The organism is Pseudomonas sp. PSPC2-3 (assembly GCF_049898265.1).
GTDB classification, from domain to species: Bacteria; Pseudomonadota; Gammaproteobacteria; order Pseudomonadales; family Pseudomonadaceae; genus Aquipseudomonas; species Aquipseudomonas veronii.
Genome location: NZ_JAFCXJ010000003.1, coordinates 337989 through 394717 on the forward strand (window position 1 = coordinate 337989; position 56729 = coordinate 394717).

At 62.3% G+C, this 56729-nt stretch carries 51 protein-coding genes and 1 pseudogene (2 of these 52 cut by a window edge); 17 read left to right on the forward strand and 35 right to left on the reverse strand.

Annotation, left to right across the window (positions count from 1 at the left end; translation table 11 throughout):
* The 3 genes in view from ACP7E3_RS08985 to ACP7E3_RS08995 are tightly spaced (at most 9 nt apart) and all read right to left on the reverse strand, a layout consistent with a single transcriptional unit that may run on beyond the window.
* On the reverse strand, nt 1-467 hold the 5' portion of the coding sequence (locus ACP7E3_RS08985) for a heavy metal response regulator transcription factor (protein ID WP_017845918.1). 211 nt of this gene lie to the left of the window's left edge; 467 of the gene's 678 nt are visible here — the first part of the coding sequence; it begins with the start codon at nt 465-467; its stop codon lies off the left edge, out of view.
* 9 nt (nt 468-476) lie between these two features.
* Nucleotides 477-3572, reverse strand: coding sequence for a multidrug efflux RND transporter permease subunit (locus ACP7E3_RS08990; protein ID WP_057004271.1), 3096 nt, complete (start codon nt 3570-3572; stop codon nt 477-479).
* A complete protein-coding gene (locus ACP7E3_RS08995) occupies nt 3569-4735 on the reverse strand; it encodes an efflux RND transporter periplasmic adaptor subunit (RefSeq protein ID WP_046384646.1) in 1167 nt (388 codons plus the stop codon). Before ACP7E3_RS08995 ends, ACP7E3_RS08990 begins: the two co-directional genes overlap by 4 nt.
* 215 nt (nt 4736-4950) lie before the next feature.
* On the opposite strand from ACP7E3_RS08995, the gene ACP7E3_RS09000 reads away from it, so the two are divergent.
* Nucleotides 4951-5184 (forward strand): hypothetical protein, encoded by a 234-nt coding sequence (locus tag ACP7E3_RS09000; RefSeq protein ID WP_017845915.1) that lies wholly within the window; start codon nt 4951-4953, stop codon nt 5182-5184.
* 168 nt (nt 5185-5352) lie between these two features.
* Entirely contained in the window at nt 5353-6141 is a 789-nt protein-coding gene (locus ACP7E3_RS09005; protein ID WP_046384645.1) for a transporter substrate-binding domain-containing protein, read from the forward strand.
* On the opposite strand, the gene ACP7E3_RS09010 is transcribed toward ACP7E3_RS09005, so the two are convergent.
* From ACP7E3_RS09010 to ACP7E3_RS09030, 5 genes are all read right to left on the reverse strand, one after another.
* Entirely contained in the window at nt 6138-6881 is a 744-nt protein-coding gene (locus ACP7E3_RS09010) for a YkgJ family cysteine cluster protein (RefSeq protein ID WP_046484579.1), read from the reverse strand. The genes ACP7E3_RS09005 and ACP7E3_RS09010 overlap by 4 nt on opposite strands.
* A 108-nt stretch (nt 6882-6989) precedes the next feature.
* Nucleotides 6990-7472 carry a GNAT family N-acetyltransferase gene (locus ACP7E3_RS09015; protein ID WP_046384643.1) on the reverse strand — a complete coding sequence of 161 codons (483 nt, stop codon included), beginning with the start codon at nt 7470-7472 and terminating at the stop codon, nt 6990-6992.
* A 3-nt stretch (nt 7473-7475) separates the two neighbouring features.
* Nucleotides 7476-8378, reverse strand: a complete 903-nt coding sequence (locus ACP7E3_RS09020) for a chemotaxis protein (RefSeq protein WP_017845911.1) — start codon at nt 8376-8378, stop codon at nt 7476-7478.
* Nucleotides 8379-8474: 96 nt separating this feature from the next.
* Nucleotides 8475-9449: a 2-hydroxyacid dehydrogenase gene (locus tag ACP7E3_RS09025; protein WP_108525404.1), complete on the reverse strand. Its 975-nt coding sequence runs from the start codon at nt 9447-9449 to the stop codon at nt 8475-8477.
* 507 nt (nt 9450-9956) lie between these two features.
* Nucleotides 9957-10925 carry a LysR family transcriptional regulator gene (locus ACP7E3_RS09030; RefSeq protein WP_017845908.1) on the reverse strand — a complete coding sequence of 323 codons (969 nt, stop codon included), beginning with the start codon at nt 10923-10925 and terminating at the stop codon, nt 9957-9959.
* 182 nt (nt 10926-11107) lie between these two features.
* Here ACP7E3_RS09030 and ACP7E3_RS09035 point away from each other — a divergent pair, with 182 nt between their 5' ends.
* From ACP7E3_RS09035 to ACP7E3_RS09050, 4 genes are read left to right on the forward strand one after another with little or no spacing between them, the layout of a single operon-like run.
* Entirely contained in the window at nt 11108-12619 is a 1512-nt protein-coding gene (locus ACP7E3_RS09035; protein ID WP_108525406.1) for an efflux transporter outer membrane subunit, read from the forward strand.
* A 10-nt stretch (nt 12620-12629) separates the two neighbouring features.
* Nucleotides 12630-14831: an FUSC family protein gene (locus ACP7E3_RS09040; protein ID WP_426122896.1), complete on the forward strand. Its 2202-nt coding sequence runs from the start codon at nt 12630-12632 to the stop codon at nt 14829-14831.
* On the forward strand, nt 14821-15021 hold the full coding sequence (locus tag ACP7E3_RS09045) for a DUF1656 domain-containing protein (protein ID WP_046384639.1): 201 nt from the start codon (nt 14821-14823) through the stop codon (nt 15019-15021). Before ACP7E3_RS09040 ends, ACP7E3_RS09045 begins: the two co-directional genes overlap by 11 nt.
* Nucleotides 15022-15031: 10 nt before the next feature.
* A complete protein-coding gene (locus ACP7E3_RS09050; RefSeq protein WP_046384638.1) occupies nt 15032-15892 on the forward strand; it encodes an efflux RND transporter periplasmic adaptor subunit in 861 nt (286 codons plus the stop codon).
* A gap of 34 nt (nt 15893-15926) precedes the next feature.
* On the opposite strand, the gene ACP7E3_RS09055 is transcribed toward ACP7E3_RS09050, so the two are convergent.
* The 20 genes and pseudogenes from ACP7E3_RS09055 to yaaA all read right to left on the reverse strand — a co-directional run bounded on the left by ACP7E3_RS09055 (nt 15927) and on the right by yaaA (nt 40799).
* Nucleotides 15927-16829: an HlyD family secretion protein gene (locus tag ACP7E3_RS09055; RefSeq protein WP_426122898.1), complete on the reverse strand. Its 903-nt coding sequence runs from the start codon at nt 16827-16829 to the stop codon at nt 15927-15929.
* Nucleotides 16826-17476, reverse strand: a pseudogene (locus ACP7E3_RS09060) (ABC transporter ATP-binding protein); the annotation flags it as partial. The gene ACP7E3_RS09055 and the pseudogene ACP7E3_RS09060, both read right to left, overlap by 4 nt.
* Before the next feature lie 109 nt (nt 17477-17585).
* On the reverse strand, nt 17586-18716 hold the full coding sequence (locus tag ACP7E3_RS09065; RefSeq protein ID WP_426122900.1) for an ABC transporter permease: 1131 nt from the start codon (nt 18714-18716) through the stop codon (nt 17586-17588).
* Nucleotides 18716-20062 (reverse strand): efflux transporter outer membrane subunit, encoded by a 1347-nt coding sequence (locus tag ACP7E3_RS09070; RefSeq protein WP_261755359.1) that lies wholly within the window; start codon nt 20060-20062, stop codon nt 18716-18718. The genes ACP7E3_RS09065 and ACP7E3_RS09070 overlap by 1 nt, the downstream gene beginning before the upstream one ends.
* A 310-nt stretch (nt 20063-20372) precedes the next feature.
* Nucleotides 20373-20774 (reverse strand): hypothetical protein, encoded by a 402-nt coding sequence (locus ACP7E3_RS09075; protein WP_017845899.1) that lies wholly within the window; start codon nt 20772-20774, stop codon nt 20373-20375.
* A complete protein-coding gene (locus tag ACP7E3_RS09080; RefSeq protein WP_046384633.1) occupies nt 20775-21587 on the reverse strand; it encodes an SDR family oxidoreductase in 813 nt (270 codons plus the stop codon).
* 14 nt (nt 21588-21601) lie between these two features.
* A complete protein-coding gene (locus ACP7E3_RS09085) occupies nt 21602-22066 on the reverse strand; it encodes a hypothetical protein (RefSeq protein ID WP_017845897.1) in 465 nt (154 codons plus the stop codon).
* Nucleotides 22067-22616: 550 nt separating this feature from the next.
* Nucleotides 22617-24068: a mannose-1-phosphate guanylyltransferase/mannose-6-phosphate isomerase gene (locus tag ACP7E3_RS09090; RefSeq protein WP_046384632.1), complete on the reverse strand. Its 1452-nt coding sequence runs from the start codon at nt 24066-24068 to the stop codon at nt 22617-22619.
* A gap of 221 nt (nt 24069-24289) precedes the next feature.
* Nucleotides 24290-24943 carry an alginate O-acetyltransferase AlgF gene (locus ACP7E3_RS09095; RefSeq protein ID WP_046384631.1) on the reverse strand — a complete coding sequence of 218 codons (654 nt, stop codon included), beginning with the start codon at nt 24941-24943 and terminating at the stop codon, nt 24290-24292.
* Nucleotides 24944-24959: 16 nt separating this feature from the next.
* Nucleotides 24960-26144, reverse strand: a complete 1185-nt coding sequence (locus tag ACP7E3_RS09100) for an alginate O-acetyltransferase (protein ID WP_046384630.1) — start codon at nt 26142-26144, stop codon at nt 24960-24962.
* An 11-nt stretch (nt 26145-26155) separates the two neighbouring features.
* Nucleotides 26156-27688, reverse strand: coding sequence for an MBOAT family O-acyltransferase (locus tag ACP7E3_RS09105; RefSeq protein ID WP_046384629.1), 1533 nt, complete (start codon nt 27686-27688; stop codon nt 26156-26158).
* A 195-nt stretch (nt 27689-27883) separates the two neighbouring features.
* Complete coding sequence (locus ACP7E3_RS09110; RefSeq protein ID WP_126587567.1) at nt 27884-28993, reverse strand: mannuronate-specific alginate lyase; 1110 nt, start codon at nt 28991-28993, stop codon at nt 27884-27886.
* Between the two features lie 8 nt (nt 28994-29001).
* Complete coding sequence (locus ACP7E3_RS09115; protein ID WP_046385355.1) at nt 29002-30450, reverse strand: alginate O-acetyltransferase; 1449 nt, start codon at nt 30448-30450, stop codon at nt 29002-29004.
* 11 nt (nt 30451-30461) lie between these two features.
* Complete coding sequence (gene algG, locus ACP7E3_RS09120) at nt 30462-32051, reverse strand: mannuronan 5-epimerase AlgG (protein ID WP_201021910.1); 1590 nt, start codon at nt 32049-32051, stop codon at nt 30462-30464.
* Complete coding sequence (locus tag ACP7E3_RS09125) at nt 32051-33538, reverse strand: alginate export family protein (protein ID WP_177029871.1); 1488 nt, start codon at nt 33536-33538, stop codon at nt 32051-32053. The genes algG and ACP7E3_RS09125 overlap by 1 nt, the downstream gene beginning before the upstream one ends.
* Entirely contained in the window at nt 33535-35037 is a 1503-nt protein-coding gene (gene algK, locus ACP7E3_RS09130; protein ID WP_426122906.1) for an alginate biosynthesis TPR repeat lipoprotein AlgK, read from the reverse strand. Before algK ends, ACP7E3_RS09125 begins: the two co-directional genes overlap by 4 nt.
* A gap of 8 nt (nt 35038-35045) precedes the next feature.
* The gene (locus ACP7E3_RS09135; RefSeq protein ID WP_017848639.1) at nt 35046-36212 is read right to left on the reverse strand and encodes an alginate biosynthesis protein Alg44; all 1167 of its coding nucleotides are present in this window, start codon (nt 36210-36212) and stop codon (nt 35046-35048) included.
* A 38-nt stretch (nt 36213-36250) separates the two neighbouring features.
* Nucleotides 36251-37732: a mannuronan synthase gene (gene alg8 / locus ACP7E3_RS09140; protein ID WP_017848640.1), complete on the reverse strand. Its 1482-nt coding sequence runs from the start codon at nt 37730-37732 to the stop codon at nt 36251-36253.
* An 83-nt stretch (nt 37733-37815) separates the two neighbouring features.
* Nucleotides 37816-39132, reverse strand: a complete 1317-nt coding sequence (locus ACP7E3_RS09145) for a nucleotide sugar dehydrogenase (protein ID WP_046384626.1) — start codon at nt 39130-39132, stop codon at nt 37816-37818.
* 887 nt (nt 39133-40019) lie between these two features.
* The gene (yaaA, locus tag ACP7E3_RS09150; RefSeq protein ID WP_046384625.1) at nt 40020-40799 is read right to left on the reverse strand and encodes a peroxide stress protein YaaA; all 780 of its coding nucleotides are present in this window, start codon (nt 40797-40799) and stop codon (nt 40020-40022) included.
* A gap of 131 nt (nt 40800-40930) precedes the next feature.
* On the opposite strand from yaaA, the gene ACP7E3_RS09155 reads away from it, so the two are divergent.
* The 5 genes from ACP7E3_RS09155 (at nt 40931) to moaE (ending at nt 45110) form a co-directional block, all read left to right on the forward strand.
* Nucleotides 40931-42055, forward strand: coding sequence for a polysaccharide deacetylase family protein (locus ACP7E3_RS09155; RefSeq protein ID WP_057004283.1), 1125 nt, complete (start codon nt 40931-40933; stop codon nt 42053-42055).
* 349 nt (nt 42056-42404) lie between these two features.
* Nucleotides 42405-43799, forward strand: a complete 1395-nt coding sequence (locus ACP7E3_RS09160) for a PhoH family protein (RefSeq protein ID WP_017848644.1) — start codon at nt 42405-42407, stop codon at nt 43797-43799.
* A 146-nt stretch (nt 43800-43945) separates the two neighbouring features.
* Nucleotides 43946-44419, forward strand: coding sequence for a cyclic pyranopterin monophosphate synthase MoaC (gene moaC / locus ACP7E3_RS09165; protein WP_046384623.1), 474 nt, complete (start codon nt 43946-43948; stop codon nt 44417-44419).
* Nucleotides 44416-44658 (forward strand): MoaD/ThiS family protein, encoded by a 243-nt coding sequence (locus tag ACP7E3_RS09170; RefSeq protein WP_426122911.1) that lies wholly within the window; start codon nt 44416-44418, stop codon nt 44656-44658. The genes moaC and ACP7E3_RS09170 overlap by 4 nt, the downstream gene beginning before the upstream one ends.
* Nucleotides 44659-44660: 2 nt before the next feature.
* Nucleotides 44661-45110: a molybdopterin synthase catalytic subunit MoaE gene (gene moaE / locus ACP7E3_RS09175; RefSeq protein ID WP_057004284.1), complete on the forward strand. Its 450-nt coding sequence runs from the start codon at nt 44661-44663 to the stop codon at nt 45108-45110.
* A gap of 147 nt (nt 45111-45257) precedes the next feature.
* Here moaE and rhlB read toward each other — a convergent pair whose 3' ends face one another.
* Together rhlB and ACP7E3_RS09185 are read right to left on the reverse strand one after the other, a co-directional pair.
* The gene (gene rhlB, locus ACP7E3_RS09180; protein WP_032804813.1) at nt 45258-46733 is read right to left on the reverse strand and encodes an ATP-dependent RNA helicase RhlB; all 1476 of its coding nucleotides are present in this window, start codon (nt 46731-46733) and stop codon (nt 45258-45260) included.
* A gap of 96 nt (nt 46734-46829) precedes the next feature.
* Nucleotides 46830-47486: an alpha/beta hydrolase gene (locus ACP7E3_RS09185; RefSeq protein WP_017848649.1), complete on the reverse strand. Its 657-nt coding sequence runs from the start codon at nt 47484-47486 to the stop codon at nt 46830-46832.
* A gap of 345 nt (nt 47487-47831) precedes the next feature.
* Here ACP7E3_RS09185 and ACP7E3_RS09190 point away from each other — a divergent pair, with 345 nt between their 5' ends.
* The 4 genes from ACP7E3_RS09190 to ACP7E3_RS09205 all read left to right on the forward strand — a co-directional run bounded on the left by ACP7E3_RS09190 (nt 47832) and on the right by ACP7E3_RS09205 (nt 52001).
* Entirely contained in the window at nt 47832-48863 is a 1032-nt protein-coding gene (locus ACP7E3_RS09190) for an amino acid ABC transporter substrate-binding protein (protein WP_046384621.1), read from the forward strand.
* Nucleotides 48864-48935: 72 nt separating this feature from the next.
* Nucleotides 48936-50117, forward strand: a complete 1182-nt coding sequence (locus ACP7E3_RS09195; protein WP_079442895.1) for an amino acid ABC transporter permease — start codon at nt 48936-48938, stop codon at nt 50115-50117.
* Nucleotides 50118-50127: 10 nt separating this feature from the next.
* Nucleotides 50128-51225, forward strand: coding sequence for an amino acid ABC transporter permease (locus ACP7E3_RS09200; protein ID WP_017848652.1), 1098 nt, complete (start codon nt 50128-50130; stop codon nt 51223-51225).
* Nucleotides 51226-51236: 11 nt separating this feature from the next.
* Nucleotides 51237-52001 (forward strand): amino acid ABC transporter ATP-binding protein, encoded by a 765-nt coding sequence (locus ACP7E3_RS09205; protein WP_003171943.1) that lies wholly within the window; start codon nt 51237-51239, stop codon nt 51999-52001.
* Between the two features lie 64 nt (nt 52002-52065).
* Here the strand turns inward: ACP7E3_RS09205 and ACP7E3_RS09210 are convergent, their stop codons facing one another.
* Together ACP7E3_RS09210 and ACP7E3_RS09215 are read right to left on the reverse strand one after the other, a co-directional pair.
* Nucleotides 52066-52554 carry a type II toxin-antitoxin system MqsA family antitoxin gene (locus ACP7E3_RS09210; protein ID WP_046384619.1) on the reverse strand — a complete coding sequence of 163 codons (489 nt, stop codon included), beginning with the start codon at nt 52552-52554 and terminating at the stop codon, nt 52066-52068.
* Entirely contained in the window at nt 52551-52862 is a 312-nt protein-coding gene (locus tag ACP7E3_RS09215; RefSeq protein WP_057004286.1) for a type II toxin-antitoxin system MqsR family toxin, read from the reverse strand. Before ACP7E3_RS09215 ends, ACP7E3_RS09210 begins: the two co-directional genes overlap by 4 nt.
* Before the next feature lie 159 nt (nt 52863-53021).
* Between ACP7E3_RS09215 and ACP7E3_RS09220 the strand changes: the two genes are divergently transcribed.
* Both ACP7E3_RS09220 and ACP7E3_RS09225 read left to right on the forward strand, forming a co-directional pair.
* Entirely contained in the window at nt 53022-53681 is a 660-nt protein-coding gene (locus ACP7E3_RS09220; protein WP_017848655.1) for a FadR/GntR family transcriptional regulator, read from the forward strand.
* The gene (locus tag ACP7E3_RS09225; RefSeq protein ID WP_046384617.1) at nt 53671-54936 is read left to right on the forward strand and encodes a CynX/NimT family MFS transporter; all 1266 of its coding nucleotides are present in this window, start codon (nt 53671-53673) and stop codon (nt 54934-54936) included. The genes ACP7E3_RS09220 and ACP7E3_RS09225 overlap by 11 nt, the downstream gene beginning before the upstream one ends.
* Here ACP7E3_RS09225 and ACP7E3_RS09230 read toward each other — a convergent pair.
* The 3 genes in view from ACP7E3_RS09230 to ACP7E3_RS09240 are tightly spaced (at most 17 nt apart) and all read right to left on the reverse strand, a layout consistent with a single transcriptional unit that may run on beyond the window.
* Nucleotides 54933-55574 carry a DUF1120 domain-containing protein gene (locus ACP7E3_RS09230; protein WP_108525922.1) on the reverse strand — a complete coding sequence of 214 codons (642 nt, stop codon included), beginning with the start codon at nt 55572-55574 and terminating at the stop codon, nt 54933-54935. The two genes, ACP7E3_RS09225 and ACP7E3_RS09230, sit on opposite strands and share 4 nt — an antisense overlap.
* Nucleotides 55575-55591: 17 nt before the next feature.
* A complete protein-coding gene (locus ACP7E3_RS09235) occupies nt 55592-56716 on the reverse strand; it encodes a DUF1120 domain-containing protein (protein ID WP_426122915.1) in 1125 nt (374 codons plus the stop codon).
* Nucleotides 56717-56726: 10 nt separating this feature from the next.
* Nucleotides 56727-56729: the 3' portion of a fimbria/pilus outer membrane usher protein gene (locus tag ACP7E3_RS09240; RefSeq protein WP_046384614.1), read on the reverse strand. The gene runs 2436 nt beyond the window's last position; 3 of the gene's 2439 nt are visible here — the last part of the coding sequence; its start codon lies beyond the right edge, outside the window — the gene reads right to left on this strand; the stop codon is at nt 56727-56729.

The following is a 56729-nucleotide window of genomic DNA, read 5'->3' on the forward strand; positions in this document are numbered from 1 at the left end:
AGCGAGAACTCCTTGGCGGTCAGGTCCAGGCGCACGCCGTTGCGGCTGGCCTTGCGGCTGATCAGGTCGATCCACAGGTCGGCGACCGTCACCTGCACCGGTTCGTGCCCGCCACTGCGGCGGGTCAGGGCTTGCAGGCGCGCCACCAGCTCCAGGAACGAAAACGGCTTGCCCAGGTAATCGTCGGCGCCTTCACGCAGGCCGCGAATGCGGTCTTCCACGCGCTCGCGGGCGGTGAGCATGATCACCGGCGTTTGCTTGCGCGCGCGCAGGGCACGCAACACGCCGAAGCCGTCGAGACCGGGCAGCATCACGTCGAGCACGATCACCGCGTAATCGTTTTCCAGCGCCAGGTGCAAACCTTCGACGCCTTCACGCGCCACGTCGACGGTGTAGCCTTGCTCCGTCAGGCCGCGATGCAGGTAGTCCGCGGTTTTTTCTTCATCTTCAACGATCAGTACGCGCATGACCCTGCCTTAATGTGTGGTCGCCAACGCGGGCGTTGGTGTGGGCCGGTGGAAAAACCGCTCAAGGTACAAGTATATGATCGGCGTGGTGAACAGCGTCAGCGCCTGGCTCACCAGCAAGCCGCCGACCACCGCGATCCCCAGCGGTTGGCGCAACTCGGCACCGGGGCCTGCGCCGAGCATCAGCGGTACGGCGCCGAGCAGGGCGGCGAGGGTGGTCATGATGATCGGCCGGAACCGCGTGACGCAGGCTTCGTAGATCGCTTCCTCCGGCGGCAGGCCTCTGACCCGCTGGGCTTCGAGGGCGAAGTCGATCATCAGGATGCCATTCTTCTTCACGATGCCGATCAGCAACACCAGGCCGATCAGGGCCATGATCGAAAAGTCCTGCCCCAGCAGCCACAACATGATCAACGCGCCCAAGCCAGCCGAGGGCAGGGTGGAAATGATCGTCAGCGGGTGGACGAAACTTTCGTACAGCACGCCGAGAATGATGTACACCGCCACCAGCGCCGCGAGGATCAGCCACGGCTGGCTGGCCAATGAACTCTGGAACGCCTGGGCCGCGCCCTGGAAGTTGCCGAGGATGGTGGCCGGCATGCCGATTTCGTTCTTGGCCTGGTTGAGCATGATCACCGCATCCCCCAACGCCACGCCGGGCGCCAGGTTGAACGACAGGTTGGCCGCCGGGAACATGCCGTCATGGCTGATGGACAGCGGGCCCACGCTGGGCGGGTCGACCTTGGCCAGGGCCGACAACGGCACCATCTCGTTGGTCAGCGGCGAGCGCAGATAGAAGTAATTGAGGCTTTCGGCTTTGCCGCGTTGCTGGGTATCGAGTTCCAGCACCACTTGGTATTGGTTGATTTCGGTCTGGAACTCGTTGATCTGGCGCTGGCCGAACGCGTCGTACAACGCCTGGTCGACATCGGTGGCGGTCAGGCCGAAGCGCGCGGCGGCCTGGCGGTCGATGCTGATGTGGGTGATGCTGCCGCCCAGTTGCAGGTCGTTGGACAGGTCGCGAAACGCCGGGTTGGCGCGCAGTTTTTCGGTGAGGCGCTGGGTCCAGGTATTCAATGTCGCGCCGTCGTTGCTCTTGAGCACGTACTGGTACTGGGCGCGGCTGGGGCCGGAGCTGAGGTTGATGTCCTGGCCAGCGCGCAGGTACAGCACGATGCCCGGCACCTTCGCCAGTTTCGAGCGGATGCGGTCGATGAACTGGCTGGCGGACACGTCGCGATCGCCGCGGTCTTTCAAGGCGATCCAGAAACGGCCGTTGGCGATGGTCTGGTTGCTGCCGGTGACGCCCACCGAATGGGAAAACGTTGCCACCGCCGGGTCAGCCTTGATGATTTCGGCCAGGGCCTTGTGCTTGGCGACCATGTCCGGGAACGACACATCGGCCGCCGCTTCGCTGGTGCCGAGCACGAAGCCGGTGTCCTGCACCGGGAAAAAGCCCTTGGGGATGAACACGTAGCCGACCACCGCCAGCGCCAGCGTGACCACGAAGATCGCCAGCATGCTGCGTTGATGGACCAGGGCGCGGCGCAGGTTGCGCGCATAGCCGGCCAGCAGGCGTTCGCTGAAACCGGGCTTGGCGTGGGCCGGATGGGTCGGGGCGCGCATGAACAGCGCCGCCAGGGTCGGCGCCAGGGTCAGCGAAACCACCACCGAAATCAGGATGGTCGAGGTCGCCGTCAGTGCGAATTCCTTGAACAGGCGCCCGACCACGCCGCCCATGAACAGCAGCGGAATGAACGCCGCCACCAGCGAGAAGCTGATGGACACCACGGTAAAGCCAATCTCGCCGGCGCCCTTGATCGCCGCTTCACGCTTGCCCAGCCCGGCTTCGAGATGGCGGTGAATGTTCTCCACCACCACGATCGCATCGTCCACCACAAAGCCCACGGCGATGACGATCGCCACCAGGGTCAGGTTGTTCAGGCTGAAGCCCATCAGGTACATCAGGGCGAAGCTGGCGATCAGCGACACCCCGAGCACGCTCGACACAATCAATGTCGCCGACAGCTGGCGCAGGAACAACGCCATCACCGCCACCACCAGCAGCACGGCGATCAGCAGGGTCACTTCCACTTCATGCAGGGAGGCGCGGATGGTCTTGGTGCGGTCGCTCAACACGCTGACCTGCACCGACGCCGGCAGCATGGCCTGCAGGCGCGGCAGTTGCGCTTGAATGCGGTCGACGGTCTCGACAATGTTCGCGCCGGGCTGGCGTGAGATCACCAGGTTGACCCCCGGGGTGTCGCCGGACCAGGCCTGTACGTAGGCGTTTTCCGAGCCGTTGATGACTTTAGCGATATCGCGCAGTTGAACCGGTGCGCCATTCTTGTAGGACACGATCAGTTGGGCGTAGTCCCCGGGCTGAAACAGCTGGTCGTTGGTCGACAGCGTCGACACGCTGTTCTCCCCGTAGATCGCGCCTTTGGCCAGGTTCAGGCTCGACTGCTGGATCGCCACGCGGATGTCGGCCAGGGTCAGGCCGATGGCCGCGAGCTTGTCGGGCGAAGCCTGCACGCGAATCGCCGGACGTTGCTGGCCGGTGATGTTGATCTGGCCGACGCCGTCGATCTGGCTGATCTGCCGTGCCAGCAGGGTTTCCACGTAATCGCTCAGCTCGGTGCTGGGCATGCTGTCGGAACTGACGCTGAGGATCAGCACCGGGCTGTCTGCCGGGTTGACCTTCTTCCAGGTCGGCAGGGTCGGCATATCCCTGGGTAGCTTGCCGGAAGCGGTGTTGATCGCCGCCTGGACTTCCTGGGCGGCGGTGTCGATGCTCTTGTTCAGGGTGAATTGCAGGGTCAAGAGGCTGGAGCCCAAGGCGCTGCTGGAGGTCATCTGGGTCATGCCGGGGATGGCGCTGAATTGCACCTCCAGCGGCGTGGCCACCGACGAGGCCATGGTGTCCGGGCTGGCGCCGGGCAGTTGCGCGCTGACCTGGATTGTCGGAAATTCCGCTTCCGGCAGCGGGGCGATGGCCAGTTGCGGGAAGGCAATCAGCCCGAGCAACACCAGGGCGAAGGTCAGCAGCAGGGTCGCGACCGGGTGGTCGACGCACCACGCCGACGGCGAGCGGCTGGCGTTCATGGTTGCACCTTGGCGTCGACGGTCTGGATCACTTGCGGCGGTTCTTTGAGCACGTCGACCCGAGCGCCGGCCTTGAGCCGCGACTGGCCATCGCTGACCAGCACATCACCGGCCTGTACGCCTTTGATGAGCGTCACGTCGCTGTTCTGGTAGGTGACCTGCACCGGCACCACCTCCACCTTGTCGCCGTTGACCCGGTACACAAAGTGCGCGTCCAGGCCGCGTTGCACCACGGTCGGCGGCACCACCAGGGCGTTTTTGTCGAGGCCGGTCTGGATCTTGATGGTCACCAGTTGCCCCGGCCACAGGCGCTGCGTGGCGTTATTGAACTCGGCCTTGGCGCGCAGGGTGCCGGTGGTGGAACTGATCTGGTTGTCGATCAGGCTCAGGTGGCCTTCACCGAGCAGGTCGCCGGTCTGGCCGTCGGTGTCGGCGCCCAGGTAGGCGTCGACGCTGGCTGGGGTAGGGGCCGCGATCAGGCTTTGCAGAGTGGGCAGCATCTGTTGCGGCAGGGAAAATTCGACGGCAATCGGGTCGATCTGCGTCACCGAGAACAGCCCCTGGGCATCGCTCGTGCGCAGGAAGTTGCCTTCATCCACCGTGCGAATCCCTACGCGGCCGCTGACCGGCGAGCGAATCTGAGTGTAGGAAAGCTGCACCTTTGCCGCATCAATCGCCGCCTGATTGCCCTGGACGGTGGCATTGAGTTGGTTGACCAACGCCTGTTGCTGGTCATAGGTCTGCTTGGACACGCCGTCGTCGACACTCAATGCCTTGTAGCGCTTGAGGTTGATCAGCGCGACTTGCAACTGCGCCTGGTTTTCCGCCAACAGCGCCTTGGCCTGCTCGAGGCTGGCGCGGATCGAGCGGTCATCGATGGTCGCCAACAGGTCCCCGGCCTTGACCTGCTGGCCTTCCTTGACCAGCAATCGGGTGAGGATGCCGTCGACCTGTGGGCGGATCACCACGCTGTGCAACGACAGCACCGTCCCAATGCCGCTGACGAAACGCGGGATGTCCTGTTGCGCCACGCTCACCACCCGTACCGGGATCGCTGTCGGCGCCGCCAGTTTGGGTTTGGCCGGCCGCGTCAGGGCCCAGGCTGCAATCGCCAGCACCACGAGGACTCCGACGATCAGCGCGGTTTTTCGTTGAATTTGCATGGAAGTGAGGTGCCAGGGCAGAGGAACGGAAGAGTGAGGTGTCTTTATAGCCCGTCAACCCGGTCAGCAAGGTGACTGCTAACTGACAGCGCTGTCAGTAAACGCCGACCATTCGTACAGGCGGTGGTTAAAGATCCTGAGGGCGCAGGTATACTGCGCGCCAGTGTGGCCCGCAAGCTGGCCCCGCATCAATTTTTGCCTGCTCCGGAGCTTCCATGACTTCCCCGACACATCCCCCTGTTGAAGCGGCCGACCTCGTCGATCCGGCCAGCGCTGAAAGCGTTGAAAAAACCGAGATCCCGGCGTTCAAGTTTCCGTTCAAGCCGGGTGAACTGGCCGGGGCCAAGAATGCCGCCCAGCCGTGGTACAAGAACGGCGCCAAGAACGGGCATACCAAGTCCCCGGGCATGGCGCCGCCGGGCACCCGTCGTTCGATGGGTAAACGCTGAGAATAATAAGTCGCACGCTGTGTCGACTATTGCCTACAACGTCTGCTGAAATTTCTGATTGTAGGGCCACGACCGTTTCTTGAAAGCTTGCACAGCCTCCGTGCCGCCCCGGCGTTTTCCGTCGGTGCGGGAGGGTGAGGTTGGACTTTCCGGAAAAGGACGTTTCCTGTGGCTCTGATACACATTTGTGCCGTGCTCGCGTTATTGCTGGCGGCCGATAGCGTTGCCGCCGGTGAGTCGCCACGGCGCGAGATCCGTTTCGCCGTCGCTGCGCAATTCTCGCCTTTCCAGAGCCGCAACCCGCAAGGCCAACTGGTCGGCCTGAACATCGACCTGGGTAACGCCCTGTGCGTGCAGTTGAATGTGCGTTGCACCTGGGTCGACCAGGTGCTGGTGGAAAACTTCCCGGCCCTGGAGGCCCGGCAGTTCGACGCAATCATGGGCATGGCGCCCACGTCGATGCGTCGGCGCTGGGTCAACTTCACCGATGAGCTGTATCCGTTCACCACGCGCCTGGTCGCCCGCAGAACATCCGGCCTGCTGCCGACCGTGCGGTCGCTCAAGGGCAAGCGTGTCGGGGTGTTGCTGGGCAGTAATCGCGAAGCCTTCGCCCGAGCGCGGTGGGCGCCCAAGGGCGTTATCGTCAAGAGCTTCTGGCTCAATGACGAACTGATTCGCAGCCTGGTGGCGGGGGATATCGATGCGACCCTGCAAGGCACCGTGGAAATCCGTGAGGTGCTGCTCGATACCGTCGATGGTCAGGACTTTGACTTCCTCGGCCCCGCCATTTCGGCCGAACTCCTGGGCAGCGGCGTGGCGATCGCGGTGCGCAAGCCCGATACCGCCTTGCGCAATGCCCTCAACTGCGCCCTTGAACAACTGATGCAAAGCGGCGAATACCAACGGATCATTCAGCCCTACCGCCTGGATGCCGTTTCCGTCGCGCCCAACGACTAGGCGGCGCGCAGCGGGATAAACGCATAGTTGGCCGGCACCTCGGTGGCAAGCTGTGCCCCCGCGTCCAGCAACTGTTCGGCGATGTCCATCGCGGACACATGAAACACCCACTCATTCGCCACGCCGGGCTGGCTCGCCGCCCGCTCGATCGCCTGGGTAAAGGCATCCATCTGCGGCAGGTACGCCGTAAAGCCATCGCCCTTGAGCGCCGTGGTGCGAATCCCCAACAGGGCACACACCGCCTCTTTGGTCTGCACATCGTCGCGGTCGGCCTGGCGCGAGCGGCGGATCAGTTCAGCCAGTTCCGCGTCCATCAACTCGCCGCCGGCAATCAATACCGGGCCCTGTTCCCACGACTCCGGCGGGCATTCCTTGGCGGCAGGGTTCAACGGGATGTGCGGGTTGATCTCCATCGGATAGATGCGGCAGACCAACGGTCGGCGTTCATAGATGCGGCACAGGTTGTCTTCGTCAAGATTCCGGCAGCGTCCGGGGTTGTAGGCGGCAAAGGTGATGGCCACGAATGCCTGGGTCGTGCCGCTGGGCACCATCGCCGAACGGCGTTCGGCATGTTCGCGTTGTTGCAGTGGCAGGCCCAGGCCGTTGCCGAGAAAACCTTCCACCAGAACGATCACGCTGCCGCCGTCAGCCGCCCACTGGCGGGCTTCTGCGAGGGTCAGGGGGACATGGTGGTCGGTGCAGCATTTGCCACAACCGACGCAGGAAAAATGAGTGTTCATGGCAGATCTGTCACCAGGCTAGGTCGGAGGGCTCGCGCGAACGGTGACGGGTTTTCACCTCTTTTCAACGTTCGGGAGCACTGAAAGCAAGTTGTGCGCCAGTGCCCGTCAGTCTTCGCTGACCACATCGCGCAGCACGAACACCATGCCCGCGCTTTCATAGAGTTGCCGGGCGCGTCGGTTGCTTTCCAGGACCTTGAGGTCCACGTAGGGTTCGCCGCGCTGCTTGAACACCTGGAAGGTGTGCAGCAACAAGGCGCGGCCCAGCCCCTGGCCCTGGGCGCAGGGGTGTACAGACAGGTTCTTGATGAAGGCGCTGGTCCAGCACTGGGCCACGCCGAGGATGCCCTCGGCATTGCTCGCCACCAGGCACAGCGTGGGGTCGAACTCGGCATCGGTCACGAACTGCCGCTGCCAGGTTTGCAGGTCGGCGACGTGGCCGCCGCCTTGCGCCTGGGTCATGCGCAACACCGCGTGAATCGCCGGGGCCCATGCGTCGCGGTAGTGATCCAACTGCGTACCGGCCGGCCACTGCGGCGCGGGCAGGTCGCGGGTGAGGTCGCGGCGTAGCAGTTGGAAATACTCGGCCACCGCTTACAGGCCCTTTTGCGCCACGGTCTGGGCGGCCACCACCAGGCATTTGGTCAGTTCGGGCGAGGAGAATTTGGTCAGCACCGCGTCGGCCCCGGCCACGCGCGCTTTTTCGCTGTTCATCGCGCTGTCCAGGGAGGTGTGCAACAGCACGTAAAGGTCCTGGAAGTCCGGGGTTTCGCGCAGGGTGCGGGTGAGGGCGTAACCGTCCATTTCGGACATTTCGATGTCCGACACCACCACATTGATCTGCTCGACGGTGCCCTGCAGTTCCAGCAGCACGTCGATCGCTTCCTTGGCGCTGCGTGCGGTGTGGCAGGTCAGGCCGAGGTTGCGCAGGGTGTGTACTGATTGTTGCAGGGCGACCTGGCTGTCATCCACCACCAGGATTCGCGCGTTGCCCAGCACTTCGGCCTCTTCCATGGTCAAGTCGGTCGGCGCCATTTCAATCGGTGCCGGGGCGATGCCGTGGATGACTTTTTCGATGTCCAGCACCTGCACCAGCCCGCCTTCCACCTGGGTGACCCCGGTGATAAACGAGCGATTGCCGCCGGCACCGAAGGGCGGCGGGCGGATATCGGTGGTCAGGCAATGCACGATCTTGCTCACCGCCTGCACATGCAGGCCCTGCTTGGAGCGGCTGACATCGGTGACGATCAGGCAGCCGCCGTCCGGGTCTTCCAACGGCATTTCGCCGAGGGCGCGGCTCAGGTCGATCACCGACAGCGAGGTGCCGCGCAGCATGGCGATACCTTTGACGTGCGGATGGGACTCCGGCAGCTTGGTCAGCGGCGGGCACGGGATGATTTCGCTGACTTTCAGCAGGTTAATGGCCATCAACTTGCCGCTGCGCAAGGTAAAGAGCAGAAGCGAGAGTGAGTCTGCGCGGGCTTTAGACGTGGACATAAAAACCTTCTGTGGATCAGGGTTGATCATCTATGGAGGGTTATCGACTTCATCGGCCCAGGCTTTAGGGGAATGGGCCGATGAAGTTGACTTATCTCAGCCCTTCCATACCTGCGGGTTGACCAGATCCTGCGGGCGGTGGCCGAGCAGGGCGCTGCGCAGGTTGTCGAGGGCGCGGTTGGCCATGGCTGTGCGGGTTTCATGGGTCGCCGAGCCGATGTGCGGCAGGGTCACCGCATTGCTCAATTGGAACAGTGGCGACTCGGCCAGCGGTTCCTTTTCATACACGTCCAGCCCCGCCCCGCGAATACGCTGGGTTTGCAGGGCTTCGATCAGCGCCGGTTCGTCGACCACCGGGCCGCGGGAAATATTGATCAGGATCGCGCTGGATTTCATCAGCCCCAGCTCGCGATGACTGATCAGGTGCCGGGTCTTTTCGCTCAACGGCACCACCAGGCAGACGAAGTCCGCTTCGGCGAGTAACTGATCCAGGCTGCAGAACTGTGCGCCCAGTTCCTGCTCCAGTGCGGGCTTGCGGCTGTTGCCGCTGTACACAATCGGCATATTGAAGCCCAGGCGCCCGCGCCGGGCCACGGCGGCGCCGATATTGCCCATGCCGACGATGCCCAGTGTCTTGCCATGCACGTCGCAGCCGAACAACGACGCGCCCACGCTGGCTTTCCACTCGCCGGCCTTGGTCCAAGCGTCCAGCTCGGCCACCCGGCGTGCGCTGCTCATCAGCAGGGCGAAGGCGAGGTCGGCGGTGCTTTCGGTGAGGACGTCGGGGGTGTTGGTGAGCATGACCCCGCGTTCGCTGAGGTAGGCCACGTCATAGTTGTCATAGCCTACCGAGATGCTGGACACCACTTCCAGCCGGCTCGCGCCTTCGAGTTGCGCGCGGCCCAGCTTGCGCCCCACGCCGATCAGGCCGTGGGCATGGGGCAGGGCTTCATTGAACTGTGCATTGATGTCGCCCAGCTTGGGGTTGGGGGCGATCACCTCGAAATCCTGTTGCAGGCGTTCGATCATTTCCGGGGTGATACGGCTGAAGGCGAGGACAGTCTTTTTCATTGCAGGCGGGCTCATCGACTACGGAAGAATGCCAAGCAAGCTAACATTCCTGCCGGCAATTGTCAGGACACCGTTGAACCTCTGTGGGAAGGGGCTTGCCCCCGATAGCAGTGTGTCAGCCAATACCTGCATGACTTCACTACCGCTATCGGGGGCAAGCCCCCTCCTACATTTTTGACCGAGTCCAGTTTCCAGGCTCAGGTTGGTTATAAGGCCGCTCCTAAGAGCAAGAGCCAAATGAGTTCTATCTGATCCATGGAGATCCAAATGTGGGAGGGGGCTTGCCCCCTCCTACATTTTTGACCGAGTCCAGTTTCCAGGCTCAGGTTGGTTATAAGGCCGCTCCTAAGAGCAAGAGCCAAATGGGTTCTATCTGATCCATGGAGATCCAAATGTGGGAGGGGGCTTGCCCCCGATAGCAGTGTGTCAGCCAATACATGCATGACTTCATTACCGCTATCGGGAGCAAGCCCCCTCCCACATTGGATCGCTATCGTCTGGCAGAAATCAGTTCGCCATCCGCACGCCGCCCAGGCTGCCGCTCAACTCATACGCGACCAATTCCGCCTGGTGCGCCGCGAGAATTTCCGGCAGCGAACCGCGCAGGTATTCCACCCAGGTCTTGATCTTCGCATCCAGGTACTGGCGCGATGGGTAAATGGCGTACAGGTTCAGTTCCTGGGAGCGATAGTTGGGCATCACCCGCACCAGCGTGCCGTTGCGCAGGCCTTCGATGGCGGCGTACACCGGCAACAGGCCGACGCCCATGCCGCTGGTGATGGCGGTTTTCATCGCATCGGCCGAGTTCACCAGGAACGGCGATGTGTTGATCGCGACACTTTCCTGGCCGTCAGGGCCGTTGAAGCTCCATTTATCCAGCAGGACCACCGGGCTGACCAGGCGCAGGCAGGCGTGGTTGAGCAGATCGTGGGGCCGTTGCGCGCAGCCTTTGGCCTTGACGTAGTCCGGCGAGGCGCAGGCGATGCTGTAGGTGATGCCCAGACGCTGGGACACGAAGCCCGAGTCCGGCAGTTCGCTGGCCAGCACGATGGACACGTCGTAGCCTTCATCGAGCAAGTCCGGCACGCGGTTGGCCAGGGTCAGGTCGAAGGTCACGTCCGGGTGAGTGCGACGGTAGCGGGCAATGGCATCGATGACGAAATGCTGGCCGATACCGGTCATGGTATGCACTTTCAGCTGGCCGGCGGGGCGCGCGTGGGCGTCGCTGGCTTCGGCCTCGGCTTCTTCGACGTAGGCCAGGATTTGCTCGCAGCGTAATAAATAGCGTTTACCCGCCTCCGTGAGTGCAATGCGGCGGGTAGTGCGGTTGAGCAAGCGGGTTTGCAGATGGGCCTCCAGGTTGGAGACCGCGCGCGAAATGTTGGCGGTGGTGGTGTCCAGTTGTGCGGCGGCGGCGGTGAAGCTGCCGGCTTCGGCCACAGAACTGAAGGCGCGCATGTTTTGCAAAGTGTCCATGGGGTGTTCTCAAGGGAGATAGCAAATTGTGACAGAAAGTTACGTAGACCAGTGATCCCTACGAAGGGATTATCGCCTGAACGGTAATAAAGATTCACAGGAATACCAGCTTATCGTCATTCCCCTCGCGTCCTAGAATTACACCACCTACCCTGCATCACCCACCTCAGGAATTCGCAGCAGTGCCGCGTCGCATCAGCAGAGAGCTGAAGACTCTCAGTGTTTGGGCCTTATCGTTAGCAATCAGCGGCTGCATCGGAACCGGAGGAATCGCCCCCCAAGACCAGGCCCTCAACGCCAATACCCTGGCCACCGACGAGGCGATCCAGAGCGCCGCCCGGGACGCCCGCTGGCCCACCGCGCAATGGTGGCAGGCCTACGGCGATCCCCAGCTCAACCGCTGGGTCGAACTCGCGACCCACGACAGCCCGAGCCTGGCCATGGCTGCCGCGCGTGTGCGTGAAGCGCGGGCCATGGCCGGGATTGTCGAGTCGGCCGAGTCGTTGCAGATCAACAGCGACACCACCCTCAAGCGCCACAACTGGCCGAACGACCAGTTCTACGGCCCGGGTGCATTGAGCGGTTCCAACACCTGGGACAACAATACGTCCCTGGGCTTCAGCTACGCCCTCGACCTGTGGGGCCGCGAAAGCAACGCCACCGAGCGTGCTGTCGACCTGGCGCACATGAGCGTGGCCGAAGCACGCCAGGCCCAGCTCGAACTGCAGAACAACGTAGTGCGCGCCTATATCCAGCTGTCGTTGCATTACGCCAACCGCGACATCGTCGCGGCCACGCTGGCCCAGCAACAGCAGATTCTCGACCTGGCGAATAAACGCCTGAACGCGGGCATTGGCACGCATTTCGATGTGAGCCAGGCCGAAACCCCGTTGCCCGAGACCCATCGCCAACTCGATGCCCTGGACGAAGAGATCGCCCTGAGCCGCAACCAGTTGGCGGCGTTGGCGGGTAAAGGCCCGGGCGAGGGCGCGCGACTGCAACGTCCGACCTTGTCCCTCGGCGCGCCGCTGAAATTGCCGTCCAGCCTGCCCGCGCAATTGCTCGGCCAGCGCCCGGACGTGGTCGCCAGCCGTTGGCAGGTGGCAGCGCAGGCGCGTGGCATCGATGTCGCGCACGCCGGCTTCTATCCCAACGTCGATCTGGTCGGCAGCCTCGGCTACATGGCCACCGGCGGTGGCATGCTGGGCTTTCTGACCGGCAAGAAATTCAACTACAACGTCGGCCCGGCCATCACCCTGCCGATCTTCGACGGCGGCCGCCTGCGTTCGCAGCTGGGTGAAGCCAGCGCCGGCTATGACATCGCCGTGGCGCATTACAACCAGACCCTGGTCAACGCGCTCAAGGGCATCAGCGACCAGTTGATCCGCCGCGAATCCATGGACAAGCAAAAGGGCTTCGCCGCAGAGTCGGTGGCCTCGGCGCAGAAAACCTACGACATCGCGATGATCGCCTACCAGCGCGGCCTTACCGATTACCTCAATGTGCTGAACGCCCAGACCCTGTTGTTCCGCCAGCAGCAAGTCGAGCAGCAGGTGCAGGCCGCGCGTCTGACGGCCCACGCCGACCTGGTGACCGCCCTGGGCGGCGGGCTGGGCGCCGGCAACGATGTTCCGCAAGACACCAAGACTGTCCCGAGCAAGACCCCGGCGGCGCTCGCCGTGTTCGATCACTGAGTAGGATTTGATGACTCCCTTGCCTGCACCGCTGCGCTGGCTGTATTCCCTTGAGTGGCGCCGTGGCTTTTTCGACTGGGCACGCAGTGACGGCGTGACCTGGGTGTACATCTTCAAGGTGCTGATCGCTGCGTTCGCCACGCTGTGGCTGGCCATGCGCCTGGAACTGCCGCAACCGCGCACCGCGATGATCACCGTGTTTATCGTGATGCAACCCCAGAGCGGCCAGGTGTTCGCCAAGAGCTTCTATCGCTTCCTCGGCACCTTGGCCGGGTCGGCGGTGATGGTGTTCCTGATCGCCTTGTTTGCGCAGAACACCGAGCTGTTCCTCGGCTCGCTGGCGATCTGGGTGGGGATCTGCACCGCTGGCGCCACGCGCAACCGCAACTTTCGCGCCTATGGCTTCGTGCTCGCCGGTTACACCGCTGCGATGGTCGGCCTGCCGTCCCTGGCCCACCCGGACGGGGCGTTCATGGCGGCCGTGTGGCGGGTGCTGGAAATTTCCCTGGGGATTCTGGTCTCCACGCTGGTCAGCGCGGCGATCCTGCCGCAGACCTCCAGTGCGGCGATGCGCAACGCGCTGTACCAGCGGTTTGGCGTATTCGCGCTGTTCGTCACCGACGGCCTGCGTGGGCGCAGCCAGCGCGAGAGCTTCGAAAGCACCAACGTGCGCTTTATCGCCGAAGCCGTGGGCCTGGAAGGCCTGCGCAGCCTCACCGTGTTCGAAGACCCGCACATGCGTCGGCGCAATGGCCGGCTCAGTCGCCTCAACAGCGAATTCATGAGTATCACCACGCGCTTCAACGCCTTGCACCAGTTGCTCGAACGCCTGCGTGCCGATGCCGCGGACCACGTTGTCGCCGAAATCAAACCGGGCTTGCAGGACTTGGCCGAGGTGCTCGACGGGTTCTCCGGCCGCGCCCTCACCAGCCCCGACGCGGCGCGGCTGGTCAACCAGTTGAGCGTCTACAAGGACGGCTTGCCCGCCAAGGTCCGCAGCCTGCGAGCGATCTTCCAGCAAGGCAACCCGAGCGAAGACGAGCAGTTGGACTTTCATACCGCCTACGAGCTGCTCTACCGCTTCGTCGACGACCTGCACAACTACGCACAGACCCACGCCTCCCTGGCCGATCACAGCCATGCGCGGGAACAGTGGGACGAAACCTTCATCCCCAAAACCAACTGGCTGGCCTGCGTGGCCTCGGGGGTGCGGGCGTCGTTCATCCTGATCGTGCTCGGCAGCTACTGGGTGGCGACCGCTTGGCCGAGCGGCGCGACCATGACCATGATCGCCGCCGCCACCGTCGGCCTGTCCGCCGCCACGCCGAACCCCAAACGCATGGCGTTCCAGATGGCGTGCGGCACCCTGATCGGGGCGCTGGTGGGCTTCGTCGAAATGTTTTTCGTGTTTCCCTGGATCGACGGCTTCCCGCTGCTGTGCGTGATGCTCGCGCCGGTGATCATCCTCGGCGCCTTCCTCGCTTCACGCCCGCAATACGCCGGGGTCGGCGTGGGCCTGCTGATCTTTTTCAGCACCGGTTCGGTGCCGGACAACCTCACGGTCTACAACCCCTACAACTTTATCAACGACTACATCGCGATGATCATCGGCATGCTGGTGTGCGCGGCGGCGGGGGCGATCATCCTGCCGCCCAACAGCCGCTGGCTGTGGCGCCGCCTGGAACAGGACCTGCGCGAGCAAGTGGTGTACGCGATCAGCGGCAAGCTCAAGGGCCTGGCGTCGAGTTTCGAAAGCCGCACCCGCGACCTGCTGCACCAGGCCTACGGCCTCGCTGTCGGCCAGCCGCAAGTGCAACGCAACTTGTTGCGCTGGATGTTCGTGGTGCTTGAAGTCGGCCATGCGATCATCGAGTTGCGCAAGGAACAGGCGATCCTGCCGGTCCACCCGGCCTACGCCGAATCCCAGCCCTGGCGCCAGGCGATCCGCGTGATGGGCCGCTCACTGGTGCGCCTGTTCCTGCAACCCAGCGCCAGCAACCTGGAGCGCGGGCTGATTGCCGTCGACCATGCGATCAGCCGCGTGCAGGCGACCGACGAACCCTTCGCGCCGCACTTCGATACCTCGGCCCTGCGTCGGGTGAAAAGCTACCTGCACTTCATCCGCACTTCGCTGCTGGACCCGCAATCGCCGCTGGCGGCCTACAAGCCCCAAGGCGCGCTTATGTTGAAAGGAGCTGGGCATGCCTCGTGAAATCGCGTTCCACGGCATTTACATGCCGACCGTGACCCTGATGTTTTTGATCGCGGCGGGGTTGGCCTGGGCGCTGGACCGCTTCCTGGCGGGGTTCGATCTGTACCGTTTTTTCTGGCACCCGGCGTTGCTGCGCCTGAGCCTGTTCGTTTGCCTGTTCGGCGCCCTGGCGCTGACCGTCTACCGTTGAGAATGCCCCGATGAAAAAGTTTTTCAGCCTGCTCGCGACCTTGCTGGTTCTGGCTCTGGCGATCTGGATTGGCCGCACGCTGTGGGTGCATTACATGGAAACCCCCTGGACCCGCGATGGCCGCGTGCGTGCCGACATCATCAACGTCGCCGCCGACGTCACCGGCGAAGTGGTCGACGTGCCGGTGCGTGACAACCAGTTGGTGAAAAAGGGCGACCTGCTGATGCAGATCGACCCCGAGCACTACCGCCTCGCCGTCAAACAGGCACAAGCCCTTGTCGCATCGCGCAAAGCCACCTGGGAAATGCGCAAAGACAACGCCCACCGCCGCGCCGACCTCGACGCGCTGGTGATCTCCAGGGAAAACCGCGACGACGCCAGCAACGTCGCCGACTCGGCCCTCGCCGACTACCAGCACGCCCAGGCACAACTGGAAGCCGCCGAACTGAACTTGAAGCGCACGCAAGTGGTGGCGGCCGTCGACGGCTACGTCACCAACCTCAACGTGCATCGCGGTGACTACGCGCGCATCGGCGAAGCCAAGATGGCCGTGGTCGATATGAACTCGTTCTGGGTCTATGGCTTCTTCGAAGAAACCAAACTGCCCCACGTCAAGGTCGGCGATAAGGCCGATATGCAGTTGATGAGCGGCGAAACCCTCAAGGGCCATGTGGAAAGCATCTCTCGCGGCATCTACGACCGCGACAACCCCGAGAGCCGCGAACTGATCGCCGACGTGAACCCGACCTTCAACTGGGTGCGCTTGGCCCAGCGCGTGCCGGTGCGGATTCATATCGATGAAGTGCCCGAAGGCGTGTTGTTGGCGGCGGGGATTACCTGCACGGTGATTGTCGACTCTATCCAGCACTGAACCTCTGTCGGGCTGGGCGGGTCGTGACGATTACCTACGGCCCAAACCGCACCAGCAGGCGCTGCCCCACGCGCAGAGACGGCGGCGCCGGCTGATCGAACGCCAATATGCATTCAACGGTACGCGTATTGGCCCTGACCAAGGCGTCGTCTTCCAGGGTGCTGTTGCCCAGTACCGCGCTGATCCGCACCACATGGGCGGTCAGCGCCACTGAACCATCGGCGCTGTCATCGGTGACTTCGGCCTTCATCCCGGGGCGCACCGCGCCGGTGAATGACTCGTTGAGCTCAGCCCTTACGATACGCGCCTGGTTCGGCAACAAAACGAAAGCCGGCCCGGACTGTGCAGACACTGCGGCACCGGGTTGAATCAGGCGCCGAACCACCTCGGCGTCGACCGGCGCACGCAGGCTGCGTTGCGCCAGTTCGTAGCGTGCCGCCGTCAGCTTTCTCGCGGCGACTTCGGCGTCTGTCTGAGTTTTTTCAATCTCGTCGCGCAAGCGCTCGGCGGCCTCGTGGGCCCCATCGGCACTCTGGCTGTCGCCGGCGCCTGCCTTGGCGGCGGCGGTCAGGCGGCTGGCCTGCTGCTCGGCGAACTTGAGCTGCCTTGCCAACTGTTTGGCTTGGATCTGCACTTGGCGTTGCTCGGTCAGTGCGGCGGCGACTGCCAGTTGCGCCAGTTCACTGTCCAGGGTGGCGAGCAGTTGGCCTTTCTTGACCTGCTCGCCTTCCGTCACCTTGATCTCGGCGACCACGCCGTCGCGACTCGCGCCGAGCTTGAGCAAACCGCCTTCCACATCGATACGGCCGCGCGCGACGGCCAGGTAGGTTGGCGCCGTTGACGTCGGCGTGGAAGGCGCATCTTCACGGGAGCAGGCGCTCAGCAATACAAGTGCGGTACTCAGAAGCAGCCAAGAGCGAAGCGGGCGCACGTTCATACAGAGTGTTCCTGGGTTCCGACCATAGCGGCCGGTTGGAAGGGAAGGGATTGATCGTTCAAAATGCGGCCGTCTTCTATGGTCAGCACGCGGTCGCAATTACTGATCAGGCGCGGATCGTGGCTGACGCACAGCACCGTGGTGCCACGCGTGCGGGCGATGTGGTGCAAAATATCGATCACGATCTGGCCGTTGGCCGCATCGAGGGCGCTGGTCGGTTCGTCGGCGAACAACAACTCGGGGGCCTTTGCCACGGCGCGTGCAATGGCTACGCGCTGCTTTTCGCCGCCGGACAATTCGGCCGGGCGCAGTTGCATGCGCGAGCCCAGCCCGACGTCCTCCAGCGCCTCGATGGCGCGCGCTCGGACTTCCGTGCTCGGCAGCCCCAGGTAGCTCAAGGGCAGCTCGACCTGTTGCTGCGCAGTCAACGCCGGAAACAGGTTGAACCCCTGGAATACGAAGCCGGTGTGGCGCAGGCGAAAATTCTCCAGGGCCCGCGTGTCGAGGCTTGAAAGGTTGTGCCCCAGGGCCGATGCGCTGCCGCGGTCGGGCTGCTGCAGGCCGCTGAGGATCGCCAGTAGCGTGCTTTTGCCACAGCCGGACGGGCCTGAGATCAGGGTCAGTTCGCCGGGCCGTATCGCCAGGGTAATGTCATGCAGCACTGGGGTTACGACCCGCCCCGAGGTGAACGATTTACTGATACTGCTGGCTTGCAGCGTGAAGGGTGTGGCGGATGTCAGGAGACTCATGGCAGTGCTATCTCAGAAGGCTGGCCGGGTCGGCGTGGCGTAAGGTGCGGATGGCCGCCAGGCCCGACACGAGCGCCAGGAGCATGCTCAGGCACAGGCAGGCGAGGGCCGCGACGGGCGAAAGCTGCACCGGCACGTTGTAGTGCGCCGCCAGGGCGAAGAACAGGCCGGCGAGCACCGAACTGCCCAGCAGCCCCAGTGCCCCGACCCAGAAAGCCTGCTCCATGACCACTTTGCGCAGGGCATTCACGCCGACGCCAAGGGCGTTCAAGGTGGCGTACTCGCGGATGGAACCGACGACCGCGGCGACCAGCGTCTGGCTGGTGATGACCGCGCCCACCAGGAACACAATCGCGGCCAGAAACAGCACGCCGGCACCGGCGCCGGTGTCGAACATCCAATACATCTGCGAGCGCTGGGCGAACTGTTGTGCGGTCCATACCGAATAGTTACCGAACGCAGGGCCGTTGCTCAGGCGCGCGGCAACCGCACCGGCCTGAGCGGGATCGCGCACTTTGGCCACCAGGTAGGTGATGCGGTCTGCCGCGGTGGTGGTGTCGAGCTGCCGGGCGGTGGCCAGCGACGCCAGCACATTGACCCCGCCCAGCGCGCGCAGGCCGCTGGTGACGCCTACCACGCGCGCACGTTGCCCGTTGATGGTCGCGGCGTCCCCCAGGTTCACGCCCAGGGTGCTCAGATCGGCGCGGTCGACGATCACCGCACCGGGCTCGGCCAGGCGGGCGCGCAGTGCCGTCGGCAGGGCGCGCGCAAACATCAGGCCGTCCGGCCCGGCGTCGATGCCGCTGACAAACACCGACACGCCACCGGTATCTCGCGCACCGCGCCAATCGGCGTCGACCCAGCGAAACGACTCGACACGCAGGACATCGGCGTCCATGCGCAGGCGCATTTCCACGCCGGCATCGATCGGTCTCCCGAGGTTGACGCTTTGCGTGCCGGGGTAACCGACCCAGAGGTCCGCCGTAGAGCCGGTGATATAGACGCTGGCACTGCCGAAAATACCCAGCACCAGCGCGGCCTGGAGCAACTGCAGCAGCCCCGCGAAGCCTACGGCAATCATCGCGGGCAGGAAGCGCCGCCATTCGTGGATCAGTGTCAGACGGGCAAGCGCCACCATCAGTCAGCATCCTTCACTGTCGGGTTCGGTAACGGTGCGCCGCCCAGGGCTTTATAAAGCGCGATGTAGGCGATGTCCCGTTCGGTGCTGGCGCTGTCGGCCTGTCGCATGGCTTGCAGTGCCTGCACGTGGGCGCTCGTCAGCTCCAGTGGGCTCATGAGCCCCAGGCGCTCGCGTTGTTGCAAGGCCTCCAGGCGCGTCTGCGTCGCCTTATGGGCCTGGCGCGAGGCGTGCTCGCGCAGGCGCGTTTGTTCGAGGTCGCCCAGGGCGATTTCGGCTTCGGCAACGCCTTGCAACACGGCCTGGCGATAAGTCAGAACCGCTGCCTGCAACAGGTGGTCTTTCGCGCGGGCAGTGGCGATACGTTGGCCCCAGTCGAACAACGGGATGCTGATCCCCGGCCCGGCCGAGAAAATGCTGTTGCCGCTGGGCGTGCGCTTGCGGTTGCTGGCAATGTTCAGCGACCACTGCAACGAAGCGCCCAGGCTGAGATGCGGGTAGATATCGGCGCGGCTCATCCCCAACTCCCCGGCGGCCACAAGAACCTCGGCCTCGGCGTTGGCAATTTCCGGGCGTGTGCGCAGCAGGTCCGCCGGCACGTTGTTGAGTTGCCACTGGCCGAGCGTGGGCTGCGGTCCGGGCTGCAGCCAGCGCGGGTCGGGCTCCGGCCGACCCGACAACAGCGCCAACTGCTGTGCATGGCGGTGGATCCGTTGTTGCGGCCCGCTCAGCTGCATCTCGGCTCGCGCCAGTTCCGCCTCGGCGCCCGCCACGTCAGCGTGCGGCGCCAGGGCAAGTTGCTCGCGCACACGCAGCAGCGCCAGTTTTTCCTGCTGAGCGTCACGAATGGCCGTCAGCGCGCGTTCGGCGTGTTGCGCCGAACGCAGCTCAACCCAATGCCGGGTGACTTCGGCGACCAGCGACACCTGGACGCTGCACAAGTCGGCGGCCACCAGCGCCTGGTTGCCCTCGGCGATGCGATCCGCGCTCTGCCTGGCGCCGAACAGTGGCAGTTCCCATTGCGCATCGAAGCCGATCAGGAAGTACGAACTGCTGGTGTCGGGGCTTATCGCGTCGTGGGTCTTGATCCCGAGCGAGGGCAGATAGGGCGCTTGCGAATGTTGGCTCAGCACTCGCGCAGCCCGCAGGCGCTCGACTGCGGCGGCGACGTCGAGGTTGTTGTGCAATGCCTGATCCACCAGGGTATCGAGTTCAGGATCATTGAAGGCGTGCCACCACCGATTGAGGTCGGGCTTGGCCGGCGCCAGAGGGGACGGTGCATTGCGCCATGCCTCTGGCGCGGGCGGTTTCAACGCGGGCAGAGGTGCGACCGAACAGCCTGTCACCGCAGTTAACCCCAGTGACAGTGTGAGCAGCGTCCGACAGGCGCGCGATTTGTTTAAAGGCTTGATAGGGGTCACCCAAGAGGTACCGGAACGACTGTGTCGAATCGACGCGAACAGCGATCAACGACAAGCGAGGTATGAGGTCTGAGCGTGTTGAGTCAGAGGTCAGCGCGTCACTCTAGCGAGAGTGTCCGTTCAGTTCTGTAGCGAAATTGTATTGCCGCCAATGAGCGGGGGACTCAGGGCGTTGGGCTGTGCGCGCAAGCGGGGGGAGGCTTGCGCGCATACTGGCGGGGTGTTGCCTGGCGGTTCAGGCCTGGCAGTACGTCTCGTGCAAATGGCGCCACAGCAGTGCGCCGCTGGCCTGTTTCTCGAAGACCACCGTGGCGCGGCGATCGGTCTGGGTGCCGCTGTCGTCGATCTGATGTTCGCGGTAACTGACGACGGCGCCGCGGGCATGCCGGTCAATGCCGCTCAGTTCGCTCAAGGTGATCTTCAACCCTGGCCGCTGGCCGCCCAGGCGGGTGAACAGGTAATTGACCCCAGCGGCGTTCATGCGTGTGCCGGTGGAGGGCGCAATCATGCTGAACTCCGGCGAGAAGCGCGCGAGCAGCCTTTGCAGCGTGCCTTCAGGCGCCACGCCGGCGAACCACTGTTCGATCTCGACGTGGGTCTGGATCACTTCTTCGAAAAAGTCGCTGTAGTCGATCATTTACAAACTCCTATTCAAACCAAAGCGTCGCTTCAATACGTTTTCCAACAACCCTTTGGGCAGTAACGCCGCCATCAACGGCAGTGCCCGACTGCCATTGCCCGCGCGCAATAAGCGGGGCGGTGTCGGTTGTTGCACGGCATTCAGGACCTGGCTGGCAAATCGGCTGGCCGGTGTCGGGTTGTCCTGGGAGGCCCGGGAGCGCGCGCGGATGCCTTCGCGCAACGGCCACCACGGCGATTGTTCGTTGATCAACAGCTCCGCCTGGGCCCCGGCGTTTTTCGCAAAGCGGGTATCGATTGCGCCCGGTTGCACTTCCATCACCCGCACGCCAAACGGCGCCAGTTCCATGCGCAGGGCATCGCTCAAGGCATGCACGGCGGCTTTGGAGGCGCAGTAGGCGCCAGCGAATGGCGTCACCAGCACCCCGGAAACGCTGCCGATATTCACCACCAGGCCTTTGCCGCGACGCAGCGCGGGGAAGAACGCCTGGGTCACGCCGACGATGGAAAATACGTTGGTTTCGAACTGACACTGCAGCGCCTCGGTGCCGCCGTCGAGCAACGGGCCCATGGCGCCGTAGCCGGCGTTGTTGACCAGCACATCCAGCTCGCCCCACTGCTCGGCCAGGTGCTGCAAGGCGGCGCTGTCGTTGACGTCCAGTTGCACCGCGTTGAAGCCGGCGGCGGACAAGCCGGCGACGTCTTCCGGTTGGCGGGCGCTGGCCCACACGTCGAAGCCGGCGGATTTGAAGGCCTCGGCCAAGGCGCGCCCGATGCCGCTGGAGCAACCGGTGATGAGTACGTTGGGCATGGATCGGTCCTTTGTCAGTCCGAGAAGCTGCCTTGCAAATGCTCGGCGCGAAATTCCAGGGTTTGCGGGCGGTAGCCAGGGCGCAGCGGCGGGGTGGGCAGGCAGTCGTCCCAGGTGGCGCCGGCCTGCAACTCGCCGGGGCCGCGATAGCGTGGGGCAGCGTAGACGTTGTCGGCCAGGTTGACCGTATCGCCCGGCGCATAGGCAGCGACGCGCCAGCGCAGTTCGGTCAGCGGTACGTCGTTGCCGTTGTTCAGGGTCAGCTTCAGTGGGCGGTCGGCCGGGCAGTCCTGCGGGGCGTAGACAATGCGCAGCTCCAGGCGCGCCAGTTGCGACGCTTCGCGATTGTCCAGCCACACCACCCACACGCCCACCAGCCCCAGGCCCACAGCGGCGGCCAGCGATACGGGCAGGGCTTTGGCCGGGTAGCGCAGCAGCAGGACCAACCAGGTGATGATCAGGAGAACGCCGAAGAACATGGAGACCACCTCGAATAGGGAACGAGCATCCTAACTTAAGCGTAGGTGGGATTGGCTACCTTGAGTGCTGCGGTGGCCGGGCGGGCCTCATCGGGGGCAAGCCCCCTCCCACCTTTGATCTTTGAATACATTCAAATGTGGGAGGGGGCTTGCCCCCGATGAGGCCCTCACAACCAGCGCAAATCCCAAACAAAAAGCCCCCTCCCACCTTTGATCTGTGAATACATTCAAATGTGGGAGGGGGCTTGCCCCCGATGAGGCCCTCACAGCCAGCACAAATCCCAAACAAAAAGCCCCCTCCCACCTCTGATCTGTGAATACATTCAAATGTGGGAGGGGGCTTGCCCCCGAGAGGCCCTCACAGCCAGCACAAATCCCAAACAAAAAGCCCCCTCCCACCTTTGATCTGTGAATACATTCAAATGTGGGAGGGGGCTTGCCCCCGATGAGGCCCTCACAACCAGCACAAATCCCAAACAAAAAGCCCCCACCCAAGCCACTGCGGATAGGGGACGCAATGACCTGGGCGAGGGCTTCTTTTACGACTGTTTTACTGCGCGATCGTTTTCACCGACACGCCACGTTCCACCGGCGTCGAGCGACCGTAGATATCCTCAAACCGCTCGATATCGTCTTCGCCCAAATAGCTGCCCGATTGCACTTCGATGATCTCCAGCGGGATCTTGCCCGGGTTGCGCAGGCGGTGTACCGAGGCGATCGGGATGTAGGTGGACTGGTTCTCGCAGAGCAGGAACACGTTCTCGTCACAGGTGACTTCGGCGGTGCCGCTGACCACGATCCAGTGTTCGGCGCGGTGGTGGTGCATCTGCAGCGACAGGCACGCGCCCGGCTTGACCGAGATGTGCTTGACCTGGAAACGCCCGCCCATGTCGACCGAGTCGTAGGAGCCCCACGGACGGTAGACTTCGCAGTGGTTCTGGGTTTCGCTGCGCCCTTGTTCGTTGAGGGTGGCGACCATCTGCTTGACGCCCTGGACCTTGTCCTTGTGGGCAATCATCATCGCGTCCTTGGTTTCCACCACCACGATGTTTTCCAGGCCGATCACCGACACCAGCTTGCCGTTGCCGTGGATCATGCAGTTCTTGCTGTCCTGGATCACCACGTCGCCTTTGGTGACGTTGCCGTTGACGTCTTTATCGTTGACCGCCCACAGCGACGCCCAGCAACCCACGTCGCTCCAGCCCGCGCTCAGCGGCACCACGCAGGCGCGCTGGGTTTTTTCCATCACCGCGTAGTCGATGGAATTGTCCGGGCAGCAGGCGAAGGTGGCTTCGTCGAAGGTCACGGTGTCGGCGGTCTGCTCGCTGCGTTCCAGGGTCAGCACGCAGGTGTCGTAGATGTCCGGGTCGTGCTTTTTCAGCTCTTCGAGGAAGCGGCTGGCGCGGAACAGGAACATGCCGCTGTTCCAGAAGTAACCGCCGCTTTTGACGAACTCGACGGCGCGTTTTTCATCGGGTTTTTCCACGAACTGTTGTACGCGGCTCACGCCTTCGGGCAGCAGCGAATCGTTGGCGGACTTGATGTAGCCATAACCGGTTTCCGGACGGGTCGCCGGCACGCCGAACAGCACCATCTCGCCACGCTCGGCGGCCACGGTGGCCAGGGCCAGGGCGCGTTGCAGGGCTTTCTGGTCGTCGATCACATGGTCGGCCGGCAGCACCAGCATCAGTTCATCGCGGCCTTCGTTGACCAGCATCATCGCGGTCAGCGCCACGGCTGGCGCGGTGTTGCGGCCGAAGGGTTCCATCAGGATGCGCTGGGCTTCCAGCTTGCGCACGCTCAGTTGCTCGTTGACGATGAACCGATGGTCTTTGTTGCAGACCACGATTGGGGTGTCCATGCCATCGAATACCAGGCGCTCCAGGGTTTGCTGGAACAGCGTGTGCTCGCCGGTCAGGGCCAGGAACTGTTTAGGAAACTGTTTGCGCGAAAGCGGCCAAAGACGTGAGCCGCTACCACCGGAAAGGATTACTGGGATCATGCTGTTTCTCCTTGAATCGATTTGGGTCAGAGCTACGAAGGTTTGTCGTTCCACTCTTGTTTTTGTCTCGGTCCGAACTGACGCCTCTGCCCTCTGTAGGCGCGAGCTTGCTCGCGAAGAACTCCCCGACACCGCGTACATCCAGAATGCCCGCGTCATCATTGGCGATTTTCGCGAGCAAGCTCGCTCCTACAGTGGGTTGCTGTCAGTCCGAGAAATGTTTAGCGGGTCGACACGGGGCGTTTCACCCACACTGGCGACAGGCTTGAACCGGAGCCGGTGATGTACAGCACCGCCGCCTCACCACGCTCCAGGGCTACCGGTTTCACGTCGCCGACTTTCTTGTCGCCGTCGTACAGCGCCAGGCTGACCTTCACCGGGTTGATTTCACGCTCGCCACGGCCTTTGGCGGCGACGGCCTTGACCACGTCGGTCTTGCCGTCGGCGGTTTTCAGGGTCAGGGCCTTGTCGCTGAGGTTCTGCACGCGCACCAGGGATTTCTGTTTGTTCTTGAACGGCGGTTCTTCGATCAACTGCGGCTGACCGCTGCTGTTGTTGACCAGGGTGTAGTAGTGGTCGGCGGCGAGCTTGACCGACACGGTCTGGCTGCCCACCTTGGCGCTGTAGTCGCCGCCGGGCATGAAGCTGAAGTCGCTGCTGGCCAACGGGGCGACGTCGCTCAGGTTGGTGGCGCCGACGGTGGCGCTGACTTCCTGATTGGAGGCGTTATAGACACGCACGAAGCTCGAGCCTTTCGGTGCGACAGGGCCGTACAAGGCCGCGTCACCGGCGAAGGCGGACATCGATACAACGCTCATGCCGGCAACCAGGGCCAGGGTCTTGGCGAGACGACGCGGAGTAGTAGTGAAAGTCATGTGAGTTACCTCTCTTTCAGTTTTGCGCCCGTTCGGGCGTCTCGGATTTTGGGTGTTTAGCTGGAGTGTTCAGAGCCATGTTCTGTTGGCGCGCACCGGCTTGTTTGAGTTGCGCGACCCACTGCGGGTCGGCATCGCCGATTTCGTTGTTGACAGGCAGATAGCGTTCGGGGAACTCCCAGATCAGCACCTGGGGCGGGCGGTTCTTGAAGTCATCGCTTTTGAGGTAGCTGAGCATCGGCAGGATCGGGCCATGGCCGTCTTCGGCGTAGCTGATCACGTCGCTGCCCAGGGCTTGCTTGAGCGCCCCGACGAAGTTCCAGTTGGGGTTGGCGCTGTAGCTGGTGCCGACCAGTGCCACCGGGGTTTCGCTGTCGCTGAACAGCGCGTCGTCGCCTTTGGTTTCGGCCAGGTGCGTGACGCGTTTTTCCAGCGGCTCCTTGGGCGGCATCAGGTTTTCGAACAGCGGGTCGAGCGGCAGGAACAGGCGCAGGTCGCCCTTGTGCGGTGCGGTTTTCTCGGCCTCGGTGACAAAGCGCTGCGGTTCGCCGCTCAGTGGGGCCTTGTCGGCGATCGCCTTGGCCAGTTGCTTGGCGGCGATTTCGGCACCGTCCGGGGTCCAGTGGGTGTCGGTGCGCAGGAACACTTGCTGGCCGCCGAGCTTGGCCTGTTGCAGCGGGCCAAGCAGGTCGGGGGCGAGGATCTTGTCGGCGGCGACACGGGCGTGGAAGTCCTGGTACAGGTTGGCGTGGATGCTCGCCGGTTTCACGTCACCCAGGTGTTCCGGGTACAGGCGCACCTTGGCCGGCACGATGGCGAGCACCAGTTGAATGCCTTGGGCCTTGAGCTGCTGGCGCACGCCTTCGACCAGGGCGTAGTTGCCCTCCAGGTTCTGCTCTTCGTTGACGGCGGGGTTGAACTCCTCGTCGCTGTACAGCCAGTGATCGCGGCCCAGCACCACGCCGGGGCGGCCTTCATTGAACAGCTTGTAGTCCAGCGCGGCCCAGAGGTTGGTGCCCAGGCGCTTGATCGGGAACTGTTCGTCGTAGTGGGTCTCGACGGCTTTGGTCCAGCGGCCGTTGAGCACGGTGGCGTCGGCATTGGTGCTGAAGCCGAAGAAACCGCGCAACGACCAGGCGCCCAGGGCGAGCAGCACCACCAGGAACAGGCTGATATAGAGGACGCGCAATGATCGGGTCATGGTCGGCTCCCTCAGAATTGGAAGTAAAGGAACGGCGAGAAACTCTGCGCCGACAGTTTCAGAATCGACGCCACGAACAGCAGCAGCACGGCAGCGCGCATGGCGTAGCGTGGCCAGTCAGCGGTCCAGTAGGCCGGTTGCACGGCGGCGTCTTTGCCTACGGTGAAACCTGGCTGGTGGATGCTGCCCGGGTCGTCGCCCGGCACGGCCTTGATCAGGCTCGGGTCGGCCGCCTTGGTTTTCTCGGCAGGGCGGTTGCTGTAGAAGTCGCGCAGGCCAAAGAACGCCAGCGTTGCGTAGGCCACCACCAGGGTCGCCACTTGCAGGCCGGTGAGGCTGGCGCGGTTGAGTTCCGACAGCGACCATTCGCCAAAGCTGAACATCGCGCCGTACATGCGCCCGGCGACGTGCAGGTTTTCGGAACGGAAGATCACCCAGCCCATCACCACCAGCAGGAAGGTCAGCGCCCAGCGGATCGGGTTGAAGCTGCGCGGCGAGGTGTTCAGGCCGATGGCTTTCTCGATCGCCAGCCACATGCCGTGCCAGGCGCCCCACACGATGTAGGTGATGTTCGCGCCGTGCCACAGGCCACCGAGCAGCATGGTCAGGAACAGGTTGCGGTAGGTGATCAGCGTGCCTTTACGGTTGCCGCCCAGGGTGATGTAGAGGTAGTCGCGCAGCCAGGTCGACAGGCTGATGTGCCAGCGCCGCCAGAACTCGGTGATCGACTGGCTGATGTACGGCTGCTTGAAGTTTTCCATGAAGCGGAAACCCATCATCAAGCCCAGGCCGATGGCCATGTCGCTGTAGCCGGAGAAGTCGAAGTACAACTGCGCGGTGTACGCCAGCGCACCGAGCCAGGCATCACCGGTGGTGGGGTTTTGCAGGGCGAAGCAATGGTCGGCCACCACCGCCAGGGTGTCGGCGATGAAGACCTTCTTGATGAACCCCTGCATGAACCGCGTACAGCCTTCGGAGAACTTGTCGAGGGTGTGGGTGCGGTTGTTGAACTGGTCGGCCAGGTCGCGAAAGCGCAGGACGGGGCCGGCGATCAGGTGCGGGAAGATCGCCACGAACGCGGCAAAGTCGATGAGGTTGCGCGTGGCCGGAGTGTCGCCGCGATACACGTCGATGATGTAGCTGATGGACTCGAAGATGTAGAACGAGATCCCGATCGGCAACAGTACGTGGGTCAGGATGAACGGCTCCAGGCCCGCCGACTTCATCATCACGTTGATGCTGTCGACGCCGAAGTTGGCGTACTTGAAGTAGCCGAGGATGCACAGGTCGACGGCCACGCCCAGCAGCAGCCAGCGTTGCGCCGGCTTGGTACGCACGCCGGCGGCACCGACCTTGAGGCCGATCCAGTAATTCCACAGCGTGACGGCGGCGAACAGCGCCAGGAAGTCCACTCGCCACCAGGCGTAGAACACGTAGCTGGCCAGTAGCAGCAGCAGGTTGCGATAGCGTTGCCCGCTCAAGTAGTACAAGCCGAGAAAGATCGGCAAGAACAGAAACAGGAACACATTGGACGAGAAAACCATCCCGATCTCTCCATGTTTAACCAACAGTCAAGGGCCGCAGCCCCCCCAAACCCCCCCACGAATCCGGGGGGAGGTTGTATTGCTCAAATGTGGGAGGGGGCTTGCCCCCGATGGCGGTGTAACAGTCGCCATCTGTGTTGAATGACACACTGCTATCGGGGGCAAGCCCCCTCCCACATTTCTAACCGCGTTTCGTCAGCTGCCTTTGTTGCCTTTTTCGTGCGTCGGGTCGTAGACCTTGGTCAGGTCGCCCCCGAGGCGGAAGGTCTTGAACGGCTGCATCCCATGTTTGCGCTCGAGCACATCCGGTGCGCAGGTGTAGAGGGTGCAGAAGGGTTCAAGCCAGGCGAATTTCATGTCTTCCTTGAGGTCCTTCATGTCCTGCTCTTTGCCGTTCTTCTGCTCGAAGATCTGCGGGTCCTTGACCCCGGCCAGCACCTTGTCGCCCAGGCGTTTGAGCGCGCCGTTGTTTTCCTGGCGCAGATCCACGCCGTTGACCAGGGCAAAACTGGCGATCATCGACAGCGGCGGCAGGGCGTAGTTGTGGTACGACAGCGCGCGTTGCTGGCGCTTCAGTTCGTTGGGCAGGAAGCCCTGGTCGTCGACCTGGTTGGCGCCGACTTTGTATTCCTTCACCGCCCAGTCAAACAGGTCGCGACGGTTGGTGGCGATGGACGTCGCCATCACCGACCAGGCGGCCCAGTAGGAGTGGTTGTTGGTTTTTTCCAGCGGCAGGTTGTCCCAGTCGCTCACCACCTGATCGGCCAGCCGGTTGAACCAGGCTTCGATCAGTTGCGATTCCTGCTGATGGTTGGCCAGCGGGTGCGAGTCGGAGAACTTCAGGCGCACATAGGCCGAGGCCATGCTGCCCAGCGCCCATTTGCGCATGGATTTGCCGGTGTGGTTGAAGTCCTTGGACATCAACGCATCCGCCTTGGCCCAGCTGGTCAGCCAGTTGAGTGTGCATTCCAACTGTTCCGGGCGACCGTCGCGCATGAACTGCATCACGCGCTTGCTGGTGTCTTTTTCCAGCTTGGTGATGTCGGCGGTGCTGTCGCGAAAGGCCTTTTCCGACTGCACGTTCAGCGTGGAACGGGCCTTGTCCGAGCCTTCGTACTTGCTGCGAAACTGCAGCGAGCCGGTGTACGGCGCCGGCATGGCGTCGCAGCCGTCCTTGAAGTCGCCGGTCTTGAACGCTTCCACCGGGGCGAAATAACCCTGGGGCGGACGCAGTGGCGCGGCGGCATTCACAGAACCGGCGAAGATCGCCAGGCCCAGCAATGTGGGGATCAATAACTTCTGCATAGGTAACCTCATTGCCCGAGTGAGGCAGTCTTCTGACCGCCGCTTGGGAATACGTTGCGTGTGCAAATTTTCGCTTCGACTTTCTGCGCGGCAGCACCCGCTTCGGGGCCCTGCACTTCCACGGCCAGCAAGTTCTGCGAGGCCCAGTCTTCGTCGGTGCGCAGTTCAAAGGCGAAACGCCCGTCTGTATCGGATGTTTCGGGTTTTTCGATCTTGATGTCCTCGTGGCGCCCGTTCATGTACCAGAGGGTGGCTTGCAAGGTTTTCACCGACGGGTCGGCGAAGCGGATGTCGACCTGATGGTTGGCGTTGCGCAGGTCTTTGTTCGAACTGTTGACCAGCAATTCGTTCTTGCCGGGTTTCAGGGTGGCGCTGGCGCTCATCTGCGCGGTCTTGCCTTCGCAGCCGTTGTCCAGCAGCGCCATCATCTGGCGGTAGATGGTTTCCTGGTCGAGGCGGTACAACGGCGAGAATTCCCAGATCAGGATTTTCGGCGGCGTCTTCTGGAACTCGTCGCTGCCCAGGTACTGGATCATCGAGCCTTCCAGGCCGCCGCCGGGGAAGGCGACGTTGAGGATGTCGGCGCCGATTTCCTGTTCGAGGAAGCCGGCGAAGTTGTAGTTCTTGCCGCTGTGGCTGGTGCCGACCAGGGTGATCTGCGGGTTGCCCGAATCGCCGAACAGGTCGCCGTCGCCCGCTTCGCCCTTGGGCTCAGTGGTGAACTGGTCCATGTACTGGATCGCGTAGCTGGTGCCACACAGTTGCCCGGCCATGTTGTGCAGGGTGCCGGTCTTGCCCATGCGCCCGGAGCGCTTGGTTTCGAATTCGCGCTTGGGAATCTCGGCGAACTCGGGCATCGCGCGCACTTTGGCACCGACGATTTTCGCGGTGCGCTGGGCGCCGTAAGGGGTCCAGTGCTGGTCGCCGCGGAAGTAGAAATCGTGGGCCGGTAATTCATCGGGCAACTGCTCGTTGGTCAACGGCGACAGGTCCGGCACCACGTAGCCCATCTTGGCGAAACGGCCGAGCATGCTCTTGTAGTTGCCCAGGGCCTTGTCGAAATCGAACGCGGCTTTCTCTTCGGGGTTGAGCTTGTTGCGGTTCACCAGGCCACGGGTCGGCTGGTAGACCACCACCAGTTCCACGCCCTTGGCCTTGAACGCATCGTGCAGCTGTTGCATGCGTTTGTAGCCGGCGGGGCTGGTGTCGAATTCGGTGCGCAGGTCTTCCTGGGTACGGAACAGCCAGTCGCCCTGGGCTTGCACCAGGGTGGTGAAGTTCTGCTGGTAGCGCGTGGTGTAGTTCTTCGCGTCGTGGGCCGCCGGGCACAGGCTGCAGCACGGTTCGGCGCTGAAGGTCGGCGCCTTGATCTCGTCGGCGCGCACGCCCTGGCTGGCCGCGAGCAGGCCGAGGGTCAGACCCGAGAGGCTCAACAGTTTGATCATGTGTGGGTGCATAAGGGTCATCCTCAGTCCTGCATTTCGGTCTGGCGTTCGACAGGGTCGATCAGCACGGCTTTCTGCTGGCGTACCAGCAGGTCGAGAATTTCTTCCTGACGATCGCCCAGCACGCCGGAGAAGCTGATGCCGCTGGATTTGGTCGGCGCCAGCATCGACACGCGGTACAGCTCGATACTCAACGGCGAGTCGATCGACAGCGGCCCGCTGCCGTTACCGGCCAGTTCGCCGCCGACCACGATCAGCGAGACCTTGGTGTCGAACGGGTCGAGGGCGATGTCGCGGTCGGTGTCGGTCAGGTCCTTGATGTGGCCATAGACGCCGGTCAGCCCGTTGGCCATCGAGGTGTTTTCGTACAGCTTGATGTTGACGCTGTTGCGTATGCGGATGCCGTGGCGACGGTTGGCGATCACCTTGTTGCCCCACAACAGGTTGTCGCCGCTCTCATAGAGCGTGATGCCGTCGGTGTGGTTGCGGTAGATCTCGTTGTCGGCGATCAGGTTGTTCACGCTGTTACGGTCGATCACCAGGCCCGAGAGCTTGTTGTCGTAGCTGCGGTTGTTGAAGATGAAGCTGTCGTTCACTTCCCGGGAAATGATGATGCCGTGCTTCTTCTTGGTGCCGTAGACGGTGTTGTCCGCGATGATCAGGCCGTGGGAACGGTCGTGGGGGTCGATGCCGTAGACGATGTTGTCTTTGTAGGTGTTGCCCTTGATCACGAAGCCTTCGGTCTCGTAGCAGTAGAAGCCGTACCACATGTCCGAGAACTCGGAATCGATGATCCAGCCGGTCGGCTCAGGGCGCTTGAGCACCTTGGCCATGTTCGGCGTGTACTGGGAAATACTCACCCCATACGACTTACTGTTGGCGTAACCGAAACTGGCCATTTTGGTGTTGGCGATGTAGGTCTCGGTGCCGCCCCAGGCCAGCAGGAACGGGCGGAACTCATTGGGCGACTGGTAGGTCGCCGGGCCGTTGGCCTTTTCTTTCCAGCCGGTGATCTTGGTATCGCGCACAAACAGTTGGCCGTCGTTGATCAGGAACGAACCGGCTTCCTGGGACAGGCGCAGTTCTTTGGTGTGCTTGTCGATGTCGAGGATGCCCTTGCGCCCGACCACGATCGGCAACTTGGCGAGGAACACGCCCGGCGAGGTTTCGCTGAGGTACTGCTTGGGCACTTTGCCCAGCAGGTCCTTGAGGTTCATGTAGCCGTCGTCGATAAAGATCGCCTGGGGAATGCCGTGCTGGCGCACCACCCACTCGGCCATCTTGTTGTCGCCGCCGATGAAGTCCTTCAGCGCGTCTTCCTGCATCATGCGGCGGATGCTGATTTTGCCCGGCTTGGTTCTGACGATTTTCTTTTCCATCGCCGCGGCGGTGTAGCCCGACAGGTCCGGCAGGGCCGGCTTGGGCATTTCCAGCGGCGCGGTCGGCGGGCTGGAAATGGTGTAGGTCTTGGCCTGTTGCAGTTCTTTGGCGATGGTCGGCGCCTTGACCGGCTGCGCGGTATCGGCGAAGGCTGTGGCATTGGCCATCAGCATCGCGGTCACCAGCAAGCATCTGCCTGTGAAGGGGTGAGCAATCATTGCGCGGGCTCCCATCAGAACTTCCAGATCACGTCGACAAAGGCGCGATGCATGTACGAGTCGACCTGGCTGCCATAAGCGTCGCCCGGTTTGAACACGCCGGCACGAAAGCGCACCAGGGCCGACGGTTCGTCGATCGACTGGCTGAGCGCGGCCGGCAGCAGGCCTTTCTTGAAGTACTTGGTGACGACCAGGTCCATCTCCTGACCCAGGTCTTTCTTGCCGTCTTCAAGGGGCAGGGAGGTGCTGGACAGGATCGCGCCGGTCACGTCGTCGGTGTTGTTCTGCACGGCGTCGATGCCGTTGCTGCCCACCGGCTTGTTGCCGTCGACGCGCCAGAACTTGTGGTACACCAGGCTGGCGTCGTAGTCCTCGCGCAACTGCCAGGAGCCGAACAGGCTCATGGACTGCATGTTGTTCATCTCGCCGCGGAACGCTTCGCCGAAGCGATGCAGGCGGGACTGGGTGCCGGTGAAGTTCGAACGGTTGCTTTGCAGGCCGTTCTGTTCGTACTCGGCGCTGGCGCGGGCATAGGCTGCACCCACTTGCCACTGCGGGTCGAGGCGCAGGCGGATACCCAGGTCGGTGGCCCAGCCGCTCACGTCTTCGCTGCGCTTGGCGTTGCTCGGGCGGGTGCCGTCGGCGTTCAACGCGTTGACCCTCTCGCGGTCGCCCTGCATGCCGGTGACGCTGGCCCAGTAGTTGACGGTGTTGGTGTTGCGCCAGTTGTAGGCGTCGCTGTTGGCTTCGATGCCGAGCCAGGTCAGGTCGCCGTTCTCGCGCTTGTCCAGCGGGTCGCTGGCCACGCCGGGTTCGGCGTAGTCGAGCTTGCCGTCGTCATGGGTGTGGTGCCCGCGCAGGCCGATCCACTGGCCCGGCGTCCACTGGTAGGCGGCGTCGGCGTAGAAATGCTGGCGGTCCTTGTCCTTGGGCGACAGTTCCTTGAGGTCGGTGCGGTATTCGCTGAAGCGTTCGGCGGCGCCGACGTTGGCCTTGAGCAGGGTGGTGTCGAAGGTCCAGTTCAGCGCTTCGATGTTGGTGTCGCGCCATTGGCCGTCGTCATTGCGCAGACGCTGGCGGCCGAACTTGAGGAGCTCGCCGGGGTAGGGCGTGAAGCCGCTGTAGCCGACCCAGAACTCGCGCAGGGCCAGGTAGTTTTTCTTGGTCTTGCGGTCGTTGTTGCTCGACTGTTCGGTGGTGTCACTCGACGACTGTTGCAGGGTGTCGGTCTCGATGATGTCGCTCGAGGCAACGGCCTGGCCCATGGCGTAGGCGCTCCAGTTGCCGCTTTCGCCGTAGATCCACGGGCGCAGGTCGAGGCCGATGCCGTTGACGTCGCCACCCTTTTGGGTGCCGAGGTCACGGTCGTCTTCGGACTGGCCGGTGACTTTGACTTCCAGGCCGAAGTTATTGGCTTCGGTCAGCGCGGCCAGGGTCGGGCACGACCACAGCAGGGCGAAGGTCAGGCCGATACCGGCCTGCACGAATGGATTGAGCTTCATAGGGATTCCTCGCCGTCTTCTTCTTGCAGGGCGTGCAGTTGCAGCGTGCTCTGGGCCAGGGTGCCGCGCGCGGCCAGTTCCTGTTGCACCAGGCGTTGGCCTTCGGCGCGTTGTTCCGGCGTCAGCGGGGCTTCGAGCTGCGTGGCCAGGTCATTGGCCTCTGGTGTGCCCTGGGCTTTAGCCAATTGGCTGAAGACATAGGCGTTCAATGGGTCGGGCTTGGTGCCCTTGCCTTGGGAAAACAATTGCGCGATGGCGAAGTCGGCGCTGTTCTGGCCGTTGCGCGCAGCGGTCAGCAGGTGGTCCAGGGCTTTTTGCGAGTAGACCTTGCCCAGGTAGCCACGGCGGTAGATCTGGCCGAGGTAGTAGTCGGCGGCCACTTCGCGGCCCAGGGCTTTCTCGAAATGCGCTTCGGCGGCCTTGGCGTCCGCCGGCACCCACTTGCCATCGTAGTAGAGCTTGCCCAGCAACAGCTCGGCGCGCGGCTGGTCGGCGGCGCGGCCGTTGTCCAGGTACTTCATCATCTGGTCGACGTCGCCCAGTTCCGGGAAGTCGTAGAGCAATTGCGCCAGGCTGACCCAGGATGCGGGGTAGCCGGGGGCGATTTTTTCCAGCAGCGCCTGGGCGGTTTTCTCGTCGGTCTTGCCCAGCGTTGCGTCGCCCAATACGCGGGCCACGCTGTCGATGCGCTGTGCGGTGACGGTGCCGCTGCTGTAGCCGGCTTCCATTTGCTTGAGCAGTTCGGCCTGTTTTTCTGGCTCGGCTTTTTTCTGGTAGACCGTGGCCAGTTCGACGTAGCAGATATCGGTGGTGTTCAGCGCGGCCTTGCAGATGCGCTCGACATCATCCAGATGCTGGTCGTAGGTGTCCTGGGTGCGATACAGCAGCACCTGGGCCAGACCGGCTTCCGGGTAACCGGCGGCCTGCCATTTGTTGATCTGCTGCTGGGCGTTCACGTTGGGGAAGCTGTGCGGGTATTGCAGGTACAGCATCGCCAGCGGGATCAGGGTGTTGCCTTCGCCATTGGCAAAGGCTTTTTTCAGCAGGCCTTCGGCTTCATGGTGTTCGGCTTCGGTGGCGCCGGGCTTGGCCACCAGCAGGCGCCCCAGGCGGGCCTGGGCGCGCGGCGAAATATCCGCAGCGGCGCGGTAAGTGGCCTCGGCCTGTTTGATCTGCGCCGGATCGCGTGTGCCGACCTGGATATCGGCCAGGCCCACCTGGGCCTCGCTGTAACCCAGGGTCGCCAGTTGCTGGTAATTCTGCTGCGCGGTGAGCGTGTCGCCCCGCTTGAGGGCTTCGTTGGCCAGGCGCTGGTCGGGCAGACCGGCGCAACCGGCGAGGCTGACCGCAAGGGCCAGCAACGCGACAGGACCCTTGTGGGAGCGGGCTTGCTCGCGATGCAGGCCGTGCGGTCCGTCAGGCAAACCGCACTGATCCCATCGCGAGCAAGCCCGCTCCCACAGGGATTGCGGTGTTTTCAGGAGAGTCGTCACAGGCATGTCCTCGCTTACAGTCCGGCAGCCATGGCTTTATCGATCAGCCAGTTCAGCGATGGGCCACGGTCGCTGGTGACTTCCACCGGGCGGCCGGCGTAGGCGCTGTCCAGCGGTGCGTCCGGCTTGATCTGCACGCGGATGTCGGAGGACAGGTCGGCGCTGTTCAGGCTGGTGCTGCTGACGATGGTGCCGGTGCGGGTCTGTTCTTCGTCGGCGACCTGGAAGTTCACCGGGGTACCTGGGCGAACGTCAGCGAACTGGCGGTAGGAGAAGCGTGCTTCCACGTTGGCCAGGCTGCCGCGAGGCACCAGTTGGAAGATCACGTCGCCTTTGCTTGCGTATTGACCGTCGGCCACCATTTGCTGGGCCACGATGCAGTCGCAAGGCGAGGTCAGGGTGCCGGTCATTTGCTTGCCGAACAGTTCTTCGACCTTGGCCGGTTGCAGTTGGTCTTCGTCCAGATGGCCCTTGAGCACGTCGAGCATGCTGGTGCTGAAGGTCGCGAGCGGCGCGCCTTTGGCTGCCACCGCGTCGCCTTTGAGCAGGCTTTGCACGGTGCCGTCGCGGGGCATGGTCACGTTCATGCCGGGCACGCTGACCAGGCCGGCCTGGGCGTGGCTGACGAAGTACATGCCGTACAGCGATTTGAAGACGAAACCGAATGCCGCCAGGCCCACCAGGAAGATCGCCAGGCTGAACGTCACGGCGCGCAGGCGGCCGAAGACGCTCATGTTGCTGCCGCCGTCCTTGACCTTGCGCGCCTTGGTGAAGTTGTCGCGTTGCAGGGTGGCGAGTACGTCGCCCATGGTCACGATATCGCCCGACAGGTGCGACGTGATCAGGTGACGCAGCGTGGAAATATCCTGCGCGTCGAGGTTCTGGAACTGGCAACCGGTGCGCCCGCTCTGGCGGTCGTAGGAGCGAATCTGCAGCTCTACATCCATCGCCAGGCCGAGGTTGTCGATGACAAATTGCAGGCGACCCTTGTGCACTTCGCCAACGATCAGCGGCTGGGTGGCGGTGAACGCCAGGCCGCCGGCGGACAGGTCGATGACCCGCGCTTCGGTCGGCGTGCGGTCAGTGTTGAAAAAGCGCAACTTGGCCGGGATTTTGACCCGGGCGTGCTGGCGTTGGGCTTCGGATTCGTGGACAACGTTGGCGTTTACTTGGCTGTTCATCAGGGCAATTTCCTAGAGTTAATTCAGGCTTGGCAGGGTCAGACCATCATCAGCAACACGGCGACGAAAATGCTGCCGGCGGAGAAGGTCATGGTCCGAGACGACCAGGTGTTGAACCAACGTTGAAAGCTGGCCAAATCGCGGGTCAGTTTGGTGTCCTGGCGGGTCCAGGACTGTTGATCGAGGCGGAAGAACACGTAGATCTTCACCAGCGCGCCCATGATCTGGTTGTAATAGAGAATCACCGGGTACGCCGGGCCGATCCTGTGCCCGGAGCACGACAGCAGCACGGTCAGGATCAGGCGGGTGATGCCGATCCACAGCAGGTACGCGAGGATGAACGCACCGCCGTACTTGAAGGTGGCGATGATCGCCACGGTCAGGCCGAGCAGCGAGGTCCACATCGACACGCGCTGGTCGAACAACACCACGCTGGTGAACAGGCCGAGGCGACGTACACCCAGGCCCAGGGCGCGGGAGTTCTGGCGCAGGTTGTTGCCGTACCAGCGGAACATCAGCTTGCGGCTGGCTTTGATAAAGCTCTTTTCAGGCGGGTGCTCCACGGTGTTGATTGCGGCATCCGGTACGTAGAAGGTGTCGTAGCCCAGGCGCATCAGGCTGAACCAGCTGGACTTGTCGTCGCCGGTCAAAAACTTGAAGCGGCCCAGGCGCCAGTGTTGCAGCGAGTCGCTTTCCACATCGGCGATAAAGCCCGGGTCGGTGACCACGCTGGCGCGGAACACCGACATGCGCCCGGTCATGGTCAACACGCGCTTGGACAGGGCCATCGAGCACATGTTGATGTGGCGCTGGGCGAAGCGCAGTTTGTGCCATTCGCTCATGATGTAGCCGCCGCGCACTTCGCAGAACTCGTTGGTGGTCAGGCCGCCGACATTGCCGAACAGCTGGAACCACGGCACGGTTTTGCGCACGACGCCTTCGGCGAGCACGGTGTCGCCATCGATCACTGCAACCACGGCGCGGTCATCCGGCAAGTGGCGGGAGATGGCGCGGAAACCGAAGGCCAGGCCGTCGCGCTTGCCGGTGCCGGCGATACGCACGAAGTCGAGCTTCACATGGCCCGGCGGGTTCATGCGTTCCCACAGGCTTTTCACCAGCAGTTCATCGGACATTTCCACCAGCGAGCAGACCACGGTGGTGGGGAAGCCGCATTCGATCGCTTCGCGGATCACCGAGCTGTAGACCTGCGCGGTGGTCAGCGCATCGATCCGGAAACTGGTGACCATCAGGAACACATGGGACGGGTCCGCGGCCTTGCCCAACTTGCGCACTTTGCGCCGCAGGTGGGGGTAGACCACGTACAGGAACAGCATGCCGCGAAAGAAATGCGTCGCACCCATCGAGTAGCGCCAGATACCGACGGCGCCAATCAGGAAAATAAAATTCTTCGACTCGGAGTCGAACGTACTCGCCGGCAACAGCAGGGCGAGTCCCATCAGCAGGCTCAAGAAGAACAGCCAGCCGGCGGATTGGAGCAGTACGTGTTTTAACTTGGACATAGGCGTCATCCGCAGGTGAAGGAGGTTTCGAGCTGCAAGCGCTGGGGATCAGGACGCTGGCAGCCCGAAACTTGCGGTTGCTGTTACCAGCAAATACCTTCGGTACGGCCGCTCACACTGGTGGCCTTGGACATGAAGCCCACCAGGTCGACCACTTGCTTGCCGTGCGGTGCGTTATGGGCCAAGGCCCGGAACTTCTCGTCACGGTTGCCGAGGATGATCACGTCGCAGTTGTTGATCACATCGTCGAAGTCCGAGTTGAGCAGGGACGACACGTGCGGGATCTTGCCTTCGATGTAGTCCTTGTTCGCGCCGTGGACACGGGCGTATTCGACGTTGCTGTCGTAGATGCTCAGGTCGTAACCCTTGCCGATCAGCATTTCCGCCAGCTCCACCAGGGGGCTTTCGCGCAGGTCATCGGTGCCGGCCTTGAAGCTCAGGCCCAGCAGGGCGACTTTGCGTTTGTCGTGGCCGGCGACGATGTCGAAGGCGTTCTGCACCTGGGATTCGTTGCTGCGCATCAGCGAGTTGAGCAGCGGCGCTTCCACGTCCAGCGAGCCGGCGCGGTAGGTCAGGGCGCGCACGTCTTTGGGCAGGCACGAGCCGCCGAACGCGAAGCCCGGGCGCATGTAGTACTGGGACAGGTTGAGGGTCTTGTCCTGGCAGACCACTTCCATCACTTCGCGCCCGTCGACGCCGACGGCCTTGGCGATGTTGCCGATCTCGTTGGCGAAGGTCACCTTGGTGGCGTGCCACACGTTGCAGGTGTACTTGATCATTTCGGCAACGGCGATGTCCTTGCGGATGATCGGCGCGTCGAGTTCTTCGTACAGCGATTGCAGGACATCACCGGAGGCTTTGTCGAATTCGCCGATGACGGTCATCGGTGGCAGGTCGTAGTCGGCGATGGCGGTGGATTCACGCAGGAACTCCGGGTTGACCGCAACGCCGAAGTCGACGCCGGCTTTCTTGCCGGAGCAGTCTTCGAGGATCGGGATCACCACATTGGCCACGGTACCCGGCAATACGGTGCTGCGCACGACGATGGTGTGGCGGGTGGTCTTGTCACGCAGGACAAAGCCGATCTCGCGGCATACCGATTCGATGTAGTTGAGTTCTAGGTCGCCGTTTTTCTTGCTCGGCGTACCGACGCAAATCATCGACAGGTCGGTAGCGCGGATGGCTTCGGCGAAGTCGGTCGTACCGCGCAGTCGTCCGGTCTCGATACCCTGGCTCAGCAGCTCGCCCAGGCCCGGTTCAACGATCGGCGATTTGCCTGCGTTGATCAGGTCGATTTTTTCCTTGGAGATGTCTACGCCGACCACTTCATGGCCGCGGGCAGACAGGCAACCGGCACAGACTGCGCCAACGTAACCCAAACCAAATATGCTGATACGCATCGCATTTACCTCTGTATTAAATCATGCCATTAAATGGCCGGAGTTCATGTTTGCAAGCGTCACTGATGCCGCGAAAGTTAGGCGAATAGACGCCGACTTGCCGCGTGCAGGCATGTTGAATAACGAGTGACTAACTATTGCACTCAAGTTGTGCGCAACTTGGCCTTGTTGTTGGTGCTTGCCCTGAAATGCAGCCGGCCTTCCTGGGAGAAGGGCCTGGCGCCAGTGCAACAGGGCCTTGATAAAAGGCTGTAAGCCTATAATTATCAATGCCTTGGGTTGTAGCACTGACCCATTGGGGTAAGCACGGCCTTGGCCTTATAGTGTGTGGCAATCGATCCTTATCGCCGCTCTTAACTAATCGGTTGGTAATATGAGCCCAGAGTCAAAGTTTAATGTGACAACTTTGCTACTTCCGTTGGTCGCCATGTAAGTCATCTCTTACAGAAGCGGAGAATTCCGTTACCGGTGGTATGAGCGGTGCTTTAGGGCTAAGTTCCTGGCCGCTCATCCTGTTTCCGGAAATTTCTTGAAATATCAGCAAAGATGGCACTGGTACTATATTGATAGCACTTGCTATTTGGGCCAGTAGTTACGGGGAGTTGGCGCGCGGGAATAGTTTTGTGCCACTAGTGATTTAAAAAAGTGGTGCCACTACGAAAAAAAATGACGAATGTCGAGTGAAATAATTGTTAGAGATGCGTCATGATATTTTTTGACGCCAAGCAATTGACGATTCCCGATGTGAAATGCAGACAAAAATGTGGGAGGGGGCTTGCCCCCGATGGCGGTGTGTCAGTCTATCCATGTATGACTGATCCCCCCCCATCGGGGGCAAGCCCCCTCCCACATTTGATCTTTAGCGTCTATGAGGGCGGAGCAGGGCCTTATTCCGGTGCGTGATCGCGCAGGAACACCAGGTTGTCCGGCTTGGACTGCTCGGCATTGAAGCGATAACCCTGCACATCGAACTGCTTGAGCTGGGCCGGGTCGTTGATACGCTCTTCGATCACGAAGCGGCTCATCATGCCCCGCGCCTTTTTCGCGTAGAAGCTGATGATCTTGTACTGGCCGTTCTTCAGGTCCTTGAACTCGGTATTGACGATCCGCGCATTCAGCGCCGTGCGCTTGACCGCCGAGAAGTACTCGTTGGACGCCAGGTTGAGCAGCACGTCATCGCCTTGTTCGGCCAGGGCTTGGTTGAGCCACTCGCTGATCCGGGTGCCCCAGAAGGCGTACAGGTCCTTGCCACGGGCGTTGGCCAGTTTGGTGCCCATCTCCAGGCGATACGGCATCATCAGGTCCAGGGGGCGCAGCAGGCCGTACAGGCCCGAGAGCATGCGCAGGTGGTCCTGGGCGTAGCTGAAGTCGGCGTCGCTGAAGGTGTCGGCGTTGAGGCCGGTGTACACGTCGCCCTTGAACGCCAGCAACGCCTGCTTGGCGTTGGCAGGTGTGAACGCCGGGGTCCAGCTGCCGAAGCGCGCGGCGTTGAGGCCGCCGATCTTGTCGGACACATGCATCAATTCGCTGATCTGCGCCGGGCTCAGGTGGCGCAGTTGCTCGATCAACTCCTGGGAATGGTCCAGGTACTGCGGCTGGGTAAAGCGCTGGGTCGCAGGCCTGGACTCGAAGTCGAGGGTCTTGGCGGGGGAAATCACCATCAGCATGAAGTTGGCTCCTGTAATCGTGCTTGTAACGTGGGCGGGATTCTAGGGGGTTGGGCACTTTGACTCCACCTATGATGGCGATAGGCGCGATCCGTTATGATGGCCGGTGATTCTGGAGAGGGAGACCCTGTGTGCGAATAGCGCTTTTATTGTCGGCGTGCCTGTTTTGCCTGAACGCCCACGCGGCGCCGGTGGACGTGGCCAGCCTGGATCGCGGCGTCTGGCCGGAAAAACTCAGCAGCCCTGCGCTGTTCGACGTGGCCTCACGCGCCGAAATATTGATGTTCGCCCGCAGCCTGATCGGCAGCGAAGCCCTGGATGAAGCGGCGCTCAAACAGCGCCTGGGCCTGAAGATCATCAACCTGGCGGCCATCGACGATCTGCGTCGCCAGCTCTGGCGGCGCCTTCTGGAGAATTACATCGCTGCCCAGGAAAGTTGCGAGGAGGATGCGTCGTTCTGCTACCTGGTAGAAAACATGGACGACCTGCGCGAGCAGGCCGGCAAGTTCGAGGTCAGTGACAACTCCTTCTATATAGGCTGGGCCGGCCCAAGCCACAATTTCCACGAGCGTTACCTGGACGAACTGCTGCGCAAAGCCGCGCTGTTCCCGCAGATCAGCAGCGAAATCGCACGTTTCGGTGACCATGAGCGCAATGGCGACGAATTCAACGACCGCCTGTTCCTGCTGACCTTCGACGGCGGCCCGGCACCGGTCAGCGGCAATACCGACTGGCTCACCGATTACCTGCGCAAGCAGAAGATGAACGCCACGTTCTTCGCCCTCGGCAGCAGCCTGCAAAACCGTGTGGAGCGCAGTTCCGTCGCGGATGTGCAGGCGCTGTATCAGGGGCAGTGCGTGGGCACTCAAGGTTGGCAGTACCGTTCCCACAGCCATTGGGTCGACTGGCAAAGTTCGATCATCCGCAGCGCCGCGCTGGCGCAGAACCTGATGCCGGAAAACTACGTGCCGCTGTTCCGTCCACCCTACGGCCAGCGCCGCGCGGACAGCCAGGGTTTCTTCCAGTCCCAGGGTTTGCAGGTGGCGTTGTGGGATATCGACTCCCAGGACGAACCGGGCAAGCTCAAGGCCGATGAGTCGGCGCAGCGGGTGCTGACATTGATGTTGTTGTGGCGCAAAGGGGTGATTGTGTTTCACGACACCCAGGACAAGGCGCGGGTCGCATTACCGATGGTATTGCAGGCAACGGCGCAAAGCGGGCTGGGTTGGCAGGACTGCCGGGAGGCGTTTCGCTGAAGAGGCTGAAGTGCCCGCTCCCGTTGGGGATGCGGCATTTTCGGGGTGATTTTGTACGATATTTCTATGCGGGCCGACTTCCGACTTTAACGGGGTAGCTGGCACTCGGCTAGTGCTATTCGTCATCCTGAAAAATAAACTTCAAAAAAACGTCAAAGTGCTTTTTCCTGTCATGGGTTTTGCGGTATTACGAAGTCAGATCGCCGAAACCTGCAACACAGGTGGCGTCTTCCAAGACTCCTCATGTGGGCACTGCACTTGACGTCACGCAAGGTGCAGTCGGTGGTCGAATCGAGGCGCAGCACTGTTGTGGTATTGCGTCGACTGGCTCCCACAAAGGTGACCGAGTATGGATGATCATGGACGTAACCCTTCTTCCGACCAGCCAATCCTTTATGTGCTTGATACCAACGTACTGATCCACGATCCGAACGCTCTGCTTAACTTCGAAGAACACCACGTCGCCATCCCGATGATCGTGTTGGAGGAACTCGACAAACTCAAAAGCGGGCATCACAGCGTGGCCGCCGAATGTCGCCAGGCCATCCGCCTGATCGACAAAACCCTGGGTGAAGCGTCACCCGAGGACGTCGAAGTCGGCGTGCCGATCCAGCGCGGCAAAAGCGGGCCCAAGGGTTTGTTGTCGATTTTGATGAGCAAGCGCAGCGAGCCCAACAGCCTGCTGCCGGAAAACCTCAACGACAACAAAATCATCAACCAATTGATCGACCTGCACGCTCGTGACAAGGACATGCGCGTGGTGCTGGTGACCAAAGACATCAATATGCGCCTCAAGGCACGAGCGTGTGGGATCGCTGCCGAGGACTACAGTACCGACCAACTGGTCGACGACGTGTCGATGCTGTCCCGTGGTTATCACACCATGACCGGCTCGTTCTGGGACCGCGTCAGCAAGGTCGAAACCCGTCAGGACCACGGTCGCACCTGGCACCAGGTGCAACTGATCGACAACCTGCCGGCGGTACACGTCAACGAGTTCATCATCGACGAACAGGGCTTCGTGGGCTGGATCAAAGAGATCCAGGTCGACAGGCTGCTGATCCTCGACCTGCATCAGGAACCCCTGTTGCACCAGGAAGCCTGGGGCCTGAAACCGCGTGATATCTACCAGAGCCTGGCGCTGTATGCGCTGCTCGACCCGGACATCCACCTGGTCAACCTGACCGGTGCCGCCGGCTCGGGCAAAACCATCCTGGCTCTGGCGGCCGCCATCGAACAGACCATGGTGACCAAACGCTATCGCCGCATCATCGCCACCCGCAGCGTGCAGGGCCTGGACCAGGAAATCGGTTTCCTGCCCGGCACCGAAGCGGAAAAAATGGAGCCGTGGCTGGGGGCGATCACCGACAACCTCGAAGCTTTGCACATGGATGACGAAAACACCCATGGCAGCGTCGACTACATCCTCAGCAAAGTGCCGTTGCAGTTCAAATCCCTCAATTACATCCGAGGTCGCAGCTTCCAGCAGAGCCTGATTTTGATCGATGAGTGCCAGAACCTCACGCCGCACCAGATGAAAACCATCATCACCCGTGCCGGCGCCGGTTCCAAAGTGGTGTGCCTGGGCAACCTGGCGCAGATCGACACCCCTTACCTGTCCGCGACCAGCTCCGGGCTGACTTACCTGACGGAACGCTTCAAAGACTTCCCGAACGGCGTGCATATCGCGCTGCAGGGAGTTCCACGTTCGATCCTGGCCGAATACGCCGAATCTCACTTGTAAACGCGGTCCATGTAGGAGCGAGCTTGCTCGCGAAGAGTGTCTACGATAACGCGGGTCTCTGGAGCCCCGCGTTGTTCTTTGGTTTTTCGCGAGCAAGCTCGCTCCTACTGGGTTTACAATCGACGCTCCTGATCAGGAGTATCCCTGTGCTGACTCATCTCGATTCCCAAGGTCGCGCCCATATGGTCGACGTCACCGACAAGTCCGTGACGTTCCGAGAGGCGGTGGCTGAAGCGCGGGTGCGTATGCTGCCCGAGACACTGAAAATGATTGTCGATGGTGCCCATCCCAAGGGCGATGTGTTTGCCGTGGCCCGTATCGCCGGGATCCAGGCGGCGAAAAAAACCAGTGATTTGATCCCCTTGTGCCATCCGCTGATGTTGACCGGCGTCAAGGTCGAACTGAGCGCCGAGGGCATAGACTCCGTGCACATCGTGGCGCGCTGCAAACTCTCGGGCCAGACCGGCGTAGAGATGGAAGCGCTGACGGCCGCCAGTGTCGCTGCGTTGACCATCTACGACATGTGCAAGGCCGTGGACCGCGGCATGACCATCGAAAACATCCGCCTGCTGGAAAAGCTCGGCGGTAAAAGCGGGCATTTCAAGGCGGACCAGGCATGAGCATCAACGTACTGTTTTTTGCCCGCTACGGCGAAACGATCGGCCTGGATTCCCTGGAGATGGAAGGCGACTTCGCCACCGTCGAGGCCGTGCGCCAGGCATTGGTTGGCGATCCGGGCTTTGACGTGCTCAACGAGACCAGCTTGATGTGCGCGCGCAATCAGGAAATGTGCAGCGTCGACGAGCCGCTCGAAGCCGGTGATGAAGTCGCCTTCTTCCCACCCGTGACCGGAGGCTGAGCATGGCCATCCGTGTGCAGCCCGCGCCGTTTGACCCCGGCGTCGAAGTCAACGCGATGCACGCCGCCAATGTCGGCGTCGGCGCGGTGGTGAGTTTTGTCGGCTATGTCCGCGACTTCAATGACGGCCACGACGTGGCGGGGATGTTCCTGGAGCATTACCCCGGCATGACCGAAAAGGCCCTGGCCAAGATCGCCGTGGAAGCCGAACAACGCTGGCCGCTGCTCAAGCTGGAAGTGCTGCACCGCATCGGCGCGCTGGAACCGGGCGAGCCCATCGTCTTCGTCGCCGCTGCTAGCGCGCATCGCCAGGCTGCGTTTGATGCCTGCGCGTTTGTGATGGACTACCTGAAGACCCGTGCGCCGTTCTGGAAGAAAGAAAGCACCAGCGAAGGTGCGCGTTGGGTGGACGGGCGCGATAGCGACCACGCCGCAGCGGATCGCTGGAAGTAGCCAGCCGAACACATCCCTCAAAATCAGCTGAAATCAAATGTGGGAGGGGGCTTGCCCCCGATAGCAGTGGGTCAGTTGGCAAGTTCTGCGACTGACACTCCGCTATCGGGGGCAAGCCCCCTCCCACATGTTTGACCGCATTTGAGCTTACGGGCGTTTGCGTTCTACAGCCCGGAGCAAGTGCGTCGGCGGTGTCTCGCAGCTGATCTTGCGGCCCAGCAGCGTCTCGATCGACGGCAACTGATACGAGTCATCCTCCCCGGCAAAGCTGATCGACACGCCCGCTGCCCCGGCACGGCCGGTGCGGCCAATACGGTGTACGTAGTCGTCGGGCATTTCGGGCAGGGTGAAGTTGATCACATGGCTGATGCCGTCGATGTGAATCCCGCGCCCGGCCACGTCGGTGGCCACCAGCACGCGGATCTTGCCTTCGCGAAAGCCTTCCAGGGTCTTGATGCGCTTGTGCTGCGGCACGTCGCCTGACAGTTGCGCGGCGTTGACGCCATCACGCACCAGGCGCTCTTCGATACGGCGCACTTCGTCCTTGCGGTTGGCAAACACCATCACGCGCTCCCAACCGTTGTCGTTGATCAGGTTGTAGAGCAGCTTGTACTTGTCGGCACCGGCCACGGCGTAGATGTGTTGCTCGACGTTTTCGCTGGCGACGTTCAGCGCCTCGATCTCGACGATGGACGGCTCGGTGGTCCACTGCTTGGCGAGGTTCATCACGTCTTCGGTGAAGGTCGCGGAGAACAGCAGGGTCTGGCGCTCGTTTTTCGGCGGGGTCTGGCGAATGATCTGGCGTACTTGCGGGATAAAACCCATGTCGAGCATGCGGTCGGCTTCGTCCAGCACCATCACTTCGACCATGTCCAGGTGTACGTCGCCGCGCTGGTTGAAGTCGAGCAGGCGGCCCGGAGTGGCAACCAGGATGTCGCAGTGGCGCGCTTCGAGGTGCTTGAGTTGCTTGTCGAAGTCCATGCCACCGACAAACGTCATGACGTTGAGGCCGGTGTACTTGGTCAGGTCGGCGGCGTCCTTGGCGATCTGCACCACCAGCTCGCGGGTCGGGGCGATGATCAGCGCGCGCGGCTCACCCATGTAGCGTTCTTTCGGCGGCGGCGTTTGCAGCAGTTGGGTGATGATCGAGATCAGGAACGCGGCGGTCTTGCCGGTGCCGGTCTGGGCGCGGCCGATGGCGTCTTTGCCGGCCAGGGTGAAGCCCAGCACCTGCGCCTGGATCGGTGTGCAGTACGGGAAGCCCAGGTCCTGGATGGCGTGCATCAGTTCCGGTGCGAGCTTGAAATCGTGGAAGCGGGTTTTGCCTTCCTGGGGTTCGACGACGAAATCTTCGAGTTTCCACGGCGTGACGGGCGGCTTGGGCGCGCGTTCACGGCGTGCGGCTTTTGGCGCAGGCGCAGTTGCCGCAGCGGCTTCGGCCGGTTTCGGCGGTTCGGTTGGCGTCACCTCGAGCGGTTTCGGCGCGGTCACAGGCGCGGCCAGGCCAGGCTGTTTACCGTCGTGGCGGCTGCCGGGTGTCGGGACGGGAGCACTGGGAACTGGCGCGAGCGGCTCAGCCTCGCTTTTGCCGAACATCTTCTTGAGTGCTTTGAGCACGGTGATCTCATTAATTGGTTAAGGAATATACGCCGGCCAGTGTAATGCAAGAATCGGGCGCGGCGTAGTGCGTCTGTCATGTGGCTAAATAAACGGCGGCGTTCAGCGCAGTCGTTCGGCCAACCACGTACCGATATCGCTGATCTCTTCGGGTAACACTTCGTGACCCATTGGGTATTCCTGCCATGTCACGGTGACACCACGGGTCTTCAAGTGCTCGTAAGCGCTGCGCCCCATGGCGTTCTGTACCACCTCGTCGTACTGGCCATGCAGGCACAGCACCGGAATGCGCTGTTGACTGGCGGATAATTCCAGCTCGTCGTCGAAGGTCGGCGCATAAGTGGAGAGGGCAATCACGCCACCCAAGGCGCCTTGCCATTTATGGAAAGCGGTGTGGTACACCACGGCGCCACCCTGGGAGAAACCCGCCAGGAAAATCCGCGAGGCGTCTATTCCGCTGCTTTTTTGTTCCTTGATCAAATCCGTGACCATTTTGGCCGACTCTTTCAGCTCTTCCAGGCTGATGGACCGCGCCGGGCTCATCGCCCTGATGTCGTACCAACTGGGCATCTCATAGCCGCCGTTGATGGTCACCGGGCGGGTCGGTGCTTGAGGCAGGACGAAGCGGGTGGTCAGCAGGTTTTCCTGCAGCGCTTGGGCCACCGGTTGGAAGTCGTAGCGATCGGCACCCAGGCCATGCAGCCAGATTACGCAGGCGTCTGCAGGCTTGGTGGGCTGAAGAATCAAGGGGTTGCTCATGTCTGCTCCATTAATGTGCGTGCGCTCCGATTGAGTGCGACGGAACGGTGCGCAATAGTTTGATCTGTTACGAGAATGTCGCAAGGTTGAATCTTTTGCCATTGACCTTGGGCTGAATCGACTCAGCAGCCACTCTGGTACGCGCTTTGCTATGTGTAGGTCGATGTCAGATCTTTCCTGGGACGGTAACACTATCAGTGACTGCCGTTTGTGGGATAGCAACTGGAATTACTGCGACTGCCTCATGCTGCTTGACCCTAATAAAAGCCAACACGGGTCGATATCGCCTCATAAGGGTGCGCTGAGGTTCTAGCTCCGACACAACAAGAGCAACTGGAGGTTTGAATGAAGGTATTGAAATCCACCCTGGCCATCGTTTCCGCGGCCGCTGTATTGGGTGTCAGTGGTTTCGCCCAAGCCGGCGCCACCCTGGACGCCGTGCAGAAGAAAGGTTTTGTGCAATGTGGCGTGAGTGACGGCTTGCCGGGTTTCTCGGTACCGGATGCCAGCGGCAAGATCCTCGGGATCGACGCTGACTTCTGCCGCGCGGTAGCCGCTGCTGTGTTCGGCGACGCGAGCAAGGTCAAATTCAGCCAGTTGAACGCCAAGGAGCGTTTCACCGCGCTTCAATCCGGCGAAGTCGACATTCTGTCCCGTAACACCACCATGACTAGCTCCCGCGATGCGGGCATGGGCCTGAAATTCCCCGGCTTCATCACTTACTACGACGGCATCGGCTTTCTGGTAAACAACAAGCTGGGCGTTAAAAGTGCCAAGGAACTGGACGGTGCAACCATCTGCATCCAGGCCGGTACCACCACCGAGCTGAACGTTTCCGACTACTTCCGTGGCAACGGTCTGAAATACACCCCGATCACCTTCGACACCTCCGACGAAAGCGCCAAGTCGCTGGAATCCGGGCGTTGCGACGTACTGACCTCCGACAAGTCCCAACTGTTCGCCCAGCGCAGCAAGTTGGCCTCGCCGAAAGACTACGTGGTTCTGCCGGAAACCATTTCCAAGGAACCGCTGGGCCCGGTCGTGCGTAATGGCGACGACGAGTGGCTGGCCATCGTGCGCTGGGTTGGCTACGCCATGCTCAACGCGGAAGAAGCCGGTATCACTTCCAAAAACGTCGAAGCTGAAGCCAAGTCCACCAAGAACCCGGACGTTGCGCGTCTGCTCGGTGCCGACGGCGAATACGGCAAAGACCTGAAAGTGAAGAAAGACTGGGTCGTACAGATCGTCAAGCAGGTCGGCAACTACGGTGAAGTGTTCGAGAAAAACCTCGGCAAGAGCACGCCACTGGAAATCGACCGTGGCCTGAACGCGCTGTGGAACAACGGCGGCATTCAATACGCACCCCCTGTGCGCTGATCGCTGATGGTTCTATCACCCGGTGGGCCAACCGCCGGGTGATGTTCTGTTCCATTCTTTCCGGGGCACTTCATGCAAAATAAAATCGGCGCACCAAAGCAGAAGCTCAGCTTCAGCGATCCCAAAGTGCGTGCGTGGCTCTTCCAGATCATCACGATTGTGGCGGTGGTCTCGCTGGGCTGGTACCTCTTCAACAATACCCAGACCAACCTTCAACACCGGGGCATTACCTCGGGCTTCGACTTTCTTGAGCGCAGTGCCGGCTTCGGCATCGCGCAGCACCTGATCGACTACACCGAATCGGACAGCTATGCCCGGGTGTTTGTGATCGGGCTGCTCAATACCTTGCTGGTGACCGTGATCGGCGTGGTCCTGGCGACCCTGCTCGGGTTCATCATCGGCGTGGCCCGCTTGTCGCCCAACTGGATGATCAACAAGCTGGCGACGGTGTACGTGGAAGTGTTCCGCAACATCCCGCCGTTGCTGCAAATCCTGTTCTGGTACTTCGCGGTGTTCCTGACCATGCCGGGGCCACGCAACAGCCATAACTTCGGCGACACGTTCTTCGTCAGCAGCCGTGGCCTGAACATGCCGGCCGCGCTGGCCGCCGACGGGTTCTGGCCGTTCGTGGTCAGCGTGGTCGTGGCCATCGTGGCCGTCGTGCTGATGACCCGCTGGGCCAACAAGCGCTTTGAAGCGACCGGCGTTCCCTTCCACAAGTTCTGGGCGGGTCTGGCGCTGTTCATCGTGATCCCGGCATTGTGCGCCTTGGTCTTCGGCGCGCCGTTGCACTGGGAAATGCCCAAGCTGCAAGGCTTCAACTTCGTCGGCGGCTGGGTGCTGATCCCTGAACTGTTGGCGCTGACCCTGGCGCTGACCGTGTACACCGCGGCGTTTATCGCCGAGATCGTGCGCTCGGGCATCAAGTCCGTCAGCCACGGCCAGACCGAAGCCGCACGCTCCCTGGGCCTGCGCCCCGGGCCGACGCTGCGCAAGGTCATCATCCCGCAAGCCCTGCGGGTGATCATTCCGCCGCTGACCAGCCAATACCTGAACCTGGCGAAAAACTCGTCGTTGGCCGCCGGTATCGGTTACCCGGAAATGGTTTCGCTGTTTGCCGGCACGGTGCTCAACCAGACCGGCCAGGCCATCGAAGTCATTGCCATCACCATGAGCGTGTACCTGGCGATCAGCATCAGCATTTCCCTGCTGATGAACTGGTACAACAAGCGCATTGCGCTGATCGAGCGGTGAGGAAACGAGCATGAGTTCGCATACGTTCAAACCTGATATGCCACCGCCGAGCAAAGTCTTCGGGCCGATGGCATGGATGCGCGCCAACCTGTTTTCCAGCTGGCTCAACACCCTGCTGACCTTGTTGGCGTTTTACCTGATCTACCTAGTCGTGCCGCCGATCCTGCACTGGGCGATCCTCGACGCCAACTGGGTCGGCACCACTCGCGCCGACTGCACCAAAGAAGGCGCCTGCTGGGTGTTTATCCAACAGCGCTTCGGGCAGTTCATGTACGGCTACTACCCCGGCGACCTGCGCTGGCGCGTAGACCTGACCGTGTGGTTGGCCATCGTGGGCGTGGCGCCGTTGTTCATCTCGCGTTTTCCACGCAAGGCGATCTACGGCCTGGGCTTTCTGGTGTTGTACCCGATCATTGCCTTCTTCCTGTTGCGCGGCGGCATTTTCGGCCTGACCAGCGTGGCCACCAGCCAATGGGGCGGCCTGATGCTGACCCTGGTCATCGCCACCGTCGGCATCGCCGGTGCCTTGCCGCTGGGGATTGTGCTGGCGCTGGGGCGGCGTTCGAACATGCCGGCGATTCGTGTGGTCTGCGTGACCTTCATCGAATTCTGGCGCGGCGTGCCGTTGATCACGGTGCTGTTCATGTCCTCGGTGATGCTGCCGTTGTTCCTGCCCGAAGGCATGGGCATCGACAAGCTGCTGCGGGCGTTGATCGGCGTGATCCTGTTCCAGTCGGCCTACGTGGCGGAAGTGGTGCGCGGTGGCTTGCAGGCGATTCCCAAAGGTCAGTACGAAGCGGCCGCGGCGATGGGCCTGGGTTACTGGCGCAGCATGGGCCTGGTGATTCTGCCGCAAGCCCTGAAGATGGTGATCCCCGGCATCGTCAACACGTTTATCGCGCTGTTCAAGGACACCAGCCTGGTGATCATCATCGGTTTGTTCGACCTGCTCAACAGCGTCAAGCAAGCCGCCGCCGACCCGAAATGGTTGGGCATGGCCACTGAAGGCTACGTGTTCGCCGCCCTGGTGTTCTGGATTTTCTGTTTTGGTATGTCGCGCTATTCCATTCATTTGGAACATAAGCTCGACACAGGCCACAAGCGTTAGGAGTTGTTGTTATGAGCGAAGCGATCAAACAGCCTGTGAGCCCTGAAGGCATTATCCAGATGCAGGGCGTGAACAAGTGGTACGGCCAGTTCCACGTATTGAAAGACATCAACCTCAACGTCAAGCAGGGCGAGCGTATCGTGCTGTGCGGCCCGTCGGGTTCGGGCAAGTCCACCACCATCCGCTGCCTCAACCGCCTGGAAGAACACCAGCAGGGCCGCATCGTGGTCGATGGCGTGGAGCTGACCAACGACCTCAAGCAGATCGAAGCGATCCGCCGCGAAGTCGGCATGGTGTTCCAGCACTTCAACCTGTTCCCGCACCTGACCATCCTGCAGAACTGCACGCTGGCACCGATGTGGGTGCGCAAGATGCCCAAGCGCAAGGCCGAAGAAATCGCCATGCACTACCTGGAGCGCGTGCGTATCCCGGAGCAGGCCCACAAGTTTCCGGGGCAACTCTCCGGCGGCCAGCAACAGCGCGTGGCGATTGCCCGGGCGCTGTGCATGAAACCGAAAATCATGCTGTTCGACGAACCGACCTCGGCCCTCGACCCGGAAATGGTCAAGGAAGTGCTCGACACCATGATCGGCCTGGCCGAAGACGGCATGACCATGTTGTGCGTGACCCACGAAATGGGCTTCGCCCGTACCGTGGCCAACCGCGTGATCTTCATGGACAAGGGCGAGATCGTGGAACAGGCGGCGCCGAATGACTTCTTCGACAACCCGCAGAATGACCGGACCAAGTTGTTCTTGAGCCAGATTCTGCATTGATCGATGGTTGATGCTTGAAGCGATAAACCCGGCACCAGGCCGGGTTTATTTTTGCCTGCTGTTTTTACGCGGACGCTTGAGTTGCAAGCTGCGCATCTTTTGCGATCAGCAGATGGTTCAGGTCTTCGCCGGCATTGAGTGCCTCTATTTCGGCCAATAGATGCGGATGTTTATCCAGTAGACGCATCAATGTGAGCAGTGGCGCGGGCGGAAAGATCTCAGCCCTTTCGTAGCGGGAAAATGCGTTATGGCCGCGGCCGGTCAATAGCCTCACCGCGTCTTTCTGCGTCAGATGCAATTTGCGGCGAATTCGTTTCATTTCGGCGGCGATGATTGTCCTGGCATCCATTAACAACTTATCGCTGGCATCGGAATAACGCTCTGCGCTATCGGTGTCCGAATCGAACTCGACCTCGTGACAGGCCTGGCATTCCCAGCCTGCAATATCAGGGATATCCCGGATCATGCCGCGTGTGTTGATCGTGAAGTTGCGACCTTCGAAATGCTGCATTGCGTCATGGGTTCCGCAGCTCACGCATTGTTGGGTTTTCATAAGGTTTTCTCCTTGAAGGAGATTACGGGAGGACCACCGCCTGGGCGGTAAGTCACTTTGATGTAAATCTCCGTAGCGTAAATCTTGATCAGATAGACGTCCTGCCACACACGGTGGTCTGAATAGGTCGTCATTGACGTGTACAACATTCGATTCTCAAGGGCGCAGACCGCGAGTCGCATCTGGCCGATGTTCAACTCAAGTTGTCGAGCCGCCTCCCGCGCGCTTGCGGTGAATGCTCTGCTACCCAACCTGATGACATCCGCCTTTATCACCGCCAAATCGTAATGAGGTGTGTACTTTTCCATAAGACACCTAAGGCTGAAATTACCCTTTAAGGGTAATTTTAACAATCGAAAATACTGCTCCGTTTCCCTGCCTGAAAACCCTAGTGCGTTGCCTTTGTAGGCAAGTCCGAATAGGCTGTAGGTAAATTCATCCTATGATTGGACGAAAGCGCAAACCTCATGACAGACATCTCCCCGCTGATCAAACGCTCCCTGGTCGACCAAGCCCTCGAGCAGCTGCGCCAGCGCATCACCCAAGGTACGTGGGCCATCGGCGAGCGCCTGCCCACCGAGCCTGAGCTGGCGGCGGAACTGGGCATCAGCCGCAATACCGTGCGCGAGGCCATGCGGGTGCTGGCATTCTCTGGATTGATCGAGGTCCGCCAGGGCGACGGCAGTTACCTGCGTTCGATGACGGACCCGCTGGGCGCCATGCGCGCGTTATCCCATTGCAGCCTGGAACAGGCGCAGGAGACGCGGCAGATCCTGGAAGTGGAGGCCATCGGTCTGGCCGTCCTGCGTCGCACCGAGCAAGACCTGCACCGGTTGCGCGAGGCGCTTGATGCCAGCGCCGCGCTGTATCACGGTGAGCTGGAGGCCTACATCAGCGCCGATCTGGTATTCCACCAACGGCTGGTGGACGCGGCGCACAACCCGGCCTTGAGCGAGTTGTACCGGTACTTTTCCAGCATCATCGGCGCGCAACTGCGCCAGACCCTGAACATCTCGCCGCGTCGCCAGGCGGTGTTCGACCTGCACACCGCCTTGCTTGATGCCGTAGCGCAGCAAGACCCGGAGCGCGCCAAATCCCTTTGCCGGCAGTTGATCAATGAACCCTGACGCCCCACGCACGCCTGAGTTGGAAGAATTGCTGATCGACGCCGAGGCCGACGACGATGCAGTCCAGCACAGTCCCCCGCCGACGAGCCGGCCATGGCTGTTGCTGCTGGGCCTGGTGCTGGTGGCGCTGAACCTGCGCCCGGCGCTGTCGAGCCTGTCGCCGCTGCTCAGTGAGGTCTCGGCCAGCCTGGGCTTGTCGGCGGCCAGGGCCGGTCTGCTGACCACCTTGCCGGTGCTGTGCCTGGGCCTGTTCGCGCCGCTGGCGCCGCTCCTTGCGCGGCGCTTCGGTGCCGAGCGGGTGGTGCTGGGGATCTTGTTGACGCTGGCCGGCGGTATTCTGCTGCGCAGTGCGTTCGGTGAGGTCGGGTTGTTTGTGGGCAGCCTGATCGCCGGGGCCAGCATCGGCATCATCGGCGTGTTGTTGCCCGGTATCGTCAAGCGCGACTTCGCCAGGCAGGCGGGCGCGATGACCGGGGTCTACACCATGGCGCTGTGCCTGGGCGCGGCGTTGGCGGCGGGGGCCTCGGTGCCCTTGAGCGACTCCTTCGGCAACCGTTGGAGCATCGGGTTGGGCTTCTGGATGGTGCCGGCGTTGCTGGCCGCGCTGTGCTGGTTGCCGCAAATCGGGCAGAAGCACGGCGCGCATCGCGTCGCCTACCGGGTGAAGGGCTTGCTGCGCGATCCGCTGGCCTGGCAAGTGACCTTGTACATGGGCCTGCAATCGTCCCTGGCCTACATCGTGTTCGGCTGGGTGCCGTCGATCCTCATCGACCGCGGCCTGAGCGCCACCGATGCCGGGCTGGCGCTGTCCGGTTCGATCATCGTGCAACTGCTCAGCGCCCTCACCGCGCCTTGGCTGGCCACGCGCGGCAAGGACCAGCGCCTGGCCATCGTGGTGGTGATGCTGCTGACCCTCGGCGGGCTGATGGGCTGCCTGTACGCGCCCCTCGACGGGCTATGGGGCTGGGCGATTCTGCTGGGCCTGGGGCAGGGCGGTACGTTCAGCCTGGCGCTGACCTTGATCGTGCTGCGCTCGCGGGATGCCCACGTGGCCGCCAACCTGTCGAGCATGGCCCAGGGCTTCGGTTACACCCTGGCGTCCCTGGGCCCGCTCGCGGTGGGCCTGATTCACGATTGGACCGGCGGCTGGGCCGCCACCGGCTGGGTCTTCGCGGTGATCGGCCTGGGCGCCATCGTCGCCGGCCTCGGTGCGGGGCGCGCGCGGTACGTCGAGGTCAGCAGCGAGAAAGTCTAAAGGTACTCCACCTCCAGCGTCGCCGAACCGTCCATGAGGATGTCGGTACTCAGGTCCAGGTTCTGTTTGGCGTTGATCACCGTCTCCAGGCTCAGCGTGCTGGTCAGGTTCTGGATCGCCATGGGGCCGGCGGTGCTGCCCGCGGTGTCGGTGAAGCCCAGCAGGCTCTTGGCGCCGATGTTGATCGGGTTGCGGTTGGCCGCGCGCCAGGCCACGCCGCCGGTGGTGGACTCGGTGCCGTGGACCTCGGCCACGCCACCCACCACGGTCTGCTGCGGATCGAACGTCAGCGAGTACACGCCGATCTTGTTCGCGCTGTTGTCCAGGCCCAACCCGTAATAAATCTCGCTGTTGACGTGGGCCGAGCCGTCGCGGTTGTCGTGCATGCGCAAGGCATAACGCACCGGGCCGTTGCAGGTCACCGTCAGGTTCAGGGACTTGACCGGCAGCCGCGTGCCGGTCGTGAGGTTGAGGTCTTGCTGGGCGATCTTGCCGAAATCCACCACGCCGTTGGCCGACAGGCTCGGCGCGCAGGACACCGGGATGATCCGGCCGTTGACGTTAAGGTCGACGGGGGCGGCGGCCTGCGCCGGTTGGCTGAACAACAGGGGCACGAGGATCAGGTAGCGAGCAATCATGGGAGGCTCCGAGGGGCTTAGAAGTAGGTGATTTCCAGGGTCGCCGAACCGTCGAGCCGCACTTCGCTGCGCAGGTCCAGGCTGTCGAGCGGCGCGATGAAGGCTTTCAGGCTGAGTAATGCGCTGAGGTTTTGCAGGGCATTCGGGCCTTCGGTGCTGCCGGCCGTGGCGGTAAACCCGAGGAGGCTGCGCGCGCCCAAGGGGATCGCGCTGGCGCTGGCGCTGCTCCAGGCGGCGCCGCCTGTGGTCGAGTCGGTGCGATACAGCTGGGGCAGGTTGTCGGCGCTGGCCCGGGCCGGGTCGACCAGCAGGTAATAACGGCCGACTTTCTGCCCGCGTGCATCCAGGCCCAGGCCGTAGGCGGTTTCATCAATGCCGCCGGTGGCTGAGCCGGCGCGGTTGTCGTGCATGACCAGGGCAAACGGAGTCGGGCCGTCACAGCTGACCGTGAGGCTCAGCGCGCGGGCGGGCAGGGCGGTGTCTTTGTCGCGGTGCAAGTCGCTGACCGACAACTTGCCGAAGTCCACCGTGCCGTTGTTGGCCAGGGTGGGCGTGCAGGCCGTCGGTGCGAAGCGCGCTTGCAGCTGCAATTCCCGTGAACGCCCGGAGGTGAGCGCGTCCACCTGCGCCGAGGCTTCCCAGGTTTCGGCATCGCGCACGCGGATCGCTTCGTCCCGCGCCCACGCACTCACCTGCAGTTGCGCGGCAAAACTGCGCCCGGTGGCGGGCTGGCCGTTGTGCAGCGGGACGATGCCGTGGTCGGCGCGCCAGGCCAGGCTCGTGCCGATTTGCGCGGGCGCCTGGCCTGGGCCGGCGAGCAAGCCGAGTTGCACCGCGTGGCCATCGAGCACCGCGTCATGCACTTGCACGCGGTAACTGCCGCCGTCGCCCAAGCGCAAGCGCTCGGTGCCGGCAGCCAGGGCGCGGTAGAACAGGCTCATGTCGCCCGGTTGCGGGCAGTTCAAGGTCAAGGACAGGCGCCGTTCGCCGAGCAGGTGTTCCGCTGCCGGTGCTGATGCGACGGTGCGGTTCATCAGGCCAAAATCCAGGCGCGATTCGCTCAGGTCCAGGCGGCAGTCGTCCTCGGCCAGGGCCGTGCCGGCGAACAGCAGCAGGGCTGCCAGGCTGTGTTGAAGCTTCATATTGGGGTCCTCA

Excerpts from the sequence above, each read along its gene's own strand:
- ACP7E3_RS08995 (WP_046384646.1), bottom strand. The coding sequence starts at position 4,735 with ATGCAAATTCAACGAAAAACCGCGCTGATCGTCGGAGTCCTCGTGGTG.
- ACP7E3_RS09200 (WP_017848652.1), top strand. The coding sequence starts at position 50,128 with ATGAGTTCGCATACGTTCAAACCTGATATGCCACCGCCGAGCAAAGTC.
- ACP7E3_RS09235 (WP_426122915.1), bottom strand. The coding sequence starts at position 56,716 with ATGAAGCTTCAACACAGCCTGGCAGCCCTGCTGCTGTTCGCCGGCACG.
- ACP7E3_RS09110 (WP_126587567.1), bottom strand. The coding sequence starts at position 28,993 with ATGCAGAAGTTATTGATCCCCACATTGCTGGGCCTGGCGATCTTCGCC.
- ACP7E3_RS09085 (WP_017845897.1), bottom strand. The coding sequence starts at position 22,066 with ATGTTCTTCGGCGTTCTCCTGATCATCACCTGGTTGGTCCTGCTGCTG.
- ACP7E3_RS09210 (WP_046384619.1), bottom strand. The coding sequence starts at position 52,554 with ATGAAAACCCAACAATGCGTGAGCTGCGGAACCCATGACGCAATGCAG.
- moaE (WP_057004284.1), top strand. The coding sequence starts at position 44,661 with ATGGCCATCCGTGTGCAGCCCGCGCCGTTTGACCCCGGCGTCGAAGTC.
- ACP7E3_RS09170 (WP_426122911.1), top strand. The coding sequence starts at position 44,416 with ATGAGCATCAACGTACTGTTTTTTGCCCGCTACGGCGAAACGATCGGC.
- yaaA (WP_046384625.1), bottom strand. The coding sequence starts at position 40,799 with ATGCTGATGGTGATTTCCCCCGCCAAGACCCTCGACTTCGAGTCCAGG.
- ACP7E3_RS09050 (WP_046384638.1), top strand. The coding sequence starts at position 15,032 with ATGAAAAAGTTTTTCAGCCTGCTCGCGACCTTGCTGGTTCTGGCTCTG.
- ACP7E3_RS09215 (WP_057004286.1), bottom strand. The coding sequence starts at position 52,862 with ATGGAAAAGTACACACCTCATTACGATTTGGCGGTGATAAAGGCGGAT.
- ACP7E3_RS09205 (WP_003171943.1), top strand. The coding sequence starts at position 51,237 with ATGAGCGAAGCGATCAAACAGCCTGTGAGCCCTGAAGGCATTATCCAG.
- ACP7E3_RS09160 (WP_017848644.1), top strand. The coding sequence starts at position 42,405 with ATGGATGATCATGGACGTAACCCTTCTTCCGACCAGCCAATCCTTTAT.
- ACP7E3_RS09225 (WP_046384617.1), top strand. The coding sequence starts at position 53,671 with ATGAACCCTGACGCCCCACGCACGCCTGAGTTGGAAGAATTGCTGATC.
- algK (WP_426122906.1), bottom strand. The coding sequence starts at position 35,037 with ATGCCTGTGACGACTCTCCTGAAAACACCGCAATCCCTGTGGGAGCGG.
- ACP7E3_RS08990 (WP_057004271.1), bottom strand. The coding sequence starts at position 3,572 with ATGAACGCCAGCCGCTCGCCGTCGGCGTGGTGCGTCGACCACCCGGTC.
- ACP7E3_RS09040 (WP_426122896.1), top strand. The coding sequence starts at position 12,630 with ATGACTCCCTTGCCTGCACCGCTGCGCTGGCTGTATTCCCTTGAGTGG.
- ACP7E3_RS09065 (WP_426122900.1), bottom strand. The coding sequence starts at position 18,716 with ATGGTGGCGCTTGCCCGTCTGACACTGATCCACGAATGGCGGCGCTTC.
- ACP7E3_RS09080 (WP_046384633.1), bottom strand. The coding sequence starts at position 21,587 with ATGCCCAACGTACTCATCACCGGTTGCTCCAGCGGCATCGGGCGCGCC.
- ACP7E3_RS09115 (WP_046385355.1), bottom strand. The coding sequence starts at position 30,450 with ATGCACCCACACATGATCAAACTGTTGAGCCTCTCGGGTCTGACCCTC.
- ACP7E3_RS09190 (WP_046384621.1), top strand. The coding sequence starts at position 47,832 with ATGAAGGTATTGAAATCCACCCTGGCCATCGTTTCCGCGGCCGCTGTA.
- ACP7E3_RS09010 (WP_046484579.1), bottom strand. The coding sequence starts at position 6,881 with ATGAACACTCATTTTTCCTGCGTCGGTTGTGGCAAATGCTGCACCGAC.
- ACP7E3_RS09145 (WP_046384626.1), bottom strand. The coding sequence starts at position 39,132 with ATGCGTATCAGCATATTTGGTTTGGGTTACGTTGGCGCAGTCTGTGCC.
- ACP7E3_RS09230 (WP_108525922.1), bottom strand. The coding sequence starts at position 55,574 with ATGATTGCTCGCTACCTGATCCTCGTGCCCCTGTTGTTCAGCCAACCG.
- ACP7E3_RS09185 (WP_017848649.1), bottom strand. The coding sequence starts at position 47,486 with ATGAGCAACCCCTTGATTCTTCAGCCCACCAAGCCTGCAGACGCCTGC.
- ACP7E3_RS09020 (WP_017845911.1), bottom strand. The coding sequence starts at position 8,378 with ATGTCCACGTCTAAAGCCCGCGCAGACTCACTCTCGCTTCTGCTCTTT.
- ACP7E3_RS09105 (WP_046384629.1), bottom strand. The coding sequence starts at position 27,688 with ATGGTTTTCTCGTCCAATGTGTTCCTGTTTCTGTTCTTGCCGATCTTT.
- ACP7E3_RS09075 (WP_017845899.1), bottom strand. The coding sequence starts at position 20,774 with ATGATCGACTACAGCGACTTTTTCGAAGAAGTGATCCAGACCCACGTC.
- ACP7E3_RS09090 (WP_046384632.1), bottom strand. The coding sequence starts at position 24,068 with ATGATCCCAGTAATCCTTTCCGGTGGTAGCGGCTCACGTCTTTGGCCG.
- ACP7E3_RS09125 (WP_177029871.1), bottom strand. The coding sequence starts at position 33,538 with ATGAAGCTCAATCCATTCGTGCAGGCCGGTATCGGCCTGACCTTCGCC.
- ACP7E3_RS09220 (WP_017848655.1), top strand. The coding sequence starts at position 53,022 with ATGACAGACATCTCCCCGCTGATCAAACGCTCCCTGGTCGACCAAGCC.
- ACP7E3_RS09055 (WP_426122898.1), bottom strand. The coding sequence starts at position 16,829 with ATGAACGTGCGCCCGCTTCGCTCTTGGCTGCTTCTGAGTACCGCACTT.
- ACP7E3_RS09025 (WP_108525404.1), bottom strand. The coding sequence starts at position 9,449 with ATGAAAAAGACTGTCCTCGCCTTCAGCCGTATCACCCCGGAAATGATC.
- alg8 (WP_017848640.1), bottom strand. The coding sequence starts at position 37,732 with ATGTCCAAGTTAAAACACGTACTGCTCCAATCCGCCGGCTGGCTGTTC.
- ACP7E3_RS09030 (WP_017845908.1), bottom strand. The coding sequence starts at position 10,925 with ATGGACACTTTGCAAAACATGCGCGCCTTCAGTTCTGTGGCCGAAGCC.
- ACP7E3_RS09135 (WP_017848639.1), bottom strand. The coding sequence starts at position 36,212 with ATGAACAGCCAAGTAAACGCCAACGTTGTCCACGAATCCGAAGCCCAA.
- algG (WP_201021910.1), bottom strand. The coding sequence starts at position 32,051 with ATGGGAGCCCGCGCAATGATTGCTCACCCCTTCACAGGCAGATGCTTG.
- ACP7E3_RS09095 (WP_046384631.1), bottom strand. The coding sequence starts at position 24,943 with ATGACTTTCACTACTACTCCGCGTCGTCTCGCCAAGACCCTGGCCCTG.
- ACP7E3_RS09195 (WP_079442895.1), top strand. The coding sequence starts at position 48,936 with ATGCAAAATAAAATCGGCGCACCAAAGCAGAAGCTCAGCTTCAGCGAT.
- ACP7E3_RS09045 (WP_046384639.1), top strand. The coding sequence starts at position 14,821 with ATGCCTCGTGAAATCGCGTTCCACGGCATTTACATGCCGACCGTGACC.
- ACP7E3_RS09100 (WP_046384630.1), bottom strand. The coding sequence starts at position 26,144 with ATGACCCGATCATTGCGCGTCCTCTATATCAGCCTGTTCCTGGTGGTG.
- ACP7E3_RS09000 (WP_017845915.1), top strand. The coding sequence starts at position 4,951 with ATGACTTCCCCGACACATCCCCCTGTTGAAGCGGCCGACCTCGTCGAT.